Below are 57,671 nucleotides of genomic sequence, written 5' to 3' on the forward strand. Positions count from 1 at the left end.
ATTCCATTTTGAAACGACATTTTTCCAGTTTGGGGAAACTTTTCCGGCAAAAACTTTAGATTTGGAACCACTTCCGTAGCCAAGGAAACCAATTTCATTTCCGGTTAAATCTTCATTTTCATTGAATGAAACCTGCAGTGCTGACAATAAAGCCATAAAGATCGAAGCGGTATACATATTCCCGATTTCAGATGAAGCACGTTGGGATTTTTCAATTTTATCATTAATGAATTTGATGTATTCATCAGATTTTGCAACCGCTTTCTGCTCGTCGGCATTACTGTACGGAAGTCCGTTTTCCAGACTGTAAATTTCAGTAAAAACCCTTTTCCCATGGAAAGCATAAGGCAGGTGGAAAATTAGATATTTCCAGTTTTCATACGGTTTATCCTTGCCCGTGATCTCTTTATAATGTTGGTAAGCTTCCCTGATTCTGTCCTGATAACATTGATTGGAATACTGTCCGTCAAAGACAGGTTCATCAGTGAAAATTTCTATTTTATCGGGGAAAGTTTCGGGTGCATTGCTGAGATTTTCTTTGTTGAAATTTCTTCTGGGTTTGAAAAAATCAAATACAGATTCTGTGGCTACACCCCAATTGTTTTCAATTTCAATGAGATCAGGTTTTGACGAAACCAAAAGTGCTACAGCACCGCCACCCTGCGTATATTCTCCTGAAGAAGCCAGTTCGTATTTGGCATAATCGCTTGCAATAACAACTGCTTTTTTCTCCGGATTTACCCTTACAAAATCGAGGGAATTGTGAAGCGCGTCCACTGCTCCGATGCAGGCGAAAGTCATGTCTACGACATCACAGTTTTTAAAACACCTTTCGCCAAACTCCTCTGTCAAGACAGTTTCCACCATCTGCGTGGCGTAGGATGCTGTTGGTTTTGCGGCATCCAGAGCACTTTCGGTTCCTAAATAAATTCTCGAAATTTCTTCTGGATTGATATTGTAATCTCTGACTAATTTTAATAATGCTTCAGCTGCAAATGTTGCTGCATCTTCATGCACATCGGGGAAACCCATTTTATGAAGTCCTAAACCCTTCTCCAGTTTTGCCGGTTCTATGCCTCTTTTTTCGGCTAAATCTTTAATTTCCAAATACAAAGAAGGCACATAATAGCTCGCCGCTTCAATTCCAAAACTCATAATTTTTTATATTTTGAACTAATTTATGAAAGATAATGCAAAAATGGTGGCTTATAAATACTGATATTTGTTAGATTATCAAAAATTATTATTGAGTTGGATGTATGATTATATTATTCCTACTTTCGAAAGACAAAAATTCCGAAATGAAAAAATATTTATTTTTGATTCTTCTACCGGGACTTTCATACAGTCAGGATCGAAAGCAAATTTCAGATTTTATCAATCAAATGTATGGCAACGGATACTATTTTTTGGAGAACAAATCAAAAGCCAGCCTAATCGAAGAGTTTGATGAGGATTGGGAAAATATTTTATCTGAAGACGAGAGAAAAAAATTTAATTCGCAGATGAAAATTCAGGACAAAAAATATGTTAACTGGCTTGATTTTGAACTTAAAAAAGCAATTATCTGTGAAAATGGGAAACCAATAGTGAACGAAACAAATATTCCTTTCGAAACTGTTTTGTTTATACCAAAAAGTTTAAATAAAAAAGAGCGACAAAAGATTACAGATGAATCCGGACAGAACAGATTTATCATTTATTCTAAAAAAAGCTGGAATGAATCAAGAAAAAAAGCTGCTTATTTATCTTTTCTTAATAATTTTCAGAAAAATTACAGAAGGAAAGATTTCAATGTCATAAGTTTTTCAAAACCAATTTTCTTCGATAACAAACATGTTTTGCTGAGTACTTTCTCAAAATTTCGCCGATCCGCTTGTCTGCTTAAAGAGACATCTGAAAGTAATTTTGAAGAAGTTGACTGTTTTATTACAAATGTTGATTAGGTTAGTATCAGAAAATGAAATACTATGCATAAAAAAGCCGGCTTCATCTGCCGGCTTCCTTATCTGATTTAATAATAAATTTTATTTAAAATCTTCAATTGCTTTGTTAATCGCATCGATCTGTTTGTTGATGCTTGCAGCGTTTTGAGGGTTTTGTTTTAAAACTTCCATTTTTTTGCTGAGACCGTCTTTCAGCATCTGGGAAATCATCATTTTTACCTGAGGATTGTTGCCCATCTGACCTTTTGCCTGACCTAAAATTTTGGTAATGCTTTCAGTAGCTTTCAGGTTATCAGAACTCATGATCCAGTTGTAGCCTTCCTCGGCATTTTTCCCCAATTCAGGATTCTGGAATTTGATGAAAGGATAAAAGGCCACTAACTGACCGAGATGATGCATCTGCGAAGTCACTTTATTTTTAACTATGATTGGAAGCATTTGAGTCAACACTTCTTCTGAAGCGCCTTCCAGATCGATCTTTTCAGCATACGAAGCCGCTTTTGAAGGATCAATTGCCAGAATTGCACCTACAGAATTCGCTTTTACAGCATTAGAAACTGCGCTCACTCCTTTTTCAAAAAGAGGAATGTATTTTTTGTCTTTCGTTTTTGCCAAAGCCGCAATCGCAGCTGCCTGAACCAAAGTTTTAGGATCGTTTGAAGCCAGCTTTTCAACTTCAGTTCCCATGGCCTTCATCTGCTCAGGATTTGAAAGATCAATCATTTCCAACGCTTTCATTCTTACTCTGAAGTAAGGATCTTTGATTGCTGCTGCCAATAATTTTGTAGCCGCAGGGTTTTTACCTACCTGATCTTTAATTCCTGTTAAAGCTGAATATCTGCTTTTAAATTCTTTTGAACCTGTGAATTGCAGAAGATTTTGCTCAGGTGTTTTAGTATCTGTAATGTCTGCTACTAAGATTCCGTCTGCATTCAGATTTACCAAATCCGGAGTTTTGGATGAATCAAAATTAAATGTATTTTTTGCTGTTGCTTTTACCCAAACCTGTTGTCTTTTGGGCTTACCATTGTCATAAACATCAATGGTTAAAGGAAATTCAAATGGCTGATCCTGAGACTGACTGATGGTAACAGAAACCTGCTTTTTTACAGGCTCGTAAGATGTTGTGTAAGAAATTTTCGGGTGACCGCTTCCAAAATACCACTGAATGAAGAACCAGTTTAAATCTCTACCTGAAACTTTTTCAAAAGATAATCTTAACTGATGTGCTTCGGCATTTTTGTACTCGTAAGTTTTCAGATAATCTGTGATTCCGGCAAAGAAAGCATCGTCGCCAAGATAATTTCTGAGCATGTGAAGAATTCCACCTCCCTTCTGATAGGTTACCAAATCGAAAACATCTTCTCTTGATTTATAATCAAATCTTACCAGATCTTTTTTGAAATCTCCCGGATTGTGAATGTACATATTGACATCGGTCATCTGGTGGTAATCTGCCTGATCTTTTCCGTATTTGTACTCGTTCCAAAGGTATTCTGAATAGTTGGCAAAAGACTCATTTACTGTAAGATTGCTCCAACTTTCTGCAGTAACCAAATCCCCGAACCAGTGATGAAAAAGCTCGTGAGCGATGGTGTCTTCCCAGCTGTTTTCGTCGATTAACTGTCCCGGTTTTTGAAGAACAGCACTTCCGTGAAGAGTTGCCGTCGTGTTTTCCATAGCGCCGCTTACATAATCTCTTCCCGAAATCTGTGCATATTTTGCCCAAGGGTAATCGTAGCCTAATTTTTTAGAGAAAAACTCCATCATTTCAGGTGTGTTTCCGTAGATCTGTTTTGCGTAAGGCTCGTATTCTTTTTCGATGTAATAGTCAACAGGAATATTTCTCCATTTGTCTTTTACGATGGCATATTCTCCAACTCCCATAAAGAAAAGGTAAGTAGAATGCGGTTTATCCATCACCCAATGATCAGTTCTCAAACCGTTTCCTGCTTTTTCAGAACCTTTCATAATTCCGTTGGAAAGGGTAACGTATTTATCAGGAACGGTCATGTAAATTTCCTGAGTTGTCTTTTGATTGGATTTATCGATAGTCGGGAACCATGCGGAAGAAGATTCGGTTTCACCCTGAGTCCAGATTTGGGTCGGTTTGTCGGCATCTTTACCCTGTGCGTTGATGAAATAAAGACCTTTTGCATCACTGATGGCTGCACTTCCTTCCTGCTTTACTTCGTTCGGGCGGGAGGTATATTTAATGTAAACCGTGTAATCCTGATTTTTCTGATAAGTTTTGTCTAAAGTAATTTTTAAAATATCATTTTTATAATCAAATTTCAGCGGAGATTTTTTTCCGTTCTGATCCAGAGCCACTTCATGAATGAGCATTGATTTTGCATCAAGCGTCAGCTCATTGGTTGCGTAAAAATAAGGAGATGCGGTAAGCCATTCTTCGCCGTTCATCTGCTCTTTCTGATAATCGAAACTGACTTTGAGTTTGGTATGTTTAAGTTCTGTAACTTTGGCATGTGTTGCTCTGTACACTTCCTGTCTTCCTGAGGTTTCGCTTTGTGCAAATGCATCTGCCGAAAATAAAATCCCTCCCAAAAGAGCGACTGATAGAATGGCTTTTTTCATTATATATCTAAAATTATTTCTTTGTTAAAATGGTAAAAATATCATTCACCAATGTTTCGTAATCTCCTTTTTTGAACTGTTCTTTTGTTTTTTCAAACGCTTTTTTCAGCTCGCTTTCAGGATTTTCTTCGTCGATAATTTCAACTGAAGATATTCCTTTAATCTGTGAAAGCAACATTTTTATGTTTTCTGCCTCCACATTTTGGTCTAAGGTGATTTTTATTGACTTCATGATTAATAAGTAGTATAATTCAATGTATAGTTACAAAAAAAGTGAAGTTTCTGACTCCACTTTTATATTTTATTTAATTCATTTTAAATCGCTACAGGTGCTTTGATTCCCGGATGCGGATCATAATTTTCTAAAGTAAAATCTTCGAAATTAAAATTAAAGATATCTTTAATCTCAGGATTTAATTTCATGGTAGGTAAAAGTCTAGTTTCTCTTGAAAGCTGTTTGTGAACCTGCTCAAAATGATTGTTATAGATATGAACATCCCCGAAAGAGTGTACGTAATCTCCCACTTCCAAACCACAAACCTGCGCCACCATCATCAAAAGCAAAGCATAACTTGCAATATTGAAAGGAACTCCCAAAAAAACATCTGCACTTCTCTGGTAAAGCTGTAAAGATAATTTTCCGTCAGCTACGTAGAACTGAAAAAGAGCGTGACAGGGTGCCAAAGCCATATTTGGAATTTCGGCAGCATTCCATGCAGAAACGATGAGTCTTCGCGAATCAGGATTTTTTTTGATCTGGTCGATTACGTCAGCAAACTGATCTACTACTTTTCCGTCTGCACCAGTCCAGCTTCTCCACTGCGCACCGTAAACAGGACCTAAATCACCATTTTCATCAGCCCACTCATTCCAGATAGAAACTCCGTTATCCGTAAGATATTTAATATTGGTATCACCTTTCAGAAACCACAGCAATTCATAAATAATAGATTTTAAATGAACCTTTTTCGTTGTAACCAAAGGAAATCCTCTTGACAGATCATAACGCAGCTGGTAGCCAAAAACACTTCGTGTTCCAGTTCCTGTTCTGTCGGTTTTATCGGTTCCGTTGTCTAAAATATGTTGAAGTAGATCGAGATAGTTTTGCATTTGCGGGGAATAATATTGGGCTCAAATTTATGAAAAATCATGCAGATAAGTTGCGTGACTTTATTCAAAAAACAAATTGCTGTTATTTTACTTCATCTGAAAATCCTTATCACCACATTGCCACAGCATAAAAGAATATTCTCTGGCCACCTGAACAAACTGCTCATCAACCGTACTTCCGCCGAAATGCCCTGCTTTGTAATCTACATATAGAAGAACGGGATTTTTTGATGCATTCTCATCCTGCATTTTAGCCGCAAATTTTGCAGGAATGTAGCTTTCCACGCGGGAATCATTAAAACCTGTTGTGATCAGCTGGGCAGGATATTTTGTTCCTTTTTCAATATGATGAAAGGCATCCATTTCCCATAAAGCCTTAAATTCTGTTTCGTCTTTTACGGTTCCAAATTCAGGGATATTTCCGGGGCCGTTTGGTGAAAATTCCATTCTCAAAGCATTCAGACAGCCTACTTTCGGAATGGCAACTTTATAAAGATCGGGACGTTCTGTAATCGCTCTTCCAATCAAAATTCCACCAGCGCTTGCTCCGGAAATTCCAAATTTATCTGATGAGGAATATTTATTTTTAATCAAATATTCTGCGCAGGCATTGAAATCTTTCCAGGTATTGGGTTTTGTAACCTTCTTACCGGCAAGATACCAATCCCGACCTTTTTCTCCTCCACCGCGGATGTGTGCAAAAGCCAGAACGACACCCCGATTCAGCAATGGTAAATATCTGGTTGAAAAATAAGGTGTAGAAGACATTCCGTAAGCACCGTAACCCTGCATGAATGCGATGTTGCTGCCGTCTTTTTTCAGTTTGGTTTTATCATACATAATGCTCAGCGGAACCATTGCACCGTCGTGGGAAGGAACTTCTACTTCCTCAAAAACAATATTTTCAAGATTCGGAAAATTGATATCCATGCTGAAAGGTCCTTTGGAAAAGTTTTTCGAATCAACGTCGTAAGTGTAAAAATTGATCGGTAAATTCCAGCCGACATTGATGAGCGTCAACTCGTTTGAATTCTTTGAAAGTGCCGTCGCTTCTACATTTCCCTTCAAAGGTGTTTCTATTTTTGTGGTTTTTCCGGTTTTTAAATCATAATAAAACGGTTCTACAACCAACTCATTTTTAGTTTTAAAATAAACCAGATAATCTTTTGATTGTGTGACAGAGGACAGCTTCCATTCTTTATCTCCGGATGCTACTTCTTTGGCGGTGGTAAAATCGGGTTTCGAAAGCGAGGTTTTTACCAGTCTGAATTTAGAATTTCCTTTTGTAGTTAAAAGATAAACATCATCACCCTTCACAAAAAAATTCCAGATTTCATCTTTTTTAGTGCAGAACGGTTTCCAGTTGATGCGTTCTTTTTTCAGTTCTGAAGCGGGTGCGTAAAACATTTCCTTATAATTTTCAACCGTTGCTTTACTTAAAAAAATATAGGGTGAATTTTTTGAAATATACATATCCGGATATTCCGACGGGAGAATATTGAGCTCAGGATATTTTTTTGAACTTGCCAGCAGAAGATCTTGTGAATTTTCGGTGCCGAGAACATGCAGCTTTGTTTTGGAATTTAACCATACTTCGGGATCGTGGGTATCATAACTTTTTGCCTCACCGTACATGATTTCGGTATTGCTGCCGTCAACAAAACCGCCGTTGCTGTGCGGGATGACATCAGGAAGAAACTTTCCGGTTGCTACATCCATGATTTTCACATCACCCAATTCTGATCCCACCTCGCTAAGATTAAATACCAATCTGCTGCCGTCATGACTCACGCTTACAGCATAATCCATCACTTTACCTGCTATGTAATTTTGGGGATCAAACAGAAGGACTTCTTTTCCGTTTTTGCCTTGTCTGTAATAGAGTTTAAGTACAGATTCATCCGGCAATCTTTTCTTATAAAAATATTTTCCGCCTTCAATGGCAACAGGGATATATTTAACAGCAATAATTTTGTCGAGCTCTTTGAGTTCCTGAATGATCTTGTTCTGATTCGGGATTTTTGAAAGCTGGGCATTGGTGAAGTTTTCCTGGCCTTTGAACCAGTCTAAAACTTTTGGATCTTTGATATCTTCCAGCCAGCGGTAGGAATCTTCAACTTTTTTCCCGAAATAGGTATCGGAAACCAATTCTTTTTTCGTTTCGGGATATTTGTACTGACCAAAAGACCATACACTAAGTAGCAAAACGCCCAATGTTATTGATTTTTTCATGGTAATAAGTTTTAGTTTTTAAAAATAGTGACAATAACTGTCCGCTACACAAATATAATAATTTGACTGTCAGTGCAGTTAAATATTTAAACCGAATTTAATTTTTCCTCTAACGGAGAATGTCAAGATCCTGAAAACAGAGCTGATTACACAGAAAATTATTCAGATTCTGCAGATTAAAATATTTAAATAAAAAAAACAGGCTTCATTGAAACCTGTCTGTATTGTACTATGTAAATTAAATTTAAACTGCAGTATAACCACCGTCAACAAGGTAATATCCACCAGTCATAAATGATGCTTTGTCTGAGCTCAAAAATAAGACTAACTCAGCAACTTCCTGCGATGTCCCAAGTCTTCCCATTGGATGTTTTGCCACCAAAGCCTCCTTCATATCTCCACTTGCACTCTCCAATAACGGTGTTTCAATATAGGCAGGACCTACAGCATTACAACGGATATTTCTCTGTCCGTATTCAGCTCCGATATTTTTCGTTAAACCAACAACTGCATGTTTTGATGCAGTATATGCCGAAGAAAGTGGTGCTGCCACTGTTCCGTGGATTGATGCGATATTCACAATCACTCCGCCACCATTTTTCTCCATCTGCTCCAGTTGATATTTGCAACCATAAAACACACCATCTAAGTTAACGTTCAGTACTTTTCTCCAGCTGTCAAGGCCATATTCTCCGGTCAGTTTCTGTTCACCTCCGATTCCCGCATTATTACACGCAATATCTAATCTTCCGTAGATTTGAACTGTTGATTTAATGAGTGCTTCTACTTCTTCTGCCTTTGACGTATCTGCTTTCACAAACGCAGCTTCACCGCCGTCTGATTTGATTTTTTCTACCGCCTGTTTACCGTGTTCTTCATTGATATCAGAAACGATAACTTTTGCTCCTTCTTTTGCATAAGACTCGGCGATTGCCAATCCGATTCCTGAACCTGCTCCTGTTACAAGAGCTACTTTATTGTCTAAAATTCCCATTTGATAAAATTTTGATTAATATTTGAATAAATTAATAATTAAATTTACGATAATTCCCGCTCATTGTTTCTTTTTAAAGCATTAAACTTTTATTAAAGTTTTTCTGGAAATTTATTCAAAAAAGATTCCGAAATCTATCAACAATCTGATTTTAAGAATTACTAAATCTCAGGCTTAAAAAATATTTAAGATTTTATGGTTGACATTATTCAAACTGATGCTTTGCGATTCTGATTTTCCCTCCAGAACTTTTGCCAAGGGTGAATCTGGGGAAATGCAGAAAATTTTATTTCCATCCAAATCAATATTCGAAAGAGAAACCGAAATGTAGAAAAGTCCTCTATCCGTTTTTACCAGCGCTCCTTTTTCCGCCTTTGCAGAAGGTTTTGCAGATAAACTTTTAAGAAAATCTCTCTGTTTTAAAACTTCATTCAGCTGAACTTGCAGATTGTTGATTTCCTGCTGCAGCATTTCGCGTCCGGTTTCATATTTATCTCCCATCGAACTTTTGGTATCGTTGCTTGAGGCGCGGGTTTCAGCGATAAGATTTTCGAATGTCAGAATTTTTTCTGAGATTTTGTTTTTGAGGATGTTTAGTATTTCTTCTTTTTTCATTTTGAATAACCTTTGTGAAAGATTAATTTTTGGCTAAAGCCGATTCCAACATCAAACTAAAAGCGGGCTAAAGCCCGCTCCTATTGATATTTTAAAATATTCTATTAAAGTTACACCTTATTTTTCAAAAACAGCAAAATCCGAAACTTTAAAATTAAAATCTTTTCCTTCACTGAAATCTCTCTTTGTTTTGTCAAAAACATTTTTGAAAGTCCCGGTTACATTTTCATCCTGAATGGTGAAATTTACGGGCTCCTTTGAAAAATTTAAAACCACTAAAACCTCATCTTTCCCATTCTTTCTTACGTATGCCAGAATTTTATCATTGGCAGTTGTGTTCAGAAGATAAGTTGAAACTGCAGAATCTCCACCTCTCAAAGCTGGATTTGATGATTTTAAACTCAACAGTGTTTTATAGAAGTCAGCCATATCGTATTTTCCATTCCACTCGATGACGTCTTTTTCGAAGAACTCCAATCTCTTCATATTCGGAAGTTCCTGACCGGAATACAAAAGTGGAATCCCGTTCCATGTGGCAGAGAAAACAGCCATTGGCTTTGTGATATCTCCGTATTTTTCAAACTCGGTTCCGTTCCACGAGTTTTCGTCGTGATTTGTTGTAAACCATGCTCTCATAGAAGCATCTCCGATTGCAGAATATTGTTTCAGCAAATCTGTCAGTTCACTGATAGGCTCATTTTTTTTGTAGTAGTCCGCAGATTTGTGCATCCACTTCCATGAATAACTTGCGTCGAAAACTTTACCGTAATCCGGATTTTCCAGTTCGTCGTATTCGCCGATGAAGAAAAGAGGTTTTATTTTTTCCACTTCTGGTCTTGCTTCTATCCAGAAATCGACTTCAACCCATGAAGCCAGATCACATCTAAAACCATCAATTCCTGTTTCTCTTACCCAGAATTTCATTGCATCGGTCATTTCCTTTCTCATTTCCCTGTTTTTATAATCCAGTTCGATGATATCATCCATACCTGAAGCTTTGTGAAAACTTCCGTCGGGATCTTTTAAATAAAATTCAGGATGAGTTTTTGTCCAGACATGATCCCAGCCTGTGTGATTGGCTACCCAGTCGATGATTACTTTAAAGCCCAACCGGTGCGCTTCGTTGACCATATGCTTAAACTCGTCCATGGTACCGAATTCCGGATTGATGGATGTGTAATCAGATGCTGCGTACTGACTTCCCAGACTTCCTTTTTTGTTGAGCTGTGCAATTGGGGTAACAGGCATAAACCAAAGGGTTTTCACGCCCATATTTTTGAGGCGGGGCATTTCTTTTTCAAATGCTTTGAAAGTGCCTTCTTTGGTATATTGTCTCAGGTTGACTTCGTAGATATTGGTGGTATGTTTCCAGTCTTGTGGTAAATTCATATTCTGATTTATTTTTTGAACGCCGCACGATAGCAATGTGCAGGCAATCGTGAATGACAAAAGATATTTTTTCATCCTTATTCTTATTTCAACAAAAATAGGAATTGCTTCTTTAAGAAACGGTATTCCACGGTGAAATTAATTTATGTATTACATTTTAAATAAAAGAAAAACCCCAAACTTTCGTCTGAGGTTCTGTATTTTATAAAATTTTATCTTTCGTCATCCTGATCATCTTCATCAAAAACATCGTCGTTGTAGTCGTCTTCTTCTTCATCATCGAAATTGTCGTCGTCTTCATCTGCAAAATTTCCTGTTGCTCCGAAGTCGTCATCAAAACCGAAATCATCGTCCAGAATTGGTTTTGCTGCTTTTTTCTTTCCTCCACCAATGGCATTTTTCACAGGTGCCTTCAATGGTGCATTTCCAAATCTGAAAGCTGTAAGCGGATAATTAACACCTTTTGTTTCTTCGTTGATCTCTACCAACTCGCAGAAAAACTCCCAAAGATCAAGAAGACCATACTGAAACTGCGCTTTGTCACCGATCTCAGCAAAAGCCTCATCAATGTAAATATCAGACATAATCTCGCCGTCTCCGTCGTCACTCATATCTTCCAGAGGAACACTTTTCACTACAGTACCGTCATTCTCCAGCATATTAAAAGCTGAAAGCTCGTCGCCCTGCAAATTGAAAGCACTTTTGATACCCAAATGTAAGTTCCAAAGCGTTTGTTTTCCCTTAACCTCGACATCTCTGAAGACATCTTCTTTTGCATCTAAAATTACACGAATCTTGTAAACCATACCAACTTGAATTTCTTTTTTTCTTTTACTACTGAATCTATTTCTGTTGCAAATATAAAATAAATGAAAGTGGACAAAAAAATTTTTCAGAATTTTTTAAAAGATTTTTTTTTCATACATTTTGAGCCGTACTACTTCCCTTTTTCAAGCATAAAACTGAATTTTGTGCCTTCCAGATAGATGCTTTCTACAGTAATATTTTCATTGTGCGCTTCTAAAATATGCTTTACGATGGCTAAACCGAGACCTGAACCACCCTGTCTTCTGCTGCGGCTGGTTTCTACACGGTAAAATCTTTCGAAAATACGGGGAAGAAGTTCTGCTTTTATTCCCATTCCGTTGTCGATAACTTCTACGAGTACTTTATTTTTCACAATACCTGTTTTTACAATCACTTTAGCTTCCTGACGGTTGGCGTAATGGATGGCATTGGAAATTAAATTGATAAAAACCTGCGAAATTTTTCCTTTATCAGCATCAACAAAAATTTGGGTCTGCGGCGTCTGAATCTGAAGAGTAGTATTGTGTTTCTCCGCTTCGAGATCGAGAAGATCGAAAATTTCTTTAATTAAAAGATTGATATCAAATCTTGACACTGAAAGATTAATTTCACCGGCTTCGAGCCTGTTGATCATATCCAGATCTTTTACAATGGCAATCAGCCTTTCTACAGACTGATCGATTCTTTCTAAATACTTGTCGCGTATCGCAAGATTTTCTACACCACCATCCAACAAAGTTTCAACATAGCCCTGAATGGAAAAAAGAGGTGTTTTCAGTTCATGAGAAACATTTCCGATATAATCTTTTCTGTAGCTTTCCATTTCCTTCATGAGATCGATTTCAGTCACTTTTCTCTGATTGAGGTCTGAAAATCTTTCGCCCAGTTCTTTCAGAGTAATATTGTCCTGATCATCGTACACCATCTCTTCAGGAAGTATTTTGGAAATATTCCTGATTTGTTTTTTGGCGTACGAATTAAAAAGGAGTTCGAGAACGGTGTAGTTGATGAGAAACATAATGATGATACTTACCAGAATTCCGAAATTGAAAACGGAAGAATCCTGATAGACATCTTTTACAGAATCAAATAATATAACAAGCGTAAACATCACCAAAGTGATGAGAAATGAGGAGACGAGTGTAAGTCTGTAAAACTTCAATTTTACAAAATTTTAATTGTTTAGAAATTAAAGGTAAGGAATTTAACCCTGAACAATCAGTTTATAACCAATTCCTTTTAAAGTCTGAATGGTATTGATCCCTAATTTTTCTCTGAGTCTTCTGATGTGTACGTCGATGGTTCTTTCCCCCACAATCACATCATTGCCCCATACTTTCTCAAGAATTTCTTCTCTTTTAAAAACTTTTTCGGTGTTTGAAGCCAAAAGATAAAGAAGATCAAATTCTTTTTTCGGAAGCAGAAACTGCTGTCCTCCTTTTGATACTCTGAAATTGTCTTTATCTATAATTAAATCGCCGATTTCGATCTGCTTTGATGTATCAGAAACCTGAGATGTCAGCTGAAGCAATGCATTAACTTTAGAAATAAGAATTTTCGGTTTGATAAGCTTCACGATGTAATCATTTGCCCCTGCCTGAAAACCTGCAAGCTGAGAAAACTCTTCGCTTCTGGCAGATAAAAACACGATGAGTGTCTTTTGCAGTTCTTTGATCTTCCGGAGTTCCTGACAAGTTTCAATACCGTCTTTTTCGGGCATCATCACGTCGAGAAGAATAAGGTCCGGAACAATTTCCTTTGCTTTATCAATTCCTTCGTTACCGTTTGTGGCGGTGTAGATATCATAACCTTCTTTTTCTAAATTGTAAGAAAGTATCTCGAGGATATCCATTTCATCGTCAATTAAGAGGATCTTTTTTGAGTTCATTTTTGAATTTTGCTGGTCAAAGTTAATCATTTTTAAATCACACGTTAAGGTTAGGGTAATCGTTCACATAAAGTTAACAATAATTACCGATTGGTAATGTTTCGTTAATGAAAATTTAAATTTAACTAAACCAACGCAGGCATAAATGTTTAGTTCCTTTGCACCGAAGAAATTAGTAAAAAAGAAATGAACTTTAGAAAAATCAGTATTGCAGTTTTGTTTTTAACATCAACAGGAGCTGTAATGTATGCCCAGGAAACCAAATCAGACACTGTAAAATCTGAAAAGAAAATTGACGGTGTTGTCATCCAGGGAACTACAAGAAAAGGTGCAGAATCCAACATCATAGGTCTGCAGAAAAAATCAGTAGAAGTAATAGAACGTGTAGGTTCTGTACAGTTGGAAAAACAGGGTGTAGGCGATGCATCTGTTGCAGTAACCAAAGCCACCGGTTCACAAAAGCAGGAAGGCAGCGGCCAGATCTTCATCAGAGGTCTTGGTGACAGAAACAACTCTACCACCATCAACGGACTTCAGGTTCCTTCCAATGATCCTTTATACAAAAACATCGATTTGAGTATCATCAAAACTGATATGATCGATTTCATCGGTTTGGAAAAAGTTTATAATCCAAGACTTTGGGGTGATATGTCTGGTGCAAACGTAGATATTGTAACTAAAGTTTACACAGGAAAGCCTTATTTTAAAGTCAATTTAGGATCATCTGTAAACTTTAATGCAGTTCAGAAGAATAATTATTTCCTGCAGGACGGGCCGAATTATTTTGGTTCTACCATCTTAAAAAAACCATCTAAGAATGCCATTGTAAATCAAGGTTACGCATTTAAAACATCTTGGAGAAATGAGGAAGTGAACAATCCTTTTAACTCTGCACTGAGTTTTGATTTCGGAACTAATTTTAAAGTTGGTGATCAGGGCAAGTTCAGCATTTTCGGATATGCCGGTTTTGATAACAATTATGAATATTTCAAAGGTGTTACAGGAGGAGCTTATGACGGACAGGATAATGCTCTCAGATTATATACTGATGCAGAAGAATTCAAATACAGCACTAATACAACAGGTTTAATTAATCTAAATTACAAGATTAATCCTAAACACAACATCAATTTATCATCAAATTATATCCATACAACCGAACAGAGATTAGGAAACTATTCCGGATACAACAGAGATTATTATGATAATGATGTAAACCAGGAGAGATACGTAACACAGCTGCGAAGAGCTACTTACAGAACAAATGATTTGCTCGTAAATCAGCTGAGAGGTGAACATACAGTAAGCGAACCTCTAAAAATCAGCTGGAACTTAGGTTACAACAGATTAGACAGCAGAAGACCAGACAGACAGCAGAACGTAACGGTGCTGGACAAACAGACAAACACGAGTTTCTTTGCAAGCTCGAATCCCGGAGCCAACAACAGGTATTTTGACAGATTGCTGGAAAATGATTTCACAGGTGATGTACATGCAGATTACAAAATTGGTGAAGCTAAAATAACCTTAGGTTACAGCGGCAGATACAAGGAAAGTGAATTCAAAGCAACTCAGTACAACTTCAGAATTTTACCGGCACAGGGAACTTATACCGTAAATCCCAATAACTATGATGCATTTTTCAATTTAGCAAATTATCAGGCCGGAGGATTTTTTGACATTGTAACTTTCAGAGGAGATATCAAATACGATCCTAACACTGCATTAATCCCGCAATTATTTACTTCTGAAGTAAACAATCACGCAGGATATCTGAACGTAGATTACAAATTCACTGAAAAACTTACTGTACAGGCAGGTGTAAGATACGATAAACTTATGCAGAAACTTACGTACAATACTGCTATTCAACAGGGTGCGAGAGACAAAGACTATAATAAAATCTTACCTGCCGTAAACGTTAAATACAGCATTAACGATCAGCATAATTTAAGATTAGCAGCATCAAAAACCTATACAAGTCCGTTACTACTTGAAATTACTCCGTACCAGTACGAAGAAGTGGATGAGACAATTCAGGGAAGCCAGTCTAACTATCTTGCCGATAACTATAATGTAGATTTGAAATGGGAATGGTTTCCGAAGAAAAATGAATTGATTTCCTTAACCGCATTTGGAAAACACATACAGAATCCTCTTGCTAAAATAACAATTAACTCAGCTTCCAACTTAACATCAGTTGTGAACGTAGGAGACACAGGAAGAGTATTTGGTTTGGAAGCAGAGGTGAGAAAAGATATCTACGATTCAGGTAAAACAAGATTCTATACATTCCTGAACGGTACTTACCTTAACACTAAAATGGAACTTGACGGTGAAAAAGTAAGAAGAGAAAATGCGGGTGTAGGAGAGTCTCAATATACTACTGATTTCCTTAAATCTTCTGATAAATTACAGGGAGCATCTGAGTTTCTGGCCAACGTAAACCTAGGTGTAGAACAGAAATGGGGGAACAAAAACCTAATGGATTTCGTAGTTTCTTACTCTTACATTTCAGATAACATTTATTCAATCGGTTTCCAGAGTAGAGGAAATATGGTTGATAAAGCATTCAGCACTTTAGATGCTACACTTAAATTCAAGTTAGGAAACGGAATGGGATTCTCGTTTACAGGAAGAAACCTTCTAAACCCTACTTTCACTAGATTCCAGGATAATACTGTGACCGGTCAAGAGCTGGTTTCAAAAAGATATAAAAGAGGTGCAGGTGTAGGCGCAAGCATTTCTTATGAATTCTAATAAGTAAAAAAATAAATAAAATATTGTAAAATGAAAAAGAACACTTTAAAATTATTAGCTGTTGCATTCCTTGTATCAACAACAGCTGTAGTATTTCAATCTTGCAGCGATGACGACGATGACGATATCGTAATAACCAACCCAGGCGGTGCTGCTTCAGACCCAAACAACTTTAAGGGAGAGATTAAGTCTGGTGAAACAGTAACTCTTGATGCAACTAAGTTATACAAACTTACTGGCGCATTAAAAGTAAAAGCTGGCGGTACTTTGGTAATTCCTGCAGGAACAAGAATTGAAGCTTCCGGTGGTACTTCTGCATATATCACTGTAGAGCAGGATGGTAAAATTTTAGCCAACGGTACAGCTTCTAATCCAATTGTAATGACTTCACCAAACCCTACACCAGGAAGCTGGGGAGGATTGGTAATCTGTGGAAAAGCTCCGATAAATAAGGGTACAAGTGCAAATGCTGAAGTAGGTGACGCAACTTATGGAGGTACAAATGTTTCAGACAATTCAGGTGTACTTAAATATGTAAGAATTGAGTATGCCGGAGCAATCTTTCAGGCAGATAAAGAATTCAACGGTTTATCTCTTTTCGGAGTAGGTAACGGAACTGTAATCGATAATGTATCACTGATCAACGGATCTGATGACGGTATCGAATTCTTCGGTGGAACAGTAAATGTATCCAACATTATTTCTGTAGGAAACGAAGATGATGCTTTCGACTGGACTGAAGGATGGAACGGTACTGCAACCAACATCTATACAAAAAGAAGAGCATCAGGAGTTGGAAACAGAGGGATCGAGGCAGACAATAACTCAAACAACAACGATGCTAACCCAAGATCTAATCCTACCATCAAAAATGCAACCTTCATCGGAGGTACAGTGGGAGCAGAAAACGATGCAATCAAATTAAGAGTAGGTACTTACGGAACTTTAGATAACATCGTATTGTCTAATTGGTCTACAGGTATCAACGTAGAACATGATGCTTCTGTTTCTTATTTCAATGGTGGTGGTAAAATCACTAACGTGAAGTTTGATACAAACGTTACCACTAAAGCTTCCCTAAAATCAAGTACAGGTGCTACTGTAACTGCAGCAGCTAACTTATTTACTGAAAATGCATCTGCTACAGGTGCCGGAAGTGGTACTGCAACTCCTACATGGGCTGCAGGATGGGCAGGTATCTAATTTTAAACAATTAGTTTCTTCATATCAAATTGAGAAAACCTCTTCAGAATTTCTGAGGAGGTTTCTTTTTTTATTCTTCAATCGTCCGGAAGGTTAAATTGATTCTCGGAGTTTTCACATTTGTTGTGGGTGGAAGGCGGTGCAGCCAATTGTCCTGAGTAGTTCCTTTCATCACAAGAAGGCTTCCGTTTTCAAGGAAAATTTCTACTTTCTCTTTGGAGATTTTATGTTTAAATAAAAACTTTCTCTCCGCGCCGAATGATAAGGAAGCGATAGCACCATTTTTCTTCAAATCTTTCTCGCCATCGCTGTGGTAGGCCATTCCTTCGCTGCCGTCGTGGTATAAATTCAGTAAACACGAATTGTACGTCTCGCCGGAAACTTCTTCACATTTCTGTTTTAATTCCAGTAATTCAGGTGTCCAGAATCTGGCGTATTTTGTCCGTTTAGAGTAAGTATATTCAAATTCTTTTTCGCCAAACCAAGCCACTTTTCTTTTCGTTAAAATCAGTTTCCCGAAAATAACAGCTTCATCGTGCTCCCACGGAATTTGGTTTAATAAATACTGTTCATATTTCAGACATTCCTCTGGAGAAAATATTTTACCGTAATATTCTGTAATTCCATCTTTCGGAAGAATATTGATTGGAAATCTTGGTGTTTCATCGAAGAGATTAAGCATTTTTTTTAATTTTATTTTTTTGAACACGATTACACCGATGACTTTCAGGAATAAGCACAATCTTTCTGTGGAAATCTGTGTAATTTGTGAGACAAATAAAGTTCAATTCATACTTAAACGCAAATTTATCATTCCGGAGGAATTTCAACAAAGATTTTAATAATTGAGATCCTTTGACTACGTCGAACCTAAAAATTTCAGGATGACAGAGCGTGTGCATATTTTTCTAAATCACCGAAATACATCGTCGCTCGGTGTTAATCTGTGAAATCTGTGGGAAAACAAAACTTTAGGGATAAATTTTCGCACTCTCCCACCCGATCAGCAACTGCTTTCTATCACTTCCCCACATGTAACCTCCGATTTTACCACTTGATTGTATCACACGGTGACAGGGAATTAAAAACGCTACAGGATTGCTCCCAATCGCAGCACCAACCGCTCTTGACGCATTAGGATTTCCCACTTCCTGAGCCAGACTTCCGTAAGTAGACAATTTTCCCATCGGAATTTTGAGCAGACTTTCCCAAACCTTTAACTGGAAATCAGTTCCTTTTAAATGGAGTTTTACCGTTTCTAAATTTCCCCAGTCTTTATTAAAAATTGACAGTGCATTTTTCTGGAAATCATCCTGTTTTTCTGAAAATTCTGCGTTGGGAAATCTTAGTTTTAAATCTGAAAAAGCTTTCATTTTATCATCATCAAAAGCAATGTAGCAAACGCCTTTTTCTGTGGAAGCCGAAATTAAATTTCCAAAAAGACTTTCTGAGAAACTATACTTAATTTTTAAATTTTTCCCGCCATTTTTGTATTCTGCCGGTGACATTCCTTCAATCTTCACAAACAAATCGTGAAGTCGGCTTGTACTGGACAAACCTGTTTCTAATGTCGTATCAAAAAGGCTTGTTTTTTCTTCTTTTAAAAGACTTTTAGCATGATTTAAACTGATAAACTGCAGAAATTTTTTCGGACTCGTTCCTGCCCAATCCGTAAACATCTTTTGGAAATGTGCAGGACTTAAACCAACAAATTCCGCGACCTCATCCAGATTCGGCTGAAGCTGAAAATGATTCTTAATATAATCTATTGCCTTTGCAATTCTCTGATAATCTAAAATGTGTTGGGCAGACATGCTTTTTTTATTTAAAACAAATTTCAGAAGAAAATTCCGAAGAAAAAATCCGTTTCCTGCGGAATTTTGGTTGAGGCTGAGATAAAGGTTAAAAATACAGAATGAATATTTTAATCCTTACATTATATGTAAAGAATAATACAACATTTCGGTGCGTCGCACCTCATATTCATTTTGTAAGAATATAGTTCTACCGATATTCCTCAGCTTCGCTGCTCTCTCAAAAAACAAAATTAAAGTTATACCTCTTTCTCTTTTTCAACCTCAACCTCGACCTCAACCTCAACCTCGACCTTATCCTTAACCTTAATCTCAAAATCCCTACCTTTGCCAAAACAGAAAATATGTCATTAAAAGCTGTGCTGTTCGATATGGATGGCGTAATTGTGGACACAGAACCGCTGCACAGAAAAGCCTATTTTAAAACCTTTGATCAGCTTGAAATTCCCGTTTCAGAGGAACTGTACACTTCATTTACCGGAGCTTCCACCAAAAAAGTTTTCGAAACTTTAATCAGTCAGTTCAGTCTTTCTCACAGTCACGAAGAATCCTCAGCAATCAAAAGAGCGCATTTCAAAGATTACTTTTACAATGACGAAGATTTTGATTTGATTTCCGGCGTGCGACAACTGATCGAGCATTATTACGACAACGGAATTACTTTAATTTTAGCTTCATCCGCAACGATGACCACGATAAATATGGTTTTCGATAAATTCGGACTGGAAAAATACTTCAGCGGAAAAATAAGCGGTGCCGACCTGAAAGAGTCAAAACCTCATCCAGAAATTTTCCTGAAAGCAGCAGAAATGGCGGGTCAACCCATCGAAAACTGCATGGTGATCGAAGATTCCACCAACGGAATTCTCGCCGCTCACCGGGCTGGAATATTCTGTGCAGCCTACAAAAGTTTTCATACACACAATCAGGATTACAGTCTGGCGAATATTATTGTTTCAGATTATACTGAACTGGAAGTTGATAAAATTTCGAAATTCTTTTAAATACAGGACTCCCAAAATTGGGAGCCCTTTTTATTAAGATTCAATGCCAAATAATTCTAATATATCTGAAAAAGGAATCAAAAAACTTTTTAATTATATCTTCACCTTTTACTATTTGTCCAGATGCCAATTATTTGTTTGTTTTAATACTTGACTTTTAATTCAGAAATCAATTCCAAACCTGAGTTTTTAATTCCTCTTTCGATTTCTCTTTTATCTGTATTTAGTCCGTTCAAACTTTTGTCTGGTCTGTATATAACAACGTCAAAAATATATTTATTGTTTGGATCTAGCCATTCGTCTACATTAATCAACTTTCCATTTATTTTAACATAAATCCTGCGCCAATCTTTTTCAATCACTGCCGAAGATGAATTTAGTTTATTAAATACAATGTCTCCATTTTCAGATTTCCAGTACATTTCCTGTAAATCACCGTAACGATCTTCAATTTCCATCATTCGTAGATTATAACTTATGAAGAAAACTAAAAAAACAGATAAGATTAAGACTCTTTTTAGAATCCATTTCGTTCTCCTGTTAAATTTAGGTGTTGTCATATTTTTTTTGTTCTGAAAAATTTAAAAATCATCCGATTATTTAAAATAAAAATTCTTTCGAGACTTTAACATGCAATTACTTGCAAAATTCCCTACCGACCAAACATCTGTTTGCAGATTGTATTTTATTAATATTGAATTTGACTGATTCTTGTAGTGTCGCTAGCCACCCAAACATTGTTTTTCAAATGGTACACAACATCAAATTTTTCAATTTTTTTATACTTTTTCCTGTTTTTTGAAATTCCACTTTTATATTCGTAATTAAAAATTATTGAGTTTTCTGTTGTCTTAAAAGTAGATTCTAAGGTACAAGCCAACCATTTTTTGCCATTTGTTTCGCACATCCCGTTAAATACACTTTTAATAATTGGGTTTAAATTTTCCTGAGGCGTAACTTCTTTAAAAAAATATAATTGTGTTGAGCAAAACGCAGAACCAGTTCCACAACTTTTTATGTAAAAGTAATCATTAATTTTTCCAAATCCATCAAACTTATTATTCCAACAACATAGGTAAAAACCATTAACATATCTTTCGCTTTTTATAATTTTTCCTTTAGACCCTACTTCAATAATAAATTGTGAAGGTGATAATTTTTTATTTGTGATATCGTTCAAATACAAAATATAGTTTGGACTATTTAATTTCCTGTAATATTTACCAATTGTGTCACTTTGTTTCAGTTGCTTGTATTCAAAATCAATTGTGTCATTTTTATTCAATTCCAATAGTAAATTTTCTCAACTTTTTATAGAAACGTAACCAGAATCACTATCAAATGTATTAGTCTCAAAATCATTGTTATTTTTTCGGAATGATTGATTTGACATAAAAATTATTGTAAAAAAAGATAGAAATATTATTAAAGAAGTTTTTTTCATAGTATGTCTTCCAACCTGTTTACAGGAGAAACAAACTTTCGCAAATACATAATGAATTGTGTAAATTGACGAAGTTTATTTCGTTTTCATTTCTTTCAAAGATAATTATATTTCACACATATGTAGATTTTCCACCAAAAATATCAGATATCCAGTTTCAAAAAAAATAGCCGTCAAACTGACGGCTATAGTATTTAAAAATCTGTAATTTAATTAGATTAATATCCAAGAATCTTCAGAATATCCTCAGGCCCCTGTCTTTCTCTGAAAATCTCATATTGGAACTCACCATTTTCATCCTTTTGAATCAGAATATGTCTCGGCTGAGGCATCAGACAGTGATGGACACCGCCATAACCGCCAATTGTTTCCTGGTATGCTCCCGTGTGGAAAAACCCGATGTACAGAGGTTTTGTGTCGCTGAAAACAGGCAGATAAATGGTGTTGGTATGCTGTTCGGAATTGTAATAATCGTCAGAATCACATGTTAATCCACCGAGGAAAACCCTTTCGTAGGAATCGTCCCAACGGTTGAGGGGAAGCATAATAAAGTGTCTTGAAATTGCCCAGGTATCAGGAAGCGTGGTCATGAAAGATGAATCTATCATATTCCATTTTTCTCTGTCGTTCTGGCGTTTCTGAGAAATAATCTTGTAAAGATTTGCACCACTTTCTCCTACGGTAAAACTTCCGAATTCGGTGTAGATATTTGGCTCTTCTACCCCTTCCTCTTCACAGAATTTTTTGATCTGAGAAACGATCTCTTCCACCATGTACTGGTAATCGTAATCGAAATTTAAAGAAGTTTTAATTGGGAAACCGCCACCGATATTGAGTGAATTCACTTCCGGAGCGATCTTTTTCAAACGTGCATAAACACGGAGACATTTGTACAGTTCGTTCCAGTAATAAGCCGTATCTTTAATTCCGGTATTGATGAAGAAGTGCAGCATTTTCAGTCTTGCATTCGGATGTTCCGCAATTTTCTGACTGTAATATGGGATAATATCCTTGTATCCGATTCCGAGTCTTGAAGTATAGAATTCGAACTTCGGTTCTTCCTCAGAAGCGATTCTGATTCCGATATCGAAGGTTTTGTCGATGCTTTCTGTGAGTTTATCCAGTTCACGGTAATTATCCAGAATGGGCGTAATATTTTCGAAACCACTATTGATCATGTCCGAAATTTTCGCGAGATAATCGTCGGTTTTAAAGCCGTTGCAGATTACTTCGATGCTTTTTTCCACTTTTCCTTCATTGAAAAGAGATTTTACGATGTCCATATCGTAGGCTGAAGAAGTTTCGATGGAAATATCGTTTTTCAGGGCTTCTTCAATTACAAATTTGAAGTGACTGGATTTTGTGCAGTAGCAGTATCTGTAGTTTTTTTTGTAGTCGATTTTCTCAAAAGCTTCTTTAAACCAGCCTTTTGCTTTCTGTATATTCTGAGAAATCTTCGGGAGGTAACTTACCTTAAGAGGCGTTCCAAACTTCTCAACAACGTCCATCAGAGGAATGTCGTGAAAAGACAAATTGTTCTCAGAAACATTGAATTCTTCGGTTGGGAAGTACAATGTCTGATCAATAAGTTCCGAGTACTTTATTTTCATTTTCTAGCAAGTGAATTAAGAATGCAAAATTGCTAAAAAAGTTTGATTTTACGGTTTTAAATTTTCTTAAAGTTTCAGCCGGATCAAAATTAGCGTCATTGTTTCTGTCAATATAAAATTACAGATAATCCTTTCCTACAAACACCAGCAGATCTCCTTTCTCATACGTTACTGAAACTTCATCTTCAGACGCAAAATTCCGAGTGCCTATTCTTGAGGTAATATTCAGATTTTCATTATCTAACGTCCAGTTCAGACCTTTGGTAGTCACATTTTCAGCTGTAGGAAATGGATACAGTGAAACCAGTTTGCCTTTTACATTTTTTAAAGTAAAGGATTGGGGAATAAAAAAATATTCAGAAAACTCATCGTAAAATGTGATGTTTAGATTCTCTTTAAATGAGTAAGCCACCGTCAGATTTCCCAAAAAATGATCCTGTTCGCCACCGCTCCCTCCAAAAACATCGATATTTTCAAAACCTTTTTCAGCAATAATTTCTAAGGCTTTATGAAAATCTGTTTTTTCCTGATCGGGCGTGTAAATAAATTTGTCTTCATACAGATTCTCGTCTGATCCGGAATGCGAATCAAAATCACCGGAAATGAAATCTAAATTCTCCATCGGAAAATTTAAATCTTTCAGATAATGGAAGGCACCGTCGGTACAGGCGATCAATGAATAAATATCTAAATCGGGGAGCGATTTTGGGGCATCGCCGTTGATGAAAAGCAGACATTTTCCTTTCCTTAAATCCCTCTCCGAAAGAAAGGGATTTTCACTATTATTATAATCAGAATTACTTGACATATTTTTTTATCTCTTCATTGACATCCCTTTCGTAGAACGTAAATATTTAGTAAAAACTTACATTTTGTTTATTTGGCTCTTTTTACTTTTTACTTGGCTCTTCCGACTAACCTCTTTCACTCGGATTCCAGTATTCTTCCGGCTCACTGTTGATTTTGGAAATGTATCTCGCCAAGACGAAAAGATAATCTGAAAGTCGATTAAGATATTTGATTAATTCTGGACGCACTTCTTCAGATTCATTTAAGAAAACCAACGAACGTTCTGCTCTTCTGCAAATTGTTCTCGCTGCGTGTAAAAAAGTTGCTGACTTTCCGCCGCCTGGAAGAATGAAAAACTGAAGCGGCTCGAGTTTTTCTTCAAAAGCATCCATCCAGTTTTCGAGTTCTTCGATTTCGCTGTCTGAAATAATTAACGGGAGTCGGGATTTACCGTTGGCGAGCATGAGTTTATCCACCGGAGTTGCTGCTTCGGAACCTACAGTAAACAAATCAAACTGAATTTTTTTGAGCTGTTTTAAAACTTCCTCATCCGTAATATAACTTTTTGAAATTCCGATAAATGAGTTGAGTTCATCGATATTTCCGTAGCTGTCTACTCTTGCGCTGGCTTTTGAAACTCTCGTTCCGCCGTATAAAGCGGTCTGGCCTTTATCTCCTGTTTTGGTGTAAATTTTCATCTGTAAAATAAGTTGTTTTAAATGACAAAAGTAATGATGGCATTTTCAATTCACTAAAGTAGTTTATTTTGCAAAAAGTAAAAAATGAAAATCACCAGTTCTGAAAAAACACAATCCCTTAGCCCGGATAGGAACGGCATCCTTTTGTGATGAGGAACGAAGAGCAAAAGATACAGTGGATAGCCGGATTAGCTCCTGAAAAAATTAGTCACTACTGTTGCCCATTGCACATAAAAAAGACCAACCTGTAACAGATTGGTCAGATTCAAAATTATCTTTAATGACAACTTCCATAGGCTGGATTTCTGTTATCAACTTCACAATAACGTGAGGAAATATATTTTATTTTCTGGAAATTTTAAATATTTTAAATCTTAAAAATCCTACTGACAAACTGTTGTCACAATCACCTCTTACCTTTGTCTTAACATTAACAAACAAAACAATACGTTATGACAACTACAGCAACAGCAACTACACAGTTTATCTCATCAGCACAGCTTTTGGAGCACTGGCAGGGACACAGAAACCTGACAAGAAGAGTGATTGAAATGTTTCCTGAAAAAGAATTATTTGAGTTCTCGATCGGCGGAATGAGACCGTTTGCAAAACTGGCAGTGGAATTGGTCAGCATCGCAGGTCCGGCATTAAAAGGCATCGTTGAAGGTCAGGTGGAGGAGTTTTCTGAGGAAGCTTTTCAGCCGAAAACTAAGGAAGAACTTTTGGCGAAATGGGATTCTGAAACGGAAGTGATTAATCAGTATTTCAGTCAGATTTCTGAGGAGAGATTTCAGGAAACGTTTAATTTATTCGGTCAGTACGAGTTTCCGGTGTATCAGAATATTCTTTATTTTGTGGATAATGAGGTGCATCACCGTGGGCAGGGATTTGTGTATCTGAGAGCGCTGGGAATTGAGCCGCCGTTTTTCTGGGAAAGATTTTAGGCATCTTTGATGCTTTTTTTTGGTCTCCCGCAGATTTTTCAGATGGAGCAGATTAAAATCTGTGCGAATCTGTTAAATCTGTGGGAGTTTTTTTTTGCATTGACATAATTTTTTTGACACATAAGTCACATAAGTTTTCAGTCGACAGCTTTGAAAACATTTTAGAACACATGAGTTTGAAAATCGAAGATTTTCATTTACTGTCTGTAGAAATCGCTGGAATCTGTGCGAGTTTGTTTTGCGCACGGATTACACGGATTTACACAGATAATTGTGGGTGAAATCATTGTGAAAGAATTTTTCTCCTGCGGATTTCGCAGATGGAGCAGATTGAATTTAAAATCTATGAGGATCTGTGGAATCTGTGAGAGATTTTTTTGCGCACAGATTACACAGATTTACACAGATGATTGCGAATTAATTTTGGTGAAATAATTTTTCTCTCGCAGATTTGGTTACCAGGGATGCTTAAATTAATTTGTGAGGTCAGAGGTTTTTTGAAACTTTGGTGATCAGATCCTGCATGGTGGTTTTTAGGAATTCTGGTTCGATGATCTGGGCGTAATCGAAAAATGTGATCAGCCAGCGGGGGAAACCTTCGTCAATCCATTCGGTTTCGAAGGTCATTTCGGTGCCGTTTTCGGTTTCTTTTTCGTCGGTTAAGCCGTAATAAATCTTGGAATTGTTCAAGTGCCCGATAATTTTTTTGTCTACCAAAAGCCTGACGATGGTTTTATTTCCGTTCGGGCTCTGGCGGTAGTCGTTGATTTGTCCGTACTCCTGCAGAAAAGGATTCTGGGTTTTGGTAATACTTAAAATCCGGTCGATTCTAAACTGCCTGAAATCATTTCTCAGTGTACAGTACGCAATCATGTACCAATAGCTGAATTCAAAAAAAACACCTACCACTTCGAGGTTTCTTGTTGAGATTCTGTCGTTAACCGTTTTGTACTCAATTAAAATCTGCTGTTTTTCTGCAATACTTTCCAGGATTGTTGGAATAATATTTTTTATCGTGTCTTCCTTTTTTGGATTGTAATTGTAAATACCAATCTGATTTTCAATATTCTGAATTAAGTTTTTATCTGAATTTCTTAAGACCGAACGTACCTTTTCCATGGCGGTCTGGTAGTGGTTTCCCAAACTTTCATGCGAAAATTTCTGCATCAGTTTTTCGGCCGTGATAAAACTTAAAACCTCTTCTTTGGTAAACATCACAGGCGGAAGTTTGTAGCCTTCCATCAGAGAATAACCGCTTCCCGCTTCACCCACAATCGGAATTCCTGCGTTTTCCAAAGTTTTTACATCACGGTAAATTGTTCTTACGCTCACTTCAAATTTTTCGGCCAAATCCTGAGCTCGTACAATCGGTTTTGACTGTAGTTGCGTGAGAATTGCGGTGACGCGGTCGAGTTTTTTGAGGTAATGATCGTTCATTGAGTGGGAGAGTTGGAGTGTTTTAGCGTTTTAGCGTTTTAGCAAAATTAATTCTTAATTTTTAGATTAATTATCCTTAAACGTATTCATCAGTTTATCGAGATTCAAACTCCTTGCAGAAGCATCAAAAATTTCTCTATACGTTCCGTTTAATTGCACCAGTTCATCATGCGTTCCGCTTTCAACGACGTGGCCTTTTTTCATCACATAAATTTTATCTGAATCTAAAATCTGGGAAAGCGAGTGCGAAATAATCACCACCGTTCGTCCTTCTTTGATCGCATCTAAAGAGTTTTTAATCTGTTCAGTGGCAATCGCATCCAAACTGGCAGTTGGCTCATCCAGAAATATAACGGGTGGATTTTTTAAAAATAATCTGGCAATCGCAATTCTCTGTTGCTGTCCGCCCGAAAGTTGGGTCGCATCATGCTGGTATTTTTCGGGTAAATCTAAAATCTGATCGTGGAGATAGGCTTTTTTAGCGGCTTCTTCAATTTCCTCAAAACCTGCATTCATATTTCCGTACCGGATATTGTCTTCAATACTTCCCTGAAAAATATGGTTCTTCTGCAAAACCAAACCAATATCATTTCGCAGATAAGCATTGTCGTACTGATTCAGATTGATTCCATCCAATAAAATTTCGCCAGTATCGGGAAGATAAAATTTACATAAAAGATTGATGATAGTGGACTTTCCGGCTCCGCTTAAGCCCACCAAAGCTGTAGTTTTTCCATTTTCAATGGCCATGGAAACATTGTGTAAAGCCTGAGTTCCGTTTGGATAGGTGAAATTGACGTTTTTGAGCTCAAAATTTTCAGAAGTCATGGCTTCTTTCAGCGTTCCGTTGGGCTCGGCTTCTTCGTCAGCATTTAAAATTTCAAAATAACCTTCCGCGTAAATCATCGCATCATTCATGTCGTCATAAATTCTGTGAAGCTGTCTGATCGGCGAAGAAACGTTGTTGAACAACATGATGTGAAGCATGATAGCGCCCAAAGTCATTTGCTGATTCAAAACCAAATAAACCGTCAGTAAAATAATCAAAACCACACCAATCTGCTCGATGAATGTCTTTAAACCTTCGTAGATAAAACTGGTTTTTCTGGTGTACATCTGGCTGTCCATGAGTTGCATCTGCAGATCAAACTGTTTTTTGCCTTCAAATTTTTCACGTACGAAACTTTTGATCACCAAAATGGAATTGATTAAATTTAATAATCCAGAAGTCTTCTGTTCGCGCTGGTTCCGAAGCTGTCTTCTTACGCCACCCAGTTTTTTTGCCTGCATGGAAGTGACATAAAAATAAATCGGGACAATAATTGTGGAAACCAAACCGACATACACATTCTGCATGTACATAATCACCAAAGCAATAATCGCATTGGAAAACATGGGCAAAATATCGATGAAAAAGTTCTGAACAAGCTTCGTTAAACTTTCAATTCCACGGTCGATTCTGGTCTGTAATTTTCCGGAGGCGTGGTTTTCATCACTGAAGTAGGCAACTTTGTACGTTAAAATTTTATCAATCGCAGATTGCGCCAAAACCGAACTTACATTAATTCTGATTTTCTCACCATAAAATTTCTGTCCGAAACTTATAAAAATATTGGCAATTTCTTTTCCTAAAAGTATAGCCGAAATAATTAAAAGCACATGAATTCCCTCCGACATCGGACTGGGAAGTTTGGTTAATTTCTCCACTTCGTCAACCGTATATTTTAAAACTACCGCATTGACCTGAGCTGTAATTGCACCTAAAAAAGTAAGAAATAAAGTTCCGTAAATCATCAGCCGATACGGCTTAATGAAAGGTTTCAGCTGTCTGTAAATCCCGAAAATACTGAGTGCTCTTGTGAAAGGTTTTGCCATGAATTGGTTTTAAATGAAAAACGTACCGTTTCTGTGAGAAAAGGTACGTTTTAAAATATTTTTTGGCAAGGATTTTTAAAACATTAAGCGAATTATGTTGTTAAGCATAAAAGTGCTTTTGATTTGTTAAGTTGTACTGAAGTAAATCATTAAGCGAAATGTTTAATTTAAATTATATCTTTCAGACTTCCATTGTCGTTGATGTATATAAATTGATGATTTTTATCTACTATTTTTCCACCCGCATCAATAAATGTCCCCCACATAGAACACCAATCTTCAATATCATTTTCTTTTGGAGTGTCCCAACGAATAAAAGTTGAAAGTTCATGATCCTGTAAATCAATTATTACCCCATATTCATTATCCAAAAAGACTTTGGTTCCAACTGAAAATTGTTCGTAAAAATTAATATCACTCATTTTTTTTATCCCTCAAAAACATAAGTCGTCAGATAATGCAGTTCAGACTTACTTGCTGCTTTTGAATCGGCTTCTGCCTGTTCTAATGAATAGTTTGAATTGATTTCTTTCTTTTGGAAGACAAAAGAATTGTTGGCATTTTTATCGACAACGTCAGCAAAAATATGCTGTATATCTGAATTTCCCAATGACGCAAAACTGATGTCTTCAAAACCATGCATCAGTCTTAAATCATCGAACTGACCAAAATTGTCGTTTACAAAACCCTGAAGCTGAGATTTGGAATCAAAATTCCCTGCCCAAATATTGTAGGCATACGTTTTCTTGCTTGGCTTGTCGAAAATACTTTGGTAGACGAAGTTTTCACCCAAATACGCTTCACGTACCTGCGGATCATTTGCGAGTTCTTCAGGTAAACCTTCTTTCAGAATTTTGCCTTCAAACATAATGTAGGTTTTGTTGGTAATCGCCAAAGTCTGCTGTACGTTGTGATCGGTGATCAGAATTCCGATGTTTTTATCGGTTAAACTTCTTACAATTTTCTGAATATCTTCCACTGCAATCGGGTCAACTCCGGCGAAAGGTTCATCCAAAAGAATGAAACTCGGATCGGTTGCAAGACATCTTGCGATTTCAGTTCTACGTCTTTCACCACCGGAAAGTAAATCACCACGGTTTTTTCTCACATGTTGAAGTGAAAACTCTTCAATCAGCTCATCACATTTGATTTGCTGCTGCTTTTTTGAAAGTTTGGTAAGCTGCAGAACACCCAGAATATTGTCTTCCACCGACAGTTTCCTGAAAACGGAAGCTTCCTGAGCAAGATAACCTATTCCCTTTTGGGCACGGCGGTACATGGCATTGGTGGTAATTTCCTGTTTGTCGAGAAAAATTTTTCCCGAAGTAGGCTTAACCAAACCAACAATCATATAAAATGAGGTCGTTTTTCCGGCACCGTTCGGGCCGAGCAAACCTACAATTTCTCCCTGCTGAACCTGTACAGAAACGCCTTTTACTACTTTTTTTGGACCGTATTCTTTGATTAAGTTTTCTCCGCGTAAAATCATAAAGGCAAAGATAAAGTTTTTTTGAATTGAAATGACAGGTGTTTAAGTTTCCTGATGTTAATGATGACTGTTTGTGCTTCTGTAGTACTACGTTATGCTGTATCTGTAATGATTGATTTTACGTTTGCTTACAAATGCTCATCAAACGGTCAGCGAGTCCCACTTTTTAATGCTTAATAAATTTTGAATATCTTTTTTAAGGGGGACACTTACCGTAAGAATTTAAAATGATATTCTTTTCCATCAGTGCTTTTGTACAGGACATGGTACCTGTAAAAGTTGGGCTGCAGATTTAACTTATTTATTTCAGATCGTATGCTTTGAGCTTTATCCTTTAAAGAAATTGTATCTGCATGACCGGGAATCCCATTAACAACAACAGTATAAGTTGTGGTATCTTTTGGATGCGTCATATTATATTTCGGTTCTCTCCACACATCCTTTGCCTGAGTATCTTTTTTAATCTTTTCGAATAATACTTTTTCATTGAGTGTCATCTCTCCATCACCAGGAGTTGTAAGCCATAAAACTATTAGAAATCCGTATCTGACCAGCAAAACAATAAAGATTAGGAGGAATGTAAAAATGATCAATTTCTTTTTTTTCATCAGCTTGAGTTTAAGTTTTAATAATTTAAATTAAACAAAAATATACCCTTGATTATAATTCTGAATTGTTCGGAAAAAAATTTGAAATTAATTTTAGTGGTATACTGTCACATTTTTATTCTTGGGGAATCTTTACGGTATGTCTTAATAATTTTACCATCACCACCATTTAAAACAAAGCCTTGGGTATATGGCTTTTCTACATTTTTTACTACCCATTCGATTGTATAAGTATATATTTTTTGTTGATCGTCATAAGAACGTTTTAATGAACCAGACTTACTAAGATCACCATTATTTTTTTTACTGAAAAGAATTACATCATTAATAGAAAATGGATAGTTGATATCCTTATTTTCCTGATCTATTATTTCACCTTTGCGATTGTATTTTTTCCAAATGCCTGTTTCGATATCATCAAAATATCTCTCATACCCTGTTAAAAAACCGTCCTTATTAAAAATATAAGAATCCGTAAATCCATCTGGGAATTTCTCACTATGTAAATATTCTATAACATATTTTGGATTATATTCTCCTCCAAAATGTTGATCATCCAACATGTAGTTTTGTTTTACTTCAACATTTTCTTTGGTTTTGTAACCTGTATAATCAGGGTTTGCTTTTAGCTTCTTTTCGTACTCAGGAATATTAAATATTTTCACAGTCATCTTTTTTTCGTTAATTTTAGTAACTCCCTTTCCCGACTCTGTCAAATCTTGACTTTTTGAATTACAAGATAAAGTCAACATTATTATGCTGAAAAGATAGTAGTAAGCATTCATTATAATTGTTTTTTATTAAATCCCACTGCCATTTATTCGGTTCAGTTTTGTGAAGAAAAAATAAGATATTTTGTTGAGGTAGTGCCATTACTCTCTGTAATTTTTTCGGAAGATTACCAATGTTTGACAAATTTTACTGCTCTGCCTGATATTATTTAGAAAGTGATCAAATTGCCTGAATTCAATTCCCTTTATTGAGAAAAATCTACTAACTTTTGAATATGCAAAAATACTTTGAAAAACAAATTTGGGAGTTATGTTTAACATAGTTTTTTAGCATCACTAATTTATGACTAGAGATAACTGTGCAATATGTTTTTGTTAATTTTATTATTTACAAAATTATTCTTGGTATCCCTTTTCGTTCCTGTTCTAAGATTTTACCATCAGCAGCGTCTAAAGTGTATATTTGTGCATGTGGATCTTTGTTATTACGGAGGTAGAGCTCCACGTTATAAACGTATTTTTTGTGCGTTTGACTGAAATTACGGGAAAACGTACCGCCACCTTTAATCGAATCCCTACCTTTTTTATTTGCAAATTCTATCACCTTCAGTAATGAAAAAGGATAATTTTCATCTTTATTAATCTCACTAATAATAAATCCATCTCTATCGTATTTTTTCCATACTCCATATTCAATTTCCGAGAAATGGAACTCAGTTTCTTTAATTTTTCCATCTTGATAAAAACTATAGAAAGTAATAAATCCATTTTTGTCTGTCTCTTTCTCTATATATGAATCTACGTACTTTTGTTCATAGGCTTTAAAATCGTACTCTTCTTTCAAAATATAATATTGTTCAACCTCTGTTTTATCACTCGCCCTGATAAAGCTTTGATAAGTAGGATTTTCAGATATTTGTTTTTCGTATTTCTTAATATCAAATTTTTTGTCGCTGTAATTATCTCTCTTTTTCATTTGCTCTTTTTTTTCCAAACTGATAGTATTTGTTTGCCCATTTATGGTATTTTTCTCACACGACATTAATATGAAAATTACTGTAATCTTTATGGTAATATATTTTTTAAAATCTGCCATTGCCATCTGTATGTTTGTTTTGCTGTTATATTAGTCTCTGAGTCACTATAGTCCATTATATTATCTGTTTCAAATTGTTTGAAACCATATTTACTTTTTTCATCAAAAGTATGGTGAAGACCCATAGCATGTAAAAGCTCATGCATTGCTGTGCTCTTGGCTAAATGAGCTGCTTCTGGTCTTTTTAAAGCAAATTTTTTCTGATCGAAGATGATAACGCTAGGTAAAACTGCAGATTTCAAAATTTTTTTATCCGGAATATATTCTACCTGACCCAATAAAAATCCCTTTTCATTACATGAAAAATCTTCACAGATATCTGTGGAAAAAAATAGCCGAAATGAGTCATCAAAAAATCCATTGTTTTTAGCACCATGCAAGTTTACTTTATCTCGTAGTTTTTTATTGAGTATATCATATGTATCAGTGTTTTGGAGAAAGTACTTTCCCAAATCAACTTTTGGATTAATGCTTATTGAACTATATTGAAAAGTTGGAATAATATAAGATTGTCGCAGAATTTTTTCTAAGAAATTCGTTTCTACAGATAAATTTGGTTTTTCCTTTCCTTTAATTATACTAACCAATGTAACTTTGATTTCCCGCTGATTGGATGTGCTATTTTTCACAACTATTAACTTTCCCACATCTTTTCCTTCTCCATTTTTATATGCTTTTATAATTATTTCCTGATCACTTATAAATTCATTCGTGCAGGTAATATCCAAACACTGATCTACCGTATGTTTACCCACAGATAAAGGAAGTGGCTTAAGTATTTTGACAGTAAAATAATCAGTATGATATTCTACCTCAAATTTTTCAGGCTCTTCTTCAATCTCTATTTTTAACTGTAATTTAGCTGTATAACTCGGCAGTAATGAAAGGTATGGAACAACATAATAAAATGGATACCTCCCATTTTTCTTCCAGGACACAATCATTTTTCTGAATTCTGATGTCACTAATCTGTCATATTCTGAAGTTTTATTATGAAAGGTGGGATTGCAGTAATCAAATCCATATTTCGTCTTTGGGTAGGTATAATTTCCCATGATATCTCGATACCATTTTTTGTCACCAGCCTGCCCCGTATCACCTACCCTTACCCAATCAAAACCGTATTCGCCATGCCAATTGTTATGAGGTCTGAATTGTATCAGGCATTTAGCTGTGATTTCCCCGGCAGGGGGTTTGGATGGATTACCATCTTTCTTAATTAATTTTTCACTTTTTTCAGAATGATATTCATCAGAGTATTCGTTGATATGCGACTCGGAATAATAGGTAAAATCTTCTCCTATACTTTCGAATATCTTTCCCTGAACAATTCTTATTCTACTCATTAATCTTTATTTATAATTTGTGTTTTTTATTATATAAATGTTTTACCAGAAGGTAAATTGGAAATTCAAAAAAAATGATTTAAAAAGACTTGAAGAATAAGACAATCAGTTTTTAAACTCAGTTTTTTTTGTCATTTTATTGTTTTTATAAATCAGAATATCCTGAAGTTTTTCAGTTCCGCTAATTCTATATCTTATTTTAGCTACCAAATCTTTTTCTGAACCTTCAATTCCGCCAAATTCATTTTCTTCTGCAGCCCTACGAATTTCATCAGCATATCCACCCACAGTTTTTTTCCTGTAGAAAAAACAGGTTATCTCTTTATTACCAGTACTTGATTGCTGTGAAAGATCAGCAAACGATTTTAACTGATTAGTAAGGTCTTCATCAGTCAAATTACTGTAATCTGAAATTTCAAAATACTTAAAATTAAATTCTGACCTCTGATTAAATTCCGAGTCTATAGATTGAATGTTGGCTTTTTTCATCGATGTCTTGCATTGAATAACTGTGAAAAATGTTATGATTAAAAAAAAATATTTCATTTTGATGTATTGAAATTAAACAAATCCCGAGATAGTACCTTTCATATCAATTTTTGTAATAAAAGGCTTGTAACCTTTAAAATGCTGAAGAACGAACCATGCAAAAAATATGTTGTTGTCGTACTTTTGAATATCAGGATAATCTAAACCAAAGTGATCCCAATAAATGTACTGAAGCTCCATCTGATAATGATGATTGGTTTTTGTATATTTTTTTATAAAAACCTGGTACGCCCACACATCATTAATTGTAATTCCTAAACCACTGAACTTATCACTAAATCTTGGACTGCTCACATTATCTTCCACCAGCATCTCATATAAAATACCTTTGCCGTCATTTTTGATCTCAAGACCGGAAATTTCACCTTGATTCTCCCGTAAATAATCGCGGATATTTGAGTGAATGGCAGCAATAAAATTTATAGAATTCTGGTGCGCAATAACTGCTTTTGTAAGATCTGTATGAGTAAAATCTGCCCCAGTGTTTTCCCGCATCCTTTCGACCATGAGTTCAGCAACGGTTTGAATTTTCCCCATTGAAAAATATCCTATATCTCCTTTAAATATCTTAAAAAGATCATCTGCAGATTTTGCGTTATACTCTTTGATCTTATTGATTCTGAAATCTGCATCGCCGGATGCATTATCATTTCTGGAGCTCCAGTCGAGCCATCCATCCTGTTTTTCCGTATTATATGTTTCATTATACAGCTGTGTTCTGAGACGCTGGTATCCTGCTTCATCACTCGTATAATCGTTAAAAAGCATATCCGTTGCTGTCCCGGAATTATCTCTGTTTCTGCCTTTTCTTCTCGATCCCTGTAAAATAAGAATAGGATAATTATACGTTTTTTCTTCCGGCTTCGGAGGAGTTTCAGGATTTCCTGCTTCGTGAATAGAAGCCGCAGAGTTTTCTGCATATTGCATCGCTGCATTTTCAGAAATACCCGACTTTGAAAAGTAGGAAAGTTCACCTGTACTTTCGTGTATTTTCCCTTGCACAATCCTTGTACGGCTCATAATCTTTATATTTTAAACCTGCGATTTTTTATTAAATCCAACTGAGAAATAGGCTAAAAGCTCTTGCCTTTTTCTCCACTTCTGTTCTCAATACTGTTCTGAGCATGTTTCACTATTTTTCCGTTACTGGAAGTTTCTATGCCACCTTCACTATTCACCACGGTTTTCCCTTTGGCAGTTTCGCTGTAAAGATCTCCCTGAATCATCTCTGTAAGTTTCCCTGTAATAAACATACTCGTATCTCCCAACACAGAAGTCATTTTCATGGCTCCTACACTTTGGGTTGCATTCATTCCGATGCTTTGTGATCTGTTCATACCAACAGTATCAGACTGATCTCTGCCTACAGTGGTCGTCATATTTTCTCCGACATTAATAAACATATTCTTACAATTTAAAGTCATCGTCTCCGGAGCAGTAATGTTGATATTGCTTCCCGTTGTATCCAGATGAATCTCATTACCAGATTTATCAGTGATGATAATACTTTCGTCCTCTGTAAAAACTACTTTATGTCCACTTCTCGTCATAATAGATTTCACTCTGTTATCAGCAAAACCGCCTAAAGCTGTCCCGCCATGAAACATTCCACCCATCACAAAAGGCCGGTCTGGATGATTGTGAACGAAATTGACCATTACCTGATCGCCAACTTCCGGGATCGCAACGTAGCCCCGGTTTTGTGTAATCTGATCTGTACCTCCCGCATCAGGACTCATCATTCTGATGAAATTGGTAGTATCATTCATCTGCCAGTCAAATCTCACCTGCACTCTGCCCTGCCCTTCCGGATCTGTGTTTGAAATTACTGTAGCAATCTGTGGCTGAGCGATGGGAACTGTGAATTCGGGTTTTGGTAAGAAACCTGTATCTGCGGCAATACCCTGAAAACTTCCGCTGTAATGACCAATGGTATCAATATCGTGAGTCGTTTCAGTGATCATTATTTTGGTAAAATATGAGCTTTCGTTTGTATCAATTTTTCTCATCTGAATATCTGCAACACAGCCAGGATGAAGAAAAGGAACAGTGGTTTTCCCTGATACTGAAAAGACATTCACCGCCTCACTTCCTGACGTACTTCTTTGTGAATATTCCACATCAAGATTGGTGGATGCTTTAATTGGAGCTACCTGCAGCGAAGGTGTTTTAAAGATAGAATCGTTGTGCTGATATGCTGTTTTTGCCAAATCACCGACATGCTGAACGGGTGTTGCTCCCGAAGTTAATTTTTCGTTTTTACTGCTGTTGTAACCGTAGTACTTCGGTTTTGTATGCAAAGCTTTTAATTCTACTTCCACATCCTGAGCACTGCTTCCATAAATCAGTTTTACCGGAGCATTCTGCGGGGGAAGTTTGCCAAAATGCAGAACCTCACCGTCATAATAAAACTGTTCGCCATACGCTTCTGCCATTCTTGCCAGATAGTTGTAATGACTCTCATTATATTGGCTGGTGTACACAATTTGTGAATAATCGTTGGTATCAATTCTTACATCAAATTTACTTTTGTCTAAACCCTGTTGAATGACTTCATCAGCTATAATTCCGATGCTTGCAGACTTTCCGCCTCCAAAACTTTGAATGTGAGGTGCGCCATCCAGCAAAACCGTAGGGCTAAAACCTTTTAGTACAATATTTCCCAGACTCATTTGCTCCTGACTGAACGAAACTCCGGTAATCACGCCTACGAAAGTTCTTTCAGGACTGTTTTGAACATCTTTGTACGAAATAACGGCAGTTAATCTTTTTCCGAGAAACTCGTTGGCGTCTTCAAGAGTGTGGGTCTGTCTTCCTCCCAATGCATCATGAGCCAGAGTAATTTTAAATTCATGATGACGGTTGGCACTTTGCTTCAGGCTGAAATGTTTGTAATATTTGATCACTTTACCCTCAATAACCAAAGAAAGTTTTACAAGACGGTTAATACCGGTATGTTGATGGGCAGCTATATTTTCAGCATTTTGGGACGGACGGAAACCGCTCCCGTTTCTGTTTTCCGGATTTGTAGTCATAATAATGTGATTGTGTGATAATAAAGATAATTATTTTTCAGCAACATTTAAAAATTATACACAGACAATTTTTAGTTTTTAAAAAATATTAACATAAATTTGAATCTTACAGACAAAAAAGACTGCCTTTTTTAAATATGACAGTCTTCGTTCCCTTAATAACTATAAAACTCTGATTTTCTTTTAAGCGGATGGCCAAAGACCTGTATACGCAGAATTACCATAATTGATTGACTCTGCACTCACTACGAAACTGATGTACATGGAGTTTTCATCTGTTCCGTCAAAATCTACTTCGTGCTGGATAACATAACCGTTTTCCCAGTTTAAAGTGATCAACGTACCTTCTTCGTGAGATTTGTTGAAAGTGATTTCACCCGTTGTCGGTTTATATTTTCCGTTGAGTAAAGACTCCAGGATGTCAGATTTTTCTGTAGCTTCTACAGTTACTCTGATTAATGCGTTGGAAGGATCTGATGCTACTCTACCTGAAACATCAGTAGATCTCGAAACGCTGTAGTTCAGCTTTAATAATTTCTGTCCTTCGCCTCCGTTGAATTTTAAGATTCCTCTTGAATTAAGTGCCATAATGTAAATTTTTTAAAAATTAATATTTTGTGATCTGTTGCTTTTGGTATTCCAAAGATAGAACCACATTTTTAAAAATTCATCCTAAAAATCAAATATCTCAGATTTTGTAGTAGTTCTACGATTTTGTGTAGTAGTTCTACGACTGGCGATTCAAAATTTAAAATTCAAGGTTTAAGATTTGGGGTTCGGGATTCGGGGTTCGGGATTCGAGATTCGAGCTTCGGGATGCGGGATGCGGGACTCAAAATTTATATTGTGGTAAAAAAAGATATTTTTCAATTTTTATTGATTTGGATTAATTGAAAATAATTAACATCAAAAAAAGACTGTCAAAATAAATTGACAGTCCTGCTTTTGTATACATTAATACTGAAAAGTTGGTTTGCTTAGCTTGACGGCCAAAGACCTTCGTAAGCTGAATTACCATAATTGATTTGCTCTGCGCTCACTACGAAACTGATGTACATCGAGTTTTCATCTGTAGCGTCAAAATCTACCTCATGTTGAATCACATAACCATTTTCCCAGTTTAAAGTAATTAAAGTTCCTTCTTCGTGAGATTTGTTGAAAGTAATTTCTCCGGTTGTCGGCTTGTACTTTCCGTTAAGCAGAGATTCCAGAATGTCGGATTTCTCTGTGGCTTCCACTGTAATTTTGATAATTGCGTTGGACGGATCGGAAGCTACTCTACCAGAAACATCCGTAGATCTGGAAACACTGTAGTTCAGTTTTAATAATTTCTGTCCCTCGCCACCGTTGAATTTTAAGATTCCTCTTGAATTAAGTGCCATTTTGTAAATTTTTTTAAATTAAACTTTGTGGTTTTTTACATTTCGTATTTCAAAGATAGAATGTCTCAGAAAGATTTTCAAATAATTTGAAGGAAATCTGAAAAAGTGTAGTAATTCTACGATTTGATGTCGTAGAACTACGATTATTTTTGAGGGTTGTTGGATGTTTCTCTCACCGATCTCCCTAGAATTCTGTTCTTTTTCAAAAGATAATCAGGCATCAGATCTACAGGAAGTCTCAGAAAACCTTCACCATCTTCTTTCAACTGCTGTTCAAGCTCAGGATTCCATTCAATCAGTTGGGAGAAATCAATTTTTAATTCTTCTGCAATAATTTTAAGATTAAATCCTGCATTAATTTCAGTTTCTGTAAGTGAGGAAACTGTTTTTCCGCTTCCACTGCCATCCAGAAATACTTTTTTCATCCTGGAATTGTTGTAATCGGTGAGCACAGCATTCAGTTCTCCGGTGGCAAAACAGACGTTCAGGTATTTTTTAACATGATTTACCGTTTCGGCCGGAAGGTATTTTGAAAAGACATGATACTGTGTAGATCCTGCATTTCGCATGGCTTTGGCGATATTTCCCTCACCACAGTTGTATGCAGCAACCACCGTTACCCAATTATTGTATTTTCTGTACAGATCTGCGAGAGAAATGGCTGCTGTTTTTGTACTTCTGTAAAGATCCGTTCTTTGCTGCTCAGTTAAGCCATATTGATTGGCATGAGCGGTCATAAACTGCCAAACGCCGACCGCTCCGGCACTTGATGTAATATTTCGGTTAAAATTTGACTCAATGAGTGCAAGATTCCGCAAATGTTTGGGCAGACCTTTTTCCACCATAGAATATTCGATGAATTCTACAATTTCTTTATTGGAGCTGATGATATTCTGGTATTTTCTCACGCTGCTTTCGGAAGTATCCGAAGCATTTAAAAACTGTGAAAAACCCAACTGTGAAAAGCCTGCAGTGAAAATTACAGTGAGCAAAATTTTAAATCCCATCTTCATCGGATATGCTTTTTCAAAATAATTTAATTTACTGTCCAGACGGTTTGCTCTTCTTCAGGATTCCATTCTACATTCAGGGTTTGTCCTGCTTTAACTTCTTCTCTTACGATCATTTTTGAAATTGGCCTTGCCAGTTGTGACCTGATGACACCGGAAATCTGTCTTGCGCCATATTTACTACTGAAACCTCCTAAAGCCAGACCTTTCACAGCTTCGTCTGAAATTTTCAGGCTCATACCCAATCTGAATAAAGAATTGTGAAGTGATTTAAGCTGAATATTGAAAATTCGCTCCGCCATCGACTCTGTAATCGGCGCGAAAGGAATAATTTCTGTGATTCTTGCTAAAAATTCCGGTCTGAAGCGTCCTGAATTAGACATGATCTGCATCAGAGATTTTGATTCAGGAATTTTGCCTTCTTCAAACTGTTTTACGATTTCTTCACTGCCAATATTTGATGTAAATAAAATCAGGGCATTGCTGAAATCTCCTTCTTTTCCTAATTTGTCGTGCACTTTTCCTTCATCCATGATCTGCAGGAAAACATCAAAAACCGAGTGATGAGCTTTTTCAATTTCATCAAACAGAACTACGGTATAAGGTTGCTGTCTGATTTTATTCACCAACATTCCTCCTTCTTCGTAACCAACGTAACCCGGAGGCGCACCATAAAGTAATGCTGCAGAATGTTCCTCTTTAAATTCAGACATATCAAAACGGACCATTGCTTTTTCGTCGTTAAAAAGAAGTTCTGCCATAGATTTGGCCAGCTCAGTTTTCCCCGTTCCTGTTGGACCTAAAAGGAAGAATGAACCAACCGGCTGCCCCGGTTTATTTAATCCGCTTCGGTTTTCTACGATCGCATCCGAAAGAATTTTCAGTGCATGATCCTGACCAACAACTCTGTTCATCAGAAGACCTTCCATATTCAGGAGTTTTTCTTTTTCCTGAGCCTGAATTTTACCAATCGGAATGCTGGTTTTTGCAGCCATTACCGCCGCGAGTTCAAGACGGCCTACTTTTTCTCTTTTTACCGCTGCATGTTCCAGAAGTTCTGCATACGTTTGCTCAATAATCTTCTGAATTTCTTCCACCGCCATAGAGTTGTCGATCTGAGGCTGTTCACTTAAAGAACCCCACAAAATCGGACTTATTTTATCTCTCAGTAAATTATAGTTCCAGATAAGTTCATCTGCTTTATCTTTATCATCAAGATATTCTTCGGTTAAAATCTCTTTGTAAATCGTATTCCAGCTGTCTAGTTCTTTTTCTGAAAGTTCGTCAAGCATTTTGATTGCGGCCATTGTTCTGTCTAAAAGATCAATCGCAGCGTCGGGAAGTCTTTTTCCTTTTGAGTAACGTTTTGCCAAACGCACGCACTCCGGAAGGGCAGTTTTTTCAACTTCAATCCCGTGGTGTTTTTTGTAACCATCCAGGAGAACATTAATCATTTTAACACAGGTTTTTTCATCCGGTTCCAAAACGGTTAAAACCTCAAATCTTCTGTTGAAAGCCTGTTCGGGCTCTATAATTTTTCTGTATTCTTCCTGAGTGGTTGCTCCGATGACGGTAATTTCGCCTCTAGCAAGTTCAGGTTTCAGGATATTTCCGATATTTCCTATACTTCCTTTAGGATCGAGAAGTGCGTGGATTTCATCAATAAACAAAACTGCTTTTTCAATTTTTTTACATTCATTGATTACTTTCTTCAGTCTGTCTTCAATTTCACCTTTGTAAGAAGTTCCTGCCAGCAAAGCGCCGGTGTCCAACTCCAAAAGTGTTGCATTTTTAAGCATTTCCGGAACATTTCCTTTGATGATTTCTGTTGCGAAACCTTCTACCAAAGCCGTTTTACCAACTCCGGGCTCACCGATGATAATGACATTAGGTTTCGTTCTTCTACAAAGAATTTCAACCAGCATTCTGAGTTCCTTATCACGGCCGATAATGTTTTCAATTTCACCGTTTCTGGCCTGTGCAGTCCTGTCTACGCAATAATTTTTAATGGACGGAAAATTATTATCTGAATGACTGCTGCCATTTAACAAAGAAGAAAAATCTCCGTTATCAATACTTTCGTAAGGCGTATCTTTTCTGTATAAATTAAAGATTTCATGCTCTCTCAAAGGAAGAGACTTTAATTGCTGAAGCGAAAATGATACTTCAGGTTTTACAATTGCGGTAAGAATGCAGATTGGAGAAATTTCATCAAGACCCAGTTTCAGTCTGATATCGTCGGCCTCATCCAAAAGACGGTCAACAGAATCACCTTCCTTTACTTCAGACGGGAGATGCGATGTTTTGGGATATTCTTCGAGACGCACGTCTGCCCATTCATAAAAATATCCGGGATCTTTATCAATGTTTTTTAAAAATTCATTCAGACCAATATCCTTATGCATTAAAGCCTGCAGAATGTGAGGTCCATCGTAAGTTGCGTTGTAATTTTCTCTGGCGATAGACTGCGCAATATGAAACAATTGTTTTACAGTCTCGTTGGTAACAAGTACTCCCATTTATTTTCGAAATTAATATTTGTGACTTTAAAATTTGGTTGAACTAAAATAAGTTTTTTTCGCCAACCCATGAAATTTAATTTTAAATATTTCATTTAATTAATAATCCTGCAATGCTGAAAATTTTTCTATTTTTACTGTAACCAAAAAGCAAATTTTTATGCAGAACAATCAACAGCTTACCGAACTTCTTGCCCTGGATCTGGGAACTTCAATTATCAACAGACTTCCTTACGCTAAGGAGGTTTTTAAGTGGCAGGACATCGATCTTCTTCCCCATTCTTCTGAAGATACGATGCTTTGCGAAATTTATGAAAGAAACGGAAGAAACTGGCGTACCACCAACAATAATCTTATCGGATACTTATTTGCCGGTGAAGAATTGGAAAGGGTTAAAAACCAATTAAAGGAAGTAAAGAAATTCCCAGCGATGATCCCTGATTTTCAGTTTAATAAAGACAGCATGCTCGATTTCGGACTTTCGCTGCCTTCTTTATTTAATATTGATGTAAAAGGCGATCTGAAAAATGCAAAAGATTTTACAATCAAAGTAAGTAATGTTACAAAATCCCGTATCACCAATATTGATGTTCCCGGAATTGAGATTTTGAGAAAATACTCTCAGTTTACGCAGGATGAATCGAAAGCGTACAGAAAAAATGTAAAGTTTAATTTTCTGAGTACGGCTCTTTTCTATGCCGAAAGCGTTGAAATCAATCTGGAAAAAGACAGCGGAGTACATCTTGACGTTAGTTTCAGCACTCAAAATGTAGAAGTTCAAACCAATGTAGATACCGAAACTAAAAAGAATTTTGTTCTAAAATACACCGGAAATCAATCGCCTTTTGCTGCTAAATTTGTGAGAGGGAAAGATTTTGATATTTTATGAAGTAATTCTGAAAAAACTGGACTTTACTGAGCACAAAGCGCACAAAGTTTTATTTTAATACATTCTGTTTTAAGGTTTACAAAGCCATTTCACTTGTAGAAGACCTCAAAGTTTTTAAATATAAAAAAAACAGCAACCTAAATTTTAAGTTGCTGTTTTTTAGTTTATTTATTTAAAAGCATCGCTGCTTCTTTGGCAAAATAAGTAAAAATCATATCCGCGCCAGCTCTTTTAAAGCATGTAAGACTTTCGATGATGGTTTTATCATTATCCAGCCAGCCGTTTTGGGCAGCGGCTTTTACCATGGCGTATTCTCCGCTGACGTTGTAAACTGCGATGGGCAGATCAATGGCCTCACGCACTTTTGCAACAATATCCAGATATGGAAGTCCCGGTTTAATCATAATAATATCGGCACCTTCATCCACATCCTTGAAGACTTCGTTCATCGCTTCTCTGGAATTGTGGTAATCCATTTGATAGGTTTTTTTATCCTTTGGAATTTCGCCCATCTCTTTCGGAGCACTGTCTAAAGCACTTCTGAACGGCCCGTAGAACGAACTGGCATATTTTGCAGCATAACTTAAAATTCCGACATCATGAAAGCCACTTTCTTCTAAAGCTTCTCTAATGGCCAGTACTCTGCCGTCCATCATATCACTCGGTGCAACAATATCTGCACCTGCTTCAGCATGTGAAACCGACATTCTTGCCAAAGCATCGTTGGTGGCATCATTTACTATTTTTCCGTTTTCGATAATACCGTCGTGACCGTAGATGGAATAAGGATCTAAAGCTACATCAGGCATCACAACCATTTCGGGAACGGCATTTTTGATGGCTTTGATCGTGTTCTGCATCAAACCGTCTCTGTTCCATGCTTCTTTTCCGGTGTTGTCTTTGAGATGATCGGAAACCTTCATATAAAGATTAACCGCTTTCACTCCAAGTGAATACAATTCTTTACATTCCTTCACCGTAAGATCTATGCTGCGTCTGAAAATCCCAGGCATTGAAGCGATCGGCTCCTCTTTGTTCTCTCCCTCCATCACAAAAACCGGCATTACAAAGTCATTTACCGACAAGTGGCTTTCTCTTACCAAACTGCGTACGGCTTCAGTAGATCTGAGTCTTCTGTTTCTTGAATATATCATTTTTTGGAATACTTTTTGAAATATTGATACAAATTTAATACTTCTGATGCAAAAAGATGTTGCACAGTAAAAAGTTATTTAATACTTTTGTTAATAGTTTATATGCAAAAATGCGTTTAATGAGAAAAATTTTACTTTTAATTATATTCACAGGCAGCTTTTTAGGGTTTTCAAATCAATTGAAAGCTCAGCTAAGAGAGCCTTCCTCCGTATCTCAAAAATCTGATGACGGAATATTAACTGCTTACCCAAATCCAGCAAAAGACTTTTTGATGGTGAAAGCAAAAGATGCTAATTTAAAAATCAAAAACGTTACATTTTACTCGATTATGGGAACGCAGGTGGCAAGTTATAATATTAACGCCAACAAAAGTGAAATCAACATTGGTAATTTGAGACCCGGTAAATACATGATCCGTTACATTCTGAGTGACAATACTCAAAAGGTCACGCAGATCGTGAAACAATAAATAACAGAATCCTGATAATCATCAGGATTTTTTTTTGCCCTTTATTCTGAGTTAATTATTCCGTAACTTTCGGGTTCAAATTTATTTATCTCTAAAAAATTCTCATGTTACAAGCTGAGCATATTATAAAGACCTACGATTCGGGAAAAAAAATTGCATTAGAAGATTTCAGTATTTCTGTTCCGAAAGGCAGTATTTACGGACTGTTGGGTCCCAACGGGGCAGGAAAAACATCTTTTATCCGAATCATCAACCAAATTACCAAAGCAGATTCCGGCGACATTCATATTGACGGTGATAAACTCAATCCGTCACACATCCGAAACATCGGCTACATGCCTGAAGAGCGTGGATTGTACAAAAACATGAGCATCGGAGACCAGATTCTCTATTTTGGTGAACTGAAAGGGATGTCTAAAAACGACGCACTTTCTGAAGCTAAAAAATGGTTTGAAAAACTTCACATAGACCAGTGGTGGAAAAAAAAACTGACAGAGCTTTCAAAAGGGATGGCTCAGAAAATTCAGTTTGTAGTGACGGTTTTGCACAGACCCAATCTTTTGATTTTGGATGAACCATTTTCCGGTTTCGACCCTGTGAATGCAAATTTAATTAAAGATCAAATCATAGATTTAAAGAACAACGGAACCACTATAATTTTGTCAACGCACAGAATGGAAAGTGTTGAGGAAATGTGTGACTACGTTGCATTGATCAATAATTCTAAGAAAATTATTGACGGAAGAGTTTTTGAGGTTCGGGAAAAATTCAAGAAAAATATTTTTGCTGTAAAACTTTCTGAGGTAAATCAGGAGAATTTCAATTTATTTAATGAAAAATTTGAAGTTTTAAACCTTAAAAATGAACACAGCCTCACGACATTTGACATAAAAAATAACATTTCGCAAAACGAACTGATTAGCGAAGTTCTGAAAACCGGAAACATCAGGACTTTTGAAGAGAAAATCCCAAGCATGAATGAGGTATTTATCAGTGCAGTCTCGAACAATGGGTGATAAATGATGATTGATAAACGATCAGAGATTAGACATCCAGCATCAAACTTCCAGCACCCAACCTTTTAATAAAAATCTATGAACAATATAATCTTAATAACAAAAAGAGAATTTCTGACTCAGGTGAAGAAAAAATCTTTTGTTGTACTTACTCTTTTGGCTCCTATCCTGCTTCTGGCTTTTGGAGCGGTAATCGGGCTGATGTTTAAAGCCAATGAATCCCACACGAAAATTGAAGTGGTAGACAACAGCGGACTTTTTAAAAACGCACTGAAATCAGATGATAAAATCAATTACAATTTTATTACAGAAGCAGATCCTGCAAAGAAAGTTGAGTCTCTGAAGAAAAGTGAAGCAACTGACGGAATTTTGATTTTACCTCAGCTGAACGGTTCTGATTATGCCGGTTTCGAAAAAAACACCCAGCTGCTGCTCAACACAAAAATTGGTTTTGACACAAAAAAAATGATTGCTTCAGACATTAATGAAGTTCTCAAAAAAGAAAAGATTAAAAAACTTGGTATTCAGAATGCTCAGCTTGAAGATTTGGACAAGAGATTTTCGCTTACAACGATCAATCTTACCAACGATGATAAAGAAGATTCTGACATGGCTTTCGGTGTAAAAAGCGTTCTCAGCATGCTTCTGATGTACGTTACGTTCATGTTTATCATCATCTATGGCGTTCGCGTAATGCGAAGTGTGCTGGAAGAAAAAAACAACCGTGTGGTTGAAATTATTATTTCATCTGTAAAACCGTTTGAGCTGATGATGGGGAAAATTCTGGGTGTAACATTGGTTGCACTTACCCAGTTTATCGTATGGATTACAATGTCTGTGATTGGAGCACTGGTTTTAAATACAGGCTTTTCATCCATTCAGAAAAATATTCCGGGAGCTGATGAAGAGATGGCTTCTAAATTTGATATCGTGGAGATGGGAACCCAAATTTCACACAGTCTTCTGGAGCTGAATTTTCCTTTAATCATTTTCGTTTTTATTGTATTTTTTCTTTTAGGATATATGTTTTACAGCTCTATCTACGCTGCTGTCGGCTCAGCGGTAGATAATGAAACGGAAACACAGCAATTCACCATTTTTGCCATCCTTCCGCTGATGTTGGGAATGTACGGAAGCTTTTCGGTGATGAATAATCCTGACGGGCCTCTTGGTTTTTGGCTTTCGATTATACCCTTTACTTCGCCGGTTGCGATGATTGCGAGAATTCCGTTTGGAGTTCCGGCGTGGCAGATTGCGCTTTCAATTTTCCTGCTTTTAGGAACTACTGTCTTCATGATTTTTGTTGCAGGGAAGATTTACAGAGTCGGGATTTTGATGTACGGAAATAAGGCGAGTATGAAGGAAATCTGGAAGTGGATTAAGGAATAACTGTTTTTAGGATCATCATTGTAAAATGAAAAACATTGATAAATTAAGTCTGGAAAATGCTTACCGTTTAAATCATATCAAAATATGTTGAAATGAACATTGCTCATCCTTTTATGGAAGGCAACGGAAGAACAATGCGCATCTAGCTGGATTTAATTTTAAAGAAGAATTTAGGAAAAGTGGTGAACTGGCAATTCGTCGGTAAAACTTTATATCTACAGGCAATGGAACGAAGCCCAATTAACGATTTGGAGTTGAGGACATTACTTTCAGAACACCTTACGGAAGAAATTGACAGTAGAGAGGTTTACTTCAAAGGAATTGAACAGTCATACTATTATGAAGGTTACAGAAAAGAAGATGATGAATAGATTTCATCAGTAATCACATACAAACAAAACGCCCGGTTCTCAATGGAAACCGGGCGTTTTCTATTTTATTAAAAAAATACTATTTAAAGATATAGCTTAAGCTGAGACTTAAAACCTGTTCAGATTTTTTCTTTGCAGAGTTTGGGTCGATCTTGCTCTCATCCAAATCCGGATAAGTGTTTGATAATCCGAAATCGTACTTCAGAGTCAATTCCAACTGTCTTTTGTAGCTGTAACCAATACCGGCACCCAATGCAAAATTGAAGGACTTTGCTTTTCCGAATCTGTCTGTACGGTAAATCTCTCTCGACTCGTCCGTTACTTTCTGATCGATCAAAAAGTTGAATCTAGGGCCGATTTGTCCGAAAAACTCAGATTCAGCTTCAGAAAAATATCCTTTAAATGAAACAGGTACGCTGATGTAATTGTTTGCATACATTGCATTGTAGCCCTGCATACCTTTTGCATCCTTATCCTTCCCGGATTCTCCTGCACCATAATAAACCACTTCCGGCTGAAGGAAAAACTGATTGGAGCTTCCCATCGGGATCAATGCCAAAACACCACCCTGGAAAGCAAATCTTCCACCTGAAGGATTGTGTGCATTTTTTACTCTGGAATTATTAACTCCTGCGGTGAGACCGAATCTTGTGTTTCTGAAATCGATCTGTGCGGAAGCCATGAGGGAAAAGGCTAAAGCTGATGCCAATAATATTTTTTTCATATGTAGTTTTAATTATTTTTAAAGGACATATGTTACCGCCATATCTTCACTGTGTTTGCATGCAATGTTTTTCAATGGCGATTTCATATCAATTTGTTTTTATCCTAAAACTTTAGCGATGGTAACCCCGATTTCTGCAGGAGAGTCTACAACGTTGATTCCGTTTTCTCTCATGATTTCCATTTTTGCCTGAGCTGTATCTTCTGCACCACCAACAATTGCGCCTGCGTGACCCATTGTTCTTCCTTTAGGAGCAGTCTGACCAGCGATGAAACCTACAACCGGCTTAGTAGAACCACTTGCTTTATACCATCTTGCAGCTTCAGCCTCAAGACCACCACCGATTTCACCAATCATAACAACAGCTTCAGTTTCCGGGTCGTTGATGAATAATTCCAAAGCTTCTCTTGTAGTGGTACCGATAATTGGGTCACCACCGATTCCGATTGCTGTAGAAATTCCGTAACCTGCTTTTACAACCTGGTCAGCAGCTTCGTAAGTAAGAGTTCCTGATTTTGAAACGATCCCTACTTTACCCGCTTTGAAAACGAAACCTGGCATAATACCAATTTTAGCCTCATCAGAAGTGATGATACCAGGACAGTTTGGCCCGATCAATCTGCAGTCTTTGTCAGCGATGTAAGATTTTACTTTCACCATATCAGCAACAGGAATACCTTCAGTAATACAAACGATTACTTTGATACCTGCTTCAGCAGCTTCCATGATTGCATCTGCAGCAAATGCAGGCGGTACGAAAATGATACTTACGTTTGCTCCAGCTTTCGCAACAGCATCAGCAACAGTATTGAAAACCGGTTTCCCTAAATGCTCGCTTCCTCCTTTCCCTGGAGTAACACCACCTACAACGTTGGTTCCGTATTCAATCATTTGACCTGCGTGGAAAGTACCTTCGTTACCAGTAAATCCCTGTACAATTACTTTAGAATCTTTGTTTACTAAAATTGACATTTTATTGTTTTTTAAATTTATTTTCTTAATTTATTAATGCTCACAAATTTACTTATTTTTCTTTGATTTTAAAGAAAACCGAAGCATTTGTTTATTCAAGATTTCTCAATTTCACCTCTTTTTTCAGATAAGTTTTGTAATCTTCGGCAAACATTCCGATGTAGGTACCTTTTTTGAGGTCACGGTTGACTCCTGTTTTGCCTAAAAGTACAGAGCCACTTTCGATATTATTCCCGGAAGCAATGCCAACCTGTCCCCACAGAGTCACCTCATCACCGATGATGCAGCAGCCTGCAATTCCTACCTGGGATGCAATCAGACATCTTTTTCCAATCACGGTATCGTGACCGATCTGGATTTGATTGTCTAAAACCGAACCTTCTCCGATGATTGTAGAATCTGTGACACCTCGATCGATGGTACAGCCGTTTCCTATTTCTACATTATTTTCAATTACAACATTTCCTACTGAGATTAAACGGTCAAAATTTCCGTTGAGTTTTCTGTAATAAAATGCGTCGCCACCCAAAACTGTGTTGGATTGGATGACAACATTATCACCAATCACCGTGCGGTCGCCAATGACTACATTTGGAAAAATAATTGTGTTTTTTCCAATGGTGATGTTATTGCCCAGAACTGCTGAAGGATGAATTTTTGTTCCGTCACCAATTTCCACATCATGCAGTGTTTCTGTGAAGTTGTAAATTCTTGTGAAGTGTGTATTGATTTTATTGAAATCTCCAAACGGATCTTCAGAAATTAAAAGTGCTTTTCCTTCCGGACATTCCACTTCTTTATCGATTAAAATAATTGTAGCTGCAGAATTTAAGGCTTTATCGTAATATTTGGGATGGTTGACGAAAACTATTTCACCGGATTTCACTCTGTGAATTTCGTTAGTACCAAAAACCTGGAAATCTTCGGAACCTACGAATTTTGCCCCGATAAGGTCAGCAATCGTTTTTAATTTTTGTGGCTGATGAAAGGTCATATTTTACTATTAATGATTTGCAAAGATATAAAGTTTTACATATTAAAAATTGAAGTCTTCCGGTTCACCACTAAGTTTTCTACCTAGTAAAATATCGTCAGCGTATATTTGACGTATATGGATGTCAAACGAAGAATCAGATTCTTCCTGATAGGTACTAATTCCTATTTCCTGAAGTTTTTTATTTGTATGATAAAGTTCTAAAGCTATTGGCAGATGTTCTGCTATTTTTTTAGCTCTATACTTATTTTCTGCAGAAATTAAAGCCATTCTAAAATCCTGATGAGCTTTTATCGGAATCAATTCATCTTTGATGTCACTGAGATAAGTAAAAGATTCCTGTGCTCTTTCATACTCCCATGAACCTTTGTGTTCGGTTGCTTCAACATATTCTCTTATCATGTTAAACATTTCCTTATTTTCAATCTGTCGGGCTAATTCCAGATGAACGGTTTTATCGTAATAATTCAAATACGGTTTATCAGCATCTGGCGGTGGCGTGTATGGTGGTGCCGGTGGACTGTTTTTGATCTTTTCAGCTCTTGCCAAATCACGGTACTGGCGCTCGAGCTGCCCCCGTAAATCCGGTAAAATGAGCAGAGCACCATTTCCGGTTCTGCTATTGTGAAATTCGTACCAATCTGGCAGATTCATTCCTTCATCCATTTGACCTACATACGACGCTTTGAACCCACTGTAATCCTGCCACTGACTTGAATAGTCGTTATAATACCATTCAAAGCTGCTGTCGTGTATGAGGTATTGACAGTACAAATCGATGTCATAAGAGTTGGGTTCTTCCAAGAAGTTGCAACTCATTACATTCTTCTCAAGTATTTTAAAATCATAGCAGATCTCTACTCCTTCAAATACTTCCTGTCCTGCTCTCCATCTGCATTGCGCGTCAAACAGTTTTTTCTGCTGAATCATAGCCAAATGCCTTGTTGCATAATAAATCCACTGATTTTGCCTGCTCTCGTTATGCTTTCTATAATAATCGGCATTTTGATAAGCCAACATTTTATTAAAAGCGTATTGTCTGTAAAGGTCTTTCCAGTCGGATTGTTTATAAGGCTCAAGAAAGGACTGAGTTTTGGGATTGTTTTCTACTTCTTCTTCCCAGAGTTTTCTCAAAGATTCGTAATCTTTTTTTTCGGTTTGATCTGACATTTGTGTATAAATTTTAAATTGAAACTATTTTTTTGATCTAACTCAAATGTAAATATATTTTTGCAACGGAGAAAAAATTCAGCAACAGAACATGAAAAAAACGTAAACCAACTAAAAGAAATATAGAATTTATGAGACAGTACAAGATTATGAATAGCAGACAGTTTTTTACTATGCTATGTCGTCGCAGCCCGACTTGAACGGAGCTCTTTTTGTAAGCGATGGAAAAATCTCAGGCACAAAAAAGCGGGAGTGGAAGGCGGAAATAGCTGCCCAAATCAAAAAAATGCTTGAGACCAGCAAGTAAAAAAAAAGCTGAAAGTAATTGTACTTCCAGCTTTACAGTATTTTGAGATCGATTATTCTTTCACTCTTTCTAAGTAAGAACCGTCTTCTGTGCTTACTTTGATTTTGTCGCCAGCCTCAATGAACAGAGGAACCATCACTCTGGCACCCGTTTCAACAAAGGCATTTTTTAAAGCATTGGTCGCAGTGTTTCCTTTTACACCCGGATCTGCTTCCACTACTTCAAGATAAACTGACTGCGGTAATTCTGCAGAAAGTGGAGTTTCGTCTGCCTCCTTCAAAATGATGGTTACTTCTTCGCCTGCTTTCATCAGGTTTGAGTTTTCTATCATTTCTTTGTTTAAGTATAACTGAGAAAAATCGTCGTTATTCATGAAGTGGAAACCATTCTCATCATCATAAAGATACTGGAATTTTCTTGTGATAACCTTTACTTCGTCGATTTTGTGACCTGCAGAAAAAGTGTTATCGATCACTTTGCCGTTGGTTACTGATTTTAGTTTTGTTCTTACGAAAGCAGGTCCTTTACCCGGTTTTACGTGAAGAAATTCGATTACTTTAAAAATATCATTGCTATATTCGATGCAAAGACCTTTTCTGATATCGTTACTTGTTGCCATTATAATTTTGTATGTAATTTTTTTTATTTTGATTTGTTAACCGGAACACTTAAAACCGTTCGTCCTGCTCTGTCAATGGCATCAACCCTAGGTTTTGTTATTGTTCCTGAAGTCATCTGATCGATGTACTGACCATTCATCACTGTATTGAAATTGATGGTGTTTACATTGAGTTGATTTACGTTTTTCTTCATTTCGGATGAATTCTGAAAATCCGTTTTTAAATTTGAATAAGATTTTTTTGAACTGACTAAAACTGAATTCACATTATTTATAGCAATTGAATCTTTTGTCGACCAGTCTAAATTTCTTTTTTCCTGTCCGAAAGCAATTGCCGAAACACTTGTTAAAGTAAGAATTAAAGTTTTCATCACTGTTAAATTTAAATTATTCTTTCCCGGTTCCGTATCCTTTTACGATACCTCTCGGAGAATTCTGAATAAACTGTAGAATTTCGTCTCTTTCAGCTGTAGGAAGCATTTCTTTTTCTATATGTGAAACTGCCTGAGAAACATTCATTTTCATCTGAAAAATGGCTCTGTAAATTTTCTGAATTTCAAAGATTTTATCGTTGGTAAAACCTCTTCTTCTTAAACCTACAGAATTGATTCCTGCATAAGACATCGGTTCACGCGCTACTTTTACATAAGGCGGAATATCTTTTCTCACCAAAGTTCCACCGGAAATCATCACATGCTTTCCGATTTTACCAAACTGATGCACCGCCGAAAGACCACCCATCACAGTATGATCGCCTATCTCTACGTGACCGGCAATACCGCATCCGTTTACGATAATTACGTAATCACCTATTACACAATCATGTGCAATATGTGAAGTTGCCATAATAAGACAGTGAGTTCCGATTTTTGTAAAACCAAGCGCTTTTGTACCCCGGTTCACCGTTACACATTCTCTGATGGTTGTTTCGTCACCGATAATGGTCTGTGTATCCTCACCATCAAATTTCAGATCCTGGGGAATTGCTGAAATAACCGTTCCAGGGAATATTCTGCAATTTTTACCAATTCTTGCACCATCCATTATGGTTACGTTGGAACCAATCCATGTACCTTCACCGATTTCTACATCACCGGCAATGGTTGTAAATGGTTCTATGGTAACATTTTTGCTGATTTTCGCACGCTTATCAACGGCAGCTAGTTGGTGAATCATTTAGTCAACTTTATTTTTAGCTACTTGAGCCATTAATTCTGCTTCTACAGCTATTGTATCGCCAACGTATCCGTAACCCTGCATGTGCACGATACCTCTTCTGATTGGCGTAATTAATTCAATTTTAAAAACCAGTGTATCTCCCGGAATTACTTTTCTCTTGAATTTTACCTTATCAATTTTAATGAAATATGTAGAATAATTTTCAGGATCCGGAACACTTGCCAAAACAAGAATTCCACCCGTCTGAGCCAGAGCTTCAACCTGTAAAACTCCCGGCATTACCGGTTCTTTAGGAAAATGACCTACAAAAAACGGTTCATTAAATGTTACATTTTTTAAACCTACCACGTGTTTATCTGAAAGCTCAAGAACTTTATCAATTAACAAAAACGGATACCTGTGAGGCATCAATCTCATAATTCCATTGATATCGAAAACCGGAGGTTTGTTTAAATCAAATTCCGGAACGTTTTTCTTTTTCTGAAGTTTCCACTGTCTGTTCAGTTTTTTTGCAAACTGCGTGTTTACATAATGTCCCGGCTTGTTGGCAATTACTTTACCTTTAATTTTTACTCCTGTCAAAGCTAAATCACCTATTACATCAAGTAATTTGTGCCTTGCAGCTTCATTTGGGTAATTTAAAGTCAAATTATCAAGAATTCCGTTGGGTCTTATTGCAACGTGATCTTTACCGAAAGCTTTCTTTAATTTTTCTGTAGTTTCAGCAGTCAAATCTTTGTCTACATAAACGATAGCGTTTGAAATATCGCCACCTTTTATTAAACCATGATCCAGAAGCATTTCTAATTCATGCAAAAAGCTGAATGTTCTTGCAGATGAAATCTCTTCTTTAAATTCTGAAATATTTTTAAGTGTCGCATTCTGAGTTCCTAAAACTTTAGTTCCGAAATCTACCATTGTTGTCACTTCATAAGTATCTGAAGGAATAATCGTAATCTCAGAACCGGTTGCAGGATCACTGTAGCTCAAAACTTCTTTTACAACAAGATATTCTCTTACAACGTTTTGCTCTGCAATACCAACACTTTCTATAGCTTCCACAAAAAACTTTGAAGAACCGTCTAAAATTGGCGGTTCAGAAGCATCCATCTCCAAATAGGCATTGTCGATATCACAACCAACCAATGCTGCTAAAAGGTGCTCGCAAGTATTGATTTTTACACCTAGTTTTTCAAGAGTAGTACCTCTTTCTGTTGCTACAACGTAGTTTACATCAGCTTCTACCTGAGGATGACCCTCTAAATCTGTTCTTACAAAGATGAAACCTGTATTTTCTTTTGCAGGTTTGATGGTTAATTTTACTTCTCTACCAGTATGAAGGCCAATTCCAGAAAGAGTAACCTCTTCCTGAAGTGTTTTTTGCATATCACTCATTAGTATGATCTTTTGAGGAATTCTCAAGATTATTTATTCGTTTTGCCAATTCGGGCAATTTTCTGAAATGTACGTAGCTTCTCAAGTAGTCATTGTAAGCAATTGCTGGAGATCCGTAAACGGTTTCTTTATCATTCACACTTGAGTTTACCCCACTTTGCGCCTGAATTTTCACCTGACTTCCGATTTTTATATGACCAACAATTCCTACCTGACCGCCAATCTGGTTCCAATCACCAATCGTGGTTGAGCCGGCAATCCCAGTTTGTGAAGCGATGACATTATTCTGACCAATTTTCACATTGTGTGCGATCTGAATAAGATTGTCGATTTTTGTACCTTTTCCGATGGTGGTAGAGCCAATTGTAGCTCTGTCGATACTGCAGTTAGAACCAATCTCGACATTATCTTCAATGATTACGTTTCCTAACTGAGGAATTTTCTGGAAACCTTCAGGAGTCGGTTGGAAACCAAATCCGTCACCCCCAATCACTGTATTGGAATGGATGATGCAGTTGTCACCAACGATGCAGTAATCATAGATTCTTGCACCACTGTCAATTTTACAGTTTTTGCCGATTTTCACACCTTTACCAATGTAAACCTGCGGATAAATCTGAGTTCCCTCTCCTATCTTTGCCTTTTCTGAAACATAAGTGAAAGCACCAACATATACCCTATCACCTAGAACAGCAGTTTCGTGTATGGAAGAACCATCTTCAATACCTTCTTTTCTGCCCTGCATTTCCTGATAAAGATTCATTAAAATCTGAAAAGAAAGATATGCATCTTCTACTGCAATGATGGTGGGACCGTATTGATCTTTGTTGATAAGCGTCTCAGTTACAATAAGTACTGAGCACTTAGAATTATCTAAATGATGTGCAAAACGCTCTTGTGCCACAAAAGAAAGATGACCGGCTTCTCCGCTCTCGATGGGCGAAACACCGGTAATAAGTGCGTTTTCGTCACCTATGATTTTTCCGTTGATAAAACTTGCAATTTGCGAAGCTGTAAATTCCATATTCTGCAAAGATAAGAATTTCTGTTATTCACAAACATAATTTGGATTTCTGATGTTAAATTTTAATAATATTTAAGATTTTAATCACGAAATCTCACGCGGAAACGTTAATATAAAACGCTGTGTTTTAGTTATTAACAGGCCAGACAACAGCTGATCCTGCGATTGGTCTAAACGGATTTTTTTTCCGTTTTTCTGTAAAAGATAGATGGGCTGCTTCTCGCTGTCGTAAGGCAGAAGTTTTCTTTTAATCTCATGCACGAGAAGATTACCGTTGTTAATTCCGAAAAAATCGTTGGTAGTTTTTATTTTTTCATTAATAAACTTAGCATCAAATGGCTGAGAAGAAATAATGGTTTTCGGTAAATTCCGTTCAATTACACATTTACAAAAATAGCTCAGGATAAAATCATCAGAATTTCGCCAGATTTTCATCGCCTGAATAATATCATTATCATCCAATTGTGTGAATCTGAAAATATCTTCATCCGTTGCTTCGTTATTTTCACGGTAAAGAAAATACCTCAAATTTTCTGTTGCAGGAAGATCAACACCCTGAGAAACGAGAAATTTAGCTCTTTCAAGAATTTTCACCAGGAGAAATTCTGCCAGTGCGGAAGTTTTGTGATAGTACACTTGCCAATACATAAACATTCTTGCGGTAAGAAAATTTTCTATTGAGTAAATCCCTTTTGCGTCGATAACCAATTCGCCTTCTTCACAAACATTCATCATCGAAACAATTCTTTCTGCATTGATGTTACCTTCAGAAACTCCTGTGAAAAAGCTGTCTCTTTTGAGATAATCCAAACGGTCGACATCCAGTTGCGAGCTGATGAGCTGATTGAAAAACTTTCTGTGGTATTTTCCCTGAAACATTTCCAAAGCAAGCGTTAATTCACCTTTAAACTCATCATTTAAACGGTTCATCAGCAGTAATGAAAGATTTTCGTGATGCCAGTCGTCCATCAGCATACTTTCCAAAGCGTGTGAAAACGGGCCGTGACCCACGTCATGCATTAAAATCGCCAGCATTGCGGCTTTTTCTTCTTCAACTGAAATAGAAATTCCTTTTTGCT

Annotated in this window: 52 protein-coding genes and 2 pseudogenes (2 of these 54 cut by a window edge); 10 read left to right on the plus strand and 44 right to left on the minus strand. The window is 36.7% G+C overall.

Annotated elements, in window-relative coordinates:
- Nucleotides 1-1,155: the 5' portion of a hydroxymethylglutaryl-CoA synthase family protein gene (locus IC610_RS06960; protein WP_191735818.1), read on the minus strand. 171 nt of this gene lie to the left of the window's left edge; the window shows 1,155 of its 1,326 coding nt (coding positions 1-1,155); it begins with the start codon at nucleotides 1,153-1,155; the stop codon falls past the left edge of the window.
- A 146-nt stretch (nucleotides 1,156-1,301) separates the two neighbouring features.
- Between IC610_RS06960 and IC610_RS06965 the strand changes: the two genes are divergently transcribed.
- Nucleotides 1,302-1,946, plus strand: a complete 645-nt coding sequence (locus IC610_RS06965; protein ID WP_191735819.1) for a hypothetical protein — start codon at nucleotides 1,302-1,304, stop codon at nucleotides 1,944-1,946.
- An 81-nt stretch (nucleotides 1,947-2,027) separates the two neighbouring features.
- Here IC610_RS06965 and IC610_RS06970 read toward each other — a convergent pair whose 3' ends face one another.
- The 10 genes from IC610_RS06970 to IC610_RS07015 form a co-directional block, all read right to left on the minus strand.
- The gene (locus tag IC610_RS06970; protein WP_191735820.1) at nucleotides 2,028-4,541 is read right to left on the minus strand and encodes a M1 family metallopeptidase; all 2,514 of its coding nucleotides are present in this window, start codon (nucleotides 4,539-4,541) and stop codon (nucleotides 2,028-2,030) included.
- Between the two features lie 13 nt (nucleotides 4,542-4,554).
- Complete coding sequence (locus tag IC610_RS06975) at nucleotides 4,555-4,773, minus strand: hypothetical protein (RefSeq protein ID WP_191735821.1); 219 nt, start codon at nucleotides 4,771-4,773, stop codon at nucleotides 4,555-4,557.
- A gap of 83 nt (nucleotides 4,774-4,856) precedes the next feature.
- Entirely contained in the window at nucleotides 4,857-5,651 is a 795-nt protein-coding gene (locus IC610_RS06980) for a thymidylate synthase (protein ID WP_191735822.1), read from the minus strand.
- 87 nt (nucleotides 5,652-5,738) lie between these two features.
- Entirely contained in the window at nucleotides 5,739-7,883 is a 2,145-nt protein-coding gene (locus IC610_RS06985) for a prolyl oligopeptidase family serine peptidase (protein WP_191735823.1), read from the minus strand.
- Between the two features lie 244 nt (nucleotides 7,884-8,127).
- Nucleotides 8,128-8,877, minus strand: coding sequence for an SDR family NAD(P)-dependent oxidoreductase (locus IC610_RS06990; RefSeq protein WP_191735824.1), 750 nt, complete (start codon nucleotides 8,875-8,877; stop codon nucleotides 8,128-8,130).
- A 174-nt stretch (nucleotides 8,878-9,051) separates the two neighbouring features.
- Nucleotides 9,052-9,492, minus strand: coding sequence for a hypothetical protein (locus IC610_RS06995; RefSeq protein WP_191735825.1), 441 nt, complete (start codon nucleotides 9,490-9,492; stop codon nucleotides 9,052-9,054).
- 117 nt (nucleotides 9,493-9,609) lie between these two features.
- Nucleotides 9,610-10,956: an alpha-amylase family glycosyl hydrolase gene (locus tag IC610_RS07000; protein ID WP_191735826.1), complete on the minus strand. Its 1,347-nt coding sequence runs from the start codon at nucleotides 10,954-10,956 to the stop codon at nucleotides 9,610-9,612.
- Between the two features lie 137 nt (nucleotides 10,957-11,093).
- The gene (locus IC610_RS07005; protein ID WP_056081595.1) at nucleotides 11,094-11,687 is read right to left on the minus strand and encodes an IS1096 element passenger TnpR family protein; all 594 of its coding nucleotides are present in this window, start codon (nucleotides 11,685-11,687) and stop codon (nucleotides 11,094-11,096) included.
- 131 nt (nucleotides 11,688-11,818) lie between these two features.
- The gene (locus IC610_RS07010) at nucleotides 11,819-12,850 is read right to left on the minus strand and encodes a sensor histidine kinase (protein WP_056081599.1); all 1,032 of its coding nucleotides are present in this window, start codon (nucleotides 12,848-12,850) and stop codon (nucleotides 11,819-11,821) included.
- 42 nt (nucleotides 12,851-12,892) lie between these two features.
- Nucleotides 12,893-13,576, minus strand: a complete 684-nt coding sequence (locus tag IC610_RS07015; RefSeq protein WP_056082442.1) for a response regulator — start codon at nucleotides 13,574-13,576, stop codon at nucleotides 12,893-12,895.
- A 186-nt stretch (nucleotides 13,577-13,762) separates the two neighbouring features.
- Between IC610_RS07015 and IC610_RS07020 the strand changes: the two genes are divergently transcribed.
- Together IC610_RS07020 and IC610_RS07025 are read left to right on the plus strand one after the other, a co-directional pair.
- Nucleotides 13,763-16,336, plus strand: coding sequence for a TonB-dependent receptor domain-containing protein (locus IC610_RS07020; protein WP_191735827.1), 2,574 nt, complete (start codon nucleotides 13,763-13,765; stop codon nucleotides 16,334-16,336).
- A gap of 30 nt (nucleotides 16,337-16,366) precedes the next feature.
- Nucleotides 16,367-17,539: a hypothetical protein gene (locus tag IC610_RS07025; RefSeq protein ID WP_191735828.1), complete on the plus strand. Its 1,173-nt coding sequence runs from the start codon at nucleotides 16,367-16,369 to the stop codon at nucleotides 17,537-17,539.
- A gap of 70 nt (nucleotides 17,540-17,609) precedes the next feature.
- Here the strand turns inward: IC610_RS07025 and IC610_RS07030 are convergent, their stop codons facing one another.
- On the minus strand, nucleotides 17,610-18,221 hold the full coding sequence (locus IC610_RS07030; RefSeq protein ID WP_191735829.1) for an alpha-ketoglutarate-dependent dioxygenase AlkB family protein: 612 nt from the start codon (nucleotides 18,219-18,221) through the stop codon (nucleotides 17,610-17,612).
- 289 nt (nucleotides 18,222-18,510) lie between these two features.
- Complete coding sequence (locus IC610_RS07035; RefSeq protein WP_191735830.1) at nucleotides 18,511-19,353, minus strand: bifunctional helix-turn-helix domain-containing protein/methylated-DNA--[protein]-cysteine S-methyltransferase; 843 nt, start codon at nucleotides 19,351-19,353, stop codon at nucleotides 18,511-18,513.
- A 344-nt stretch (nucleotides 19,354-19,697) separates the two neighbouring features.
- On the opposite strand from IC610_RS07035, the gene IC610_RS07040 reads away from it, so the two are divergent.
- Nucleotides 19,698-20,357, plus strand: a complete 660-nt coding sequence (locus tag IC610_RS07040) for an HAD family hydrolase (RefSeq protein ID WP_191735831.1) — start codon at nucleotides 19,698-19,700, stop codon at nucleotides 20,355-20,357.
- 143 nt (nucleotides 20,358-20,500) lie between these two features.
- Here the strand turns inward: IC610_RS07040 and IC610_RS07045 are convergent, their stop codons facing one another.
- The 5 genes from IC610_RS07045 to IC610_RS07065 all read right to left on the minus strand — a co-directional run bounded on the left by IC610_RS07045 (nucleotide 20,501) and on the right by IC610_RS07065 (nucleotide 24,898).
- Entirely contained in the window at nucleotides 20,501-20,815 is a 315-nt protein-coding gene (locus IC610_RS07045) for a hypothetical protein (protein WP_191735832.1), read from the minus strand.
- Nucleotides 20,816-21,045: 230 nt separating this feature from the next.
- The gene (locus IC610_RS07050; RefSeq protein ID WP_191735833.1) at nucleotides 21,046-21,642 is read right to left on the minus strand and encodes a hypothetical protein; all 597 of its coding nucleotides are present in this window, start codon (nucleotides 21,640-21,642) and stop codon (nucleotides 21,046-21,048) included.
- A gap of 377 nt (nucleotides 21,643-22,019) precedes the next feature.
- Entirely contained in the window at nucleotides 22,020-23,411 is a 1,392-nt protein-coding gene (locus IC610_RS07055; RefSeq protein WP_191735834.1) for a type III PLP-dependent enzyme domain-containing protein, read from the minus strand.
- Between the two features lie 118 nt (nucleotides 23,412-23,529).
- Nucleotides 23,530-24,219 (minus strand): thiamine diphosphokinase, encoded by a 690-nt coding sequence (locus tag IC610_RS07060; protein WP_191735835.1) that lies wholly within the window; start codon nucleotides 24,217-24,219, stop codon nucleotides 23,530-23,532.
- Nucleotides 24,220-24,325: 106 nt separating this feature from the next.
- The gene (locus tag IC610_RS07065; RefSeq protein WP_191735837.1) at nucleotides 24,326-24,898 is read right to left on the minus strand and encodes a cob(I)yrinic acid a,c-diamide adenosyltransferase; all 573 of its coding nucleotides are present in this window, start codon (nucleotides 24,896-24,898) and stop codon (nucleotides 24,326-24,328) included.
- A gap of 452 nt (nucleotides 24,899-25,350) precedes the next feature.
- Here IC610_RS07065 and IC610_RS07070 point away from each other — a divergent pair, with 452 nt between their 5' ends.
- Complete coding sequence (locus IC610_RS07070; protein ID WP_191735839.1) at nucleotides 25,351-25,842, plus strand: DinB family protein; 492 nt, start codon at nucleotides 25,351-25,353, stop codon at nucleotides 25,840-25,842.
- A 486-nt stretch (nucleotides 25,843-26,328) separates the two neighbouring features.
- On the opposite strand, the gene IC610_RS07075 is transcribed toward IC610_RS07070, so the two are convergent.
- The 15 genes and pseudogenes from IC610_RS07075 to IC610_RS07145 all read right to left on the minus strand — a co-directional run bounded on the left by IC610_RS07075 (nucleotide 26,329) and on the right by IC610_RS07145 (nucleotide 42,919).
- On the minus strand, nucleotides 26,329-27,279 hold the full coding sequence (locus IC610_RS07075) for a helix-turn-helix transcriptional regulator (protein WP_191735840.1): 951 nt from the start codon (nucleotides 27,277-27,279) through the stop codon (nucleotides 26,329-26,331).
- A gap of 66 nt (nucleotides 27,280-27,345) precedes the next feature.
- The gene (locus IC610_RS07080) at nucleotides 27,346-29,073 is read right to left on the minus strand and encodes an ABC transporter ATP-binding protein (RefSeq protein WP_228462882.1); all 1,728 of its coding nucleotides are present in this window, start codon (nucleotides 29,071-29,073) and stop codon (nucleotides 27,346-27,348) included.
- Nucleotides 29,074-29,321: 248 nt separating this feature from the next.
- A complete protein-coding gene (locus IC610_RS07085) occupies nucleotides 29,322-29,576 on the minus strand; it encodes a hypothetical protein (protein WP_191735844.1) in 255 nt (84 codons plus the stop codon).
- A 341-nt stretch (nucleotides 29,577-29,917) separates the two neighbouring features.
- A pseudogene (lptB, locus tag IC610_RS07090) lies at nucleotides 29,918-30,643 on the minus strand (LPS export ABC transporter ATP-binding protein); the annotation flags it as partial.
- 209 nt (nucleotides 30,644-30,852) lie between these two features.
- Nucleotides 30,853-31,251, minus strand: a complete 399-nt coding sequence (locus IC610_RS07095) for a hypothetical protein (protein ID WP_191735848.1) — start codon at nucleotides 31,249-31,251, stop codon at nucleotides 30,853-30,855.
- A gap of 107 nt (nucleotides 31,252-31,358) precedes the next feature.
- Complete coding sequence (locus IC610_RS07100; RefSeq protein ID WP_191735850.1) at nucleotides 31,359-32,036, minus strand: hypothetical protein; 678 nt, start codon at nucleotides 32,034-32,036, stop codon at nucleotides 31,359-31,361.
- Nucleotides 32,037-32,370: 334 nt separating this feature from the next.
- A complete protein-coding gene (locus IC610_RS07105) occupies nucleotides 32,371-33,084 on the minus strand; it encodes a hypothetical protein (protein WP_191735852.1) in 714 nt (237 codons plus the stop codon).
- Nucleotides 33,048-34,424 carry a zinc metalloprotease gene (locus IC610_RS07110; RefSeq protein WP_191735854.1) on the minus strand — a complete coding sequence of 459 codons (1,377 nt, stop codon included), beginning with the start codon at nucleotides 34,422-34,424 and terminating at the stop codon, nucleotides 33,048-33,050. Before IC610_RS07110 ends, IC610_RS07105 begins: the two co-directional genes overlap by 37 nt.
- 105 nt (nucleotides 34,425-34,529) lie before the next feature.
- The gene (locus IC610_RS07115; protein WP_191735856.1) at nucleotides 34,530-34,913 is read right to left on the minus strand and encodes a hypothetical protein; all 384 of its coding nucleotides are present in this window, start codon (nucleotides 34,911-34,913) and stop codon (nucleotides 34,530-34,532) included.
- A gap of 72 nt (nucleotides 34,914-34,985) precedes the next feature.
- Nucleotides 34,986-35,993: a DUF3289 family protein gene (locus tag IC610_RS07120; RefSeq protein ID WP_191735858.1), complete on the minus strand. Its 1,008-nt coding sequence runs from the start codon at nucleotides 35,991-35,993 to the stop codon at nucleotides 34,986-34,988.
- A 53-nt stretch (nucleotides 35,994-36,046) separates the two neighbouring features.
- The gene (locus IC610_RS07125; RefSeq protein ID WP_191735860.1) at nucleotides 36,047-38,008 is read right to left on the minus strand and encodes a type VI secretion system Vgr family protein; all 1,962 of its coding nucleotides are present in this window, start codon (nucleotides 38,006-38,008) and stop codon (nucleotides 36,047-36,049) included.
- 183 nt (nucleotides 38,009-38,191) lie between these two features.
- A complete protein-coding gene (gene tssD, locus IC610_RS07130; RefSeq protein ID WP_056081656.1) occupies nucleotides 38,192-38,596 on the minus strand; it encodes a type VI secretion system tube protein TssD in 405 nt (134 codons plus the stop codon).
- Between the two features lie 389 nt (nucleotides 38,597-38,985).
- Complete coding sequence (gene tssD / locus IC610_RS07135; protein ID WP_056081657.1) at nucleotides 38,986-39,390, minus strand: type VI secretion system tube protein TssD; 405 nt, start codon at nucleotides 39,388-39,390, stop codon at nucleotides 38,986-38,988.
- A 143-nt stretch (nucleotides 39,391-39,533) separates the two neighbouring features.
- Nucleotides 39,534-40,403: a lytic transglycosylase domain-containing protein gene (locus IC610_RS07140; RefSeq protein WP_191735862.1), complete on the minus strand. Its 870-nt coding sequence runs from the start codon at nucleotides 40,401-40,403 to the stop codon at nucleotides 39,534-39,536.
- Nucleotides 40,404-40,426: 23 nt separating this feature from the next.
- Nucleotides 40,427-42,919, minus strand: a complete 2,493-nt coding sequence (locus IC610_RS07145) for an ATP-dependent Clp protease ATP-binding subunit (protein WP_191735864.1) — start codon at nucleotides 42,917-42,919, stop codon at nucleotides 40,427-40,429.
- 160 nt (nucleotides 42,920-43,079) lie between these two features.
- Here IC610_RS07145 and IC610_RS07150 point away from each other — a divergent pair, with 160 nt between their 5' ends.
- A complete protein-coding gene (locus IC610_RS07150) occupies nucleotides 43,080-43,808 on the plus strand; it encodes a hypothetical protein (RefSeq protein WP_191735866.1) in 729 nt (242 codons plus the stop codon).
- Nucleotides 43,809-43,972: 164 nt separating this feature from the next.
- Here IC610_RS07150 and hemB read toward each other — a convergent pair whose 3' ends face one another.
- Nucleotides 43,973-44,962: a porphobilinogen synthase gene (hemB, locus tag IC610_RS07155; protein WP_191735868.1), complete on the minus strand. Its 990-nt coding sequence runs from the start codon at nucleotides 44,960-44,962 to the stop codon at nucleotides 43,973-43,975.
- A 119-nt stretch (nucleotides 44,963-45,081) separates the two neighbouring features.
- On the opposite strand from hemB, the gene IC610_RS07160 reads away from it, so the two are divergent.
- The 4 genes and pseudogenes from IC610_RS07160 to IC610_RS07175 all read left to right on the plus strand — a co-directional run.
- Complete coding sequence (locus IC610_RS07160; protein ID WP_056081681.1) at nucleotides 45,082-45,432, plus strand: T9SS type A sorting domain-containing protein; 351 nt, start codon at nucleotides 45,082-45,084, stop codon at nucleotides 45,430-45,432.
- A gap of 104 nt (nucleotides 45,433-45,536) precedes the next feature.
- Nucleotides 45,537-46,448 carry an ABC transporter ATP-binding protein gene (locus IC610_RS07165; protein ID WP_191735870.1) on the plus strand — a complete coding sequence of 304 codons (912 nt, stop codon included), beginning with the start codon at nucleotides 45,537-45,539 and terminating at the stop codon, nucleotides 46,446-46,448.
- Nucleotides 46,449-46,526: 78 nt separating this feature from the next.
- Nucleotides 46,527-47,837, plus strand: coding sequence for an ABC transporter permease (locus tag IC610_RS07170; protein ID WP_191735872.1), 1,311 nt, complete (start codon nucleotides 46,527-46,529; stop codon nucleotides 47,835-47,837).
- 71 nt (nucleotides 47,838-47,908) lie between these two features.
- Nucleotides 47,909-48,208 (plus strand): annotated as a pseudogene (locus IC610_RS07175) (protein adenylyltransferase Fic); the annotation flags it as partial.
- Nucleotides 48,209-48,287: 79 nt separating this feature from the next.
- Here IC610_RS07175 and IC610_RS07180 read toward each other — a convergent pair.
- From IC610_RS07180 to IC610_RS07225, 10 genes are all read right to left on the minus strand, one after another.
- Entirely contained in the window at nucleotides 48,288-48,932 is a 645-nt protein-coding gene (locus IC610_RS07180) for a porin family protein (RefSeq protein ID WP_191735874.1), read from the minus strand.
- Nucleotides 48,933-49,031: 99 nt separating this feature from the next.
- On the minus strand, nucleotides 49,032-49,904 hold the full coding sequence (gene sucD / locus IC610_RS07185) for a succinate--CoA ligase subunit alpha (RefSeq protein WP_056081696.1): 873 nt from the start codon (nucleotides 49,902-49,904) through the stop codon (nucleotides 49,032-49,034).
- 91 nt (nucleotides 49,905-49,995) lie between these two features.
- Nucleotides 49,996-50,898 (minus strand): UDP-3-O-(3-hydroxymyristoyl)glucosamine N-acyltransferase, encoded by a 903-nt coding sequence (locus tag IC610_RS07190; RefSeq protein WP_191735876.1) that lies wholly within the window; start codon nucleotides 50,896-50,898, stop codon nucleotides 49,996-49,998.
- Nucleotides 50,899-50,940: 42 nt separating this feature from the next.
- The gene (locus tag IC610_RS07195) at nucleotides 50,941-52,068 is read right to left on the minus strand and encodes a hypothetical protein (protein WP_191735878.1); all 1,128 of its coding nucleotides are present in this window, start codon (nucleotides 52,066-52,068) and stop codon (nucleotides 50,941-50,943) included.
- Between the two features lie 359 nt (nucleotides 52,069-52,427).
- A complete protein-coding gene (gene efp, locus IC610_RS07200; protein ID WP_056081712.1) occupies nucleotides 52,428-52,994 on the minus strand; it encodes an elongation factor P in 567 nt (188 codons plus the stop codon).
- Nucleotides 52,995-53,017: 23 nt separating this feature from the next.
- Nucleotides 53,018-53,365 (minus strand): hypothetical protein, encoded by a 348-nt coding sequence (locus IC610_RS07205; RefSeq protein ID WP_191735879.1) that lies wholly within the window; start codon nucleotides 53,363-53,365, stop codon nucleotides 53,018-53,020.
- 16 nt (nucleotides 53,366-53,381) lie between these two features.
- A complete protein-coding gene (lpxA, locus tag IC610_RS07210; RefSeq protein WP_191735881.1) occupies nucleotides 53,382-54,170 on the minus strand; it encodes an acyl-ACP--UDP-N-acetylglucosamine O-acyltransferase in 789 nt (262 codons plus the stop codon).
- Nucleotides 54,171-55,568, minus strand: a complete 1,398-nt coding sequence (locus IC610_RS07215) for a bifunctional UDP-3-O-[3-hydroxymyristoyl] N-acetylglucosamine deacetylase/3-hydroxyacyl-ACP dehydratase (RefSeq protein ID WP_191735883.1) — start codon at nucleotides 55,566-55,568, stop codon at nucleotides 54,171-54,173.
- Entirely contained in the window at nucleotides 55,561-56,592 is a 1,032-nt protein-coding gene (gene lpxD / locus IC610_RS07220) for a UDP-3-O-(3-hydroxymyristoyl)glucosamine N-acyltransferase (protein ID WP_191735884.1), read from the minus strand. Before lpxD ends, IC610_RS07215 begins: the two co-directional genes overlap by 8 nt.
- Before the next feature lie 84 nt (nucleotides 56,593-56,676).
- On the minus strand, nucleotides 56,677-57,671 hold the 3' portion of the coding sequence (locus IC610_RS07225; RefSeq protein ID WP_191735885.1) for an HD domain-containing protein. Its footprint extends 223 nt past the window's final position; 995 of the gene's 1,218 nt are visible here — the last part of the coding sequence; its start codon lies off the right edge, out of view; its stop codon occupies nucleotides 56,677-56,679.

Source organism: Chryseobacterium caseinilyticum (assembly GCF_014837145.1).
In the GTDB taxonomy this organism is placed as follows: Bacteria; Bacteroidota; Bacteroidia; order Flavobacteriales; family Weeksellaceae; genus Chryseobacterium; species Chryseobacterium caseinilyticum.

Bases quoted from the DNA above. Each gene is read 5' to 3' on its own strand.
- IC610_RS06965 (WP_191735819.1), top strand. From the start codon at position 1,302: ATGAAAAAATATTTATTTTTGATTCTTCTACCGGGACTTTCATACAGT.
- IC610_RS06970 (WP_191735820.1), bottom strand. From the start codon at position 4,541: ATGAAAAAAGCCATTCTATCAGTCGCTCTTTTGGGAGGGATTTTATTT.
- IC610_RS06975 (WP_191735821.1), bottom strand. From the start codon at position 4,773: ATGAAGTCAATAAAAATCACCTTAGACCAAAATGTGGAGGCAGAAAAC.
- IC610_RS06980 (WP_191735822.1), bottom strand. From the start codon at position 5,651: ATGCAAAACTATCTCGATCTACTTCAACATATTTTAGACAACGGAACC.
- IC610_RS06985 (WP_191735823.1), bottom strand. From the start codon at position 7,883: ATGAAAAAATCAATAACATTGGGCGTTTTGCTACTTAGTGTATGGTCT.
- IC610_RS06990 (WP_191735824.1), bottom strand. From the start codon at position 8,877: ATGGGAATTTTAGACAATAAAGTAGCTCTTGTAACAGGAGCAGGTTCA.
- IC610_RS06995 (WP_191735825.1), bottom strand. From the start codon at position 9,492: ATGAAAAAAGAAGAAATACTAAACATCCTCAAAAACAAAATCTCAGAA.
- IC610_RS07000 (WP_191735826.1), bottom strand. From the start codon at position 10,956: ATGAAAAAATATCTTTTGTCATTCACGATTGCCTGCACATTGCTATCG.
- IC610_RS07005 (WP_056081595.1), bottom strand. From the start codon at position 11,687: ATGGTTTACAAGATTCGTGTAATTTTAGATGCAAAAGAAGATGTCTTC.
- IC610_RS07015 (WP_056082442.1), bottom strand. From the start codon at position 13,576: ATGAACTCAAAAAAGATCCTCTTAATTGACGATGAAATGGATATCCTC.
- IC610_RS07020 (WP_191735827.1), top strand. From the start codon at position 13,763: ATGAACTTTAGAAAAATCAGTATTGCAGTTTTGTTTTTAACATCAACA.
- IC610_RS07025 (WP_191735828.1), top strand. From the start codon at position 16,367: ATGAAAAAGAACACTTTAAAATTATTAGCTGTTGCATTCCTTGTATCA.
- IC610_RS07030 (WP_191735829.1), bottom strand. From the start codon at position 18,221: ATGCTTAATCTCTTCGATGAAACACCAAGATTTCCAATCAATATTCTT.
- IC610_RS07035 (WP_191735830.1), bottom strand. From the start codon at position 19,353: ATGTCTGCCCAACACATTTTAGATTATCAGAGAATTGCAAAGGCAATA.
- IC610_RS07040 (WP_191735831.1), top strand. From the start codon at position 19,698: ATGTCATTAAAAGCTGTGCTGTTCGATATGGATGGCGTAATTGTGGAC.
- IC610_RS07045 (WP_191735832.1), bottom strand. From the start codon at position 20,815: ATGGAAATTGAAGATCGTTACGGTGATTTACAGGAAATGTACTGGAAA.
- IC610_RS07055 (WP_191735834.1), bottom strand. From the start codon at position 23,411: ATGAAAATAAAGTACTCGGAACTTATTGATCAGACATTGTACTTCCCA.
- IC610_RS07060 (WP_191735835.1), bottom strand. From the start codon at position 24,219: ATGTCAAGTAATTCTGATTATAATAATAGTGAAAATCCCTTTCTTTCG.
- IC610_RS07065 (WP_191735837.1), bottom strand. From the start codon at position 24,898: ATGAAAATTTACACCAAAACAGGAGATAAAGGCCAGACCGCTTTATAC.
- IC610_RS07070 (WP_191735839.1), top strand. From the start codon at position 25,351: ATGACAACTACAGCAACAGCAACTACACAGTTTATCTCATCAGCACAG.
- IC610_RS07075 (WP_191735840.1), bottom strand. From the start codon at position 27,279: ATGAACGATCATTACCTCAAAAAACTCGACCGCGTCACCGCAATTCTC.
- IC610_RS07080 (WP_228462882.1), bottom strand. From the start codon at position 29,073: ATGATTTACGGAACTTTATTTCTTACTTTTTTAGGTGCAATTACAGCT.
- IC610_RS07085 (WP_191735844.1), bottom strand. From the start codon at position 29,576: ATGAGTGATATTAATTTTTACGAACAATTTTCAGTTGGAACCAAAGTC.
- IC610_RS07095 (WP_191735848.1), bottom strand. From the start codon at position 31,251: ATGAAAAAAAAGAAATTGATCATTTTTACATTCCTCCTAATCTTTATT.
- IC610_RS07100 (WP_191735850.1), bottom strand. From the start codon at position 32,036: ATGAATGCTTACTACTATCTTTTCAGCATAATAATGTTGACTTTATCT.
- IC610_RS07105 (WP_191735852.1), bottom strand. From the start codon at position 33,084: ATGGCAATGGCAGATTTTAAAAAATATATTACCATAAAGATTACAGTA.
- IC610_RS07110 (WP_191735854.1), bottom strand. From the start codon at position 34,424: ATGAGTAGAATAAGAATTGTTCAGGGAAAGATATTCGAAAGTATAGGA.
- IC610_RS07115 (WP_191735856.1), bottom strand. From the start codon at position 34,913: ATGAAAAAAGCCAACATTCAATCTATAGACTCGGAATTTAATCAGAGG.
- IC610_RS07120 (WP_191735858.1), bottom strand. From the start codon at position 35,993: ATGAGCCGTACAAGGATTGTGCAAGGGAAAATACACGAAAGTACAGGT.
- IC610_RS07125 (WP_191735860.1), bottom strand. From the start codon at position 38,008: ATGACTACAAATCCGGAAAACAGAAACGGGAGCGGTTTCCGTCCGTCC.
- tssD (WP_056081656.1), bottom strand. From the start codon at position 38,596: ATGGCACTTAATTCAAGAGGAATCTTAAAATTCAACGGAGGCGAAGGA.
- tssD (WP_056081657.1), bottom strand. From the start codon at position 39,390: ATGGCACTTAATTCAAGAGGAATCTTAAAATTCAACGGTGGCGAGGGA.
- IC610_RS07140 (WP_191735862.1), bottom strand. From the start codon at position 40,403: ATGAAGATGGGATTTAAAATTTTGCTCACTGTAATTTTCACTGCAGGC.
- IC610_RS07145 (WP_191735864.1), bottom strand. From the start codon at position 42,919: ATGGGAGTACTTGTTACCAACGAGACTGTAAAACAATTGTTTCATATT.
- IC610_RS07150 (WP_191735866.1), top strand. From the start codon at position 43,080: ATGCAGAACAATCAACAGCTTACCGAACTTCTTGCCCTGGATCTGGGA.
- hemB (WP_191735868.1), bottom strand. From the start codon at position 44,962: ATGATATATTCAAGAAACAGAAGACTCAGATCTACTGAAGCCGTACGC.
- IC610_RS07160 (WP_056081681.1), top strand. From the start codon at position 45,082: ATGAGAAAAATTTTACTTTTAATTATATTCACAGGCAGCTTTTTAGGG.
- IC610_RS07165 (WP_191735870.1), top strand. From the start codon at position 45,537: ATGTTACAAGCTGAGCATATTATAAAGACCTACGATTCGGGAAAAAAA.
- IC610_RS07170 (WP_191735872.1), top strand. From the start codon at position 46,527: ATGAACAATATAATCTTAATAACAAAAAGAGAATTTCTGACTCAGGTG.
- IC610_RS07180 (WP_191735874.1), bottom strand. From the start codon at position 48,932: ATGAAAAAAATATTATTGGCATCAGCTTTAGCCTTTTCCCTCATGGCT.
- sucD (WP_056081696.1), bottom strand. From the start codon at position 49,904: ATGTCAATTTTAGTAAACAAAGATTCTAAAGTAATTGTACAGGGATTT.
- IC610_RS07190 (WP_191735876.1), bottom strand. From the start codon at position 50,898: ATGACCTTTCATCAGCCACAAAAATTAAAAACGATTGCTGACCTTATC.
- IC610_RS07195 (WP_191735878.1), bottom strand. From the start codon at position 52,068: ATGTCAGATCAAACCGAAAAAAAAGATTACGAATCTTTGAGAAAACTC.
- efp (WP_056081712.1), bottom strand. From the start codon at position 52,994: ATGGCAACAAGTAACGATATCAGAAAAGGTCTTTGCATCGAATATAGC.
- IC610_RS07205 (WP_191735879.1), bottom strand. From the start codon at position 53,365: ATGAAAACTTTAATTCTTACTTTAACAAGTGTTTCGGCAATTGCTTTC.
- lpxA (WP_191735881.1), bottom strand. From the start codon at position 54,170: ATGATTCACCAACTAGCTGCCGTTGATAAGCGTGCGAAAATCAGCAAA.
- IC610_RS07215 (WP_191735883.1), bottom strand. From the start codon at position 55,568: ATGAGTGATATGCAAAAAACACTTCAGGAAGAGGTTACTCTTTCTGGA.
- lpxD (WP_191735884.1), bottom strand. From the start codon at position 56,592: ATGGAATTTACAGCTTCGCAAATTGCAAGTTTTATCAACGGAAAAATC.